Below are 57671 nucleotides of genomic sequence, written 5' to 3' on the forward strand. Positions count from 1 at the left end.
GAAAGCAGCCAGCCACAAGCAAGCGACACCGTCCCTACCCGCCGCGTTAGCAAAAAGCCCCTAAAGCACGATTCATTTAAGCCTAAACCCAATCGACAACACCAAACAGACACCCAAAACATTAGAATGCCGCCCTCCCCAACCACAAGGACGTAGGCAGCATGATAAAACAACGCTTCTCCCTAGCCCTCAGCCTCCTATGGCGCACCTACCTGGCGTATTTCATCTACTCCGTAGTATTCAGCCTGGCGCTGGGGTTCACGATTGGTGCTGAATTGCTTGCCAGCCGGGATTTTCTGCGGTTCGGACCGCCGTTCACGCTCGGTCTGTTTGCGCTGTTGATCGCCGTCCTGGAACTCGGAGGTCGCGTCAATGTGCTGCAGGCCGTGTTCGGTGCGCGGTTGAAGCGTACACAGGCTCACTGGCGGACCTATGTGCTTCAGTTGTCATTGCTACTGATTGCCCTGGCACTCTTGAATGCCCTGTTCGCACTCTTCGCTCCGTTTGAGGTTTGGGTCTACTACAAAGTCTATGGCGCCCCGTTGCTGTTTGCCGTTGGCATCTTTGTGATGGGTTGGGCGCAAACGCCGTCCACCGCTGAAACGATCGCGGCACACACAGAAGAGTCATCACCAACAAATGCTGCGCCTAAGTGGCCATAAGCTGAGGGGCTCTGAGCTTCAGGGCCTGACCCCGAATCCCTGCGCCTATTTTTGATACCTGCGCCTGGCCCGTTCTCCGCTACGCTTTTCCGCATTCACTTCCCCGGTGAGCGGGATAGTTGGCAGTGGAAACGAAAGAAACTTGATGTGATGCCTCAATCGAGAACGGCCTATGGACATTACGATTTGTCGCAAGCGTGGTTTTTTTGATAGCGCCCATGGGCGCCGTGTCCCCCTGCTGGTGCTCTTTAACGGCGCGGTTGTAGGCCGTGTTGCAACCGGTGAAGTCTTAGCGCTGACACTGGCGGATGTGGTCGGCACGTTGCAAGTCGGCCTCCTTGACGACAGGAAGCCGTCTCGCAGTGGGGATGTGCCTGAGGGCGTTTTCTCTGTCAGTCAGGGCATCAGTATTTCCCCGAGCCCACAGGTTCAGGCTTTTTCGGTAAAGACCCGCAGTTGGGTGTTCTTTGATGTTTTTGATTGGGTGTATTTTCGGCCACTGGGGCGCTGGGTGTTCGCGGTCCAGAAAGAAGCCACCTAGCGGGCCCTGAATCAGGCTCCGCTCGGGCTTCTCTGGCGCGACGCCCTCTCAGCCCCGCTTCGGCAGCTTCCAATTCGGTCGAATGAAGTGGCAGGTGTAGCCGTTGGGAATCCGCTCCAGGTAATCCTGATGCTCCGGCTCCGCCTCCCAAAACGGGCCTGCTGGCTCGATCTCTGTTACCACCCTTCCCGGCCACAGCTTCGACGCGTCTACATCCGCCGCCGTATCTTCCGCCACATCGCGCTGCTGCTCGCTCAGGTAATAAATCGCCGACCGATAGCTCGGGCCGAGGTCATTGCCCTGCCGGTTAGGCGTGCTCGGGTCGTGGATCTGGAAAAAGAATTCCAGGATCTGCCGGTAACTGATTACCGCCGGGTCAAACACGATTTCAATCGCTTCGGCATGGTTACCGTGGTTGCGGTAGGTGGCGTTCGGCACGTCGCCGCCGGTGTAGCCGACGCGTGTCTGCAGCACGCCGGGGTAGCGTCGCAACAGGTCTTGCATGCCCCAGAAGCAGCCGCCGGCAAGGATGGCGGTTTCGGTTGGGTTGGTCATGGTCTGTCCTTCCGCTCAATGGATACAGGGATAGTTATGGGGCTGGGTTGGCCAATAGCAAGTTGAACGGTGGATTGCCCGAATCAGCCCGCGCGCCTGACACTGACAGACAACCACTAATCCCGAAGCTTGCGCATTATCTGCAAGACCAACGGTTTCACATATTTCTCACCGGGGTCCGTTTCGGGCGGGTCGTCGCTGCGCCGCCACTCGCCCTGATCAAACGCCTGATACAGCGAAAACGCAGGCTGCGGCAGGTCACGGGACATGCCCACGTCAACGATGGCGTCGATGAGCCCGTTGAGCACGCCGTCGCAGAACGCATAGGTCAAAGTGCCCTGGAGATAGCGCTCGGCAAGGCTGATGGACAGGGCGTTCAGCAGCGCTTGCGGTGTCACGCCGAATTTCTCGCATGGGTCGGCCAGGTCATCCAGGGTCAAGCCGCTGGCTTCGGCTTGTGCCAAGAGCCTGTTGAGTTCGGTCTCCGGTAATACACCGCGGCGGCGAGGGGGTGTACGGGGCTCACTCATAAAATTTGCCGGCGAATAATATCGCCGCGCAGCGTTGCCACACATTGGGTGCCGTTGCTTGCGATTGGGCAAGCCCGGCGCTGGCCTCTGCCCATGCGGTTGCCGCCTCGAAAAACGCATCGACAGAGCGGTTTTCCCAACCTAGTGCGCCGGGCCCATAGGGCGATGAAGGCGAGGCCTTTTCGATCTCGCGCTCGTGGGCGAAATCGGTACCGAGCGCCTCGATAAAACGGATGAACGACGGTTCATCGCTGACGTGCGTCAACAACTCATGAAGGTCCACAGGGCTAGGCATAGGGTTCCAGGCTAGGTGTAACGAGTCGACGCATGCTGCCGCACGGCATCGTCAACGGTCAACTTCGGCGGTGTTGGCCGCTTTTTTGTGGCTAGCTGGGGATGCATTGCGGCAGGTTTCAGGTAATGATGCGCCACCCGAATCAAGGACGATAACAACAATGAAAACTGCACTGCGCGCCCTGTTCCTGCTGTGCCTGGCCACTCCCGCCGTGGCCGCCGAAAGCCCTGTGGGCTTGCGGACTGCCACCCTGGCGGACGCGAAAAACACTCGCCCACTCGAGCTGGTCGTGTGGTATCCCGCCAGCACCTCGGCCACACCTGAGCTGATCGCCGACAACGCGGTGTTCGTCGGCGCGCTCGCCGTCCCCGACGCGCCGCCCGCTGCCGGTGAGCATCCGCTGGTGGTGCTGTCCCACGGGTACGGTGGCAACTGGCTCAATCAGGTATGGCTGGCGAGTGCGTTGGCGCATCGGGGCTTCATCGTGGCGGCGGTCAACCACCCTGGCACCACCAGCAAAGACCGCAGCCCGCAGGCCGCCGCGCAGTTGTGGCAACGCCCGGCCGACCTGAGCCGTGCTATCGATGCGGTGCTGGCTCAACCGACGCAGTTTGGCGCGGTGGCAAAGACGCGGATTGCCGCTGTGGGCCATTCCCTCGGCGGCTGGACCGTGCTGGAAATCGCCGGCGCACGCTTCGACCCCGACCTGTTCAGCCGCGACTGCAGCGCACACCCCAAGCTCGGTGGTTGCATTGGCTACCAGCAGATGAACCCCGCCGGTACGCCTGCCGGCAAAGCCCAACTGGCGGCGGACTTGAGCGATACACGCGTCCGCGCCATTGTGTCCTTGGACCTGGGCCTGTCACGCGGTCTGACCGACGCCAGCCTGGCCGCGCTGCCGGTGCCGGCGCTGGTGATCGCGGGGGGCGTGCCGTCAGAGGATATGGATCCCAATCTGGAATCCGCCGCCATGGTCAAGCGCCTGCCCAGAGCATCGACGCAGTACGTGGAAATCGGCGACGCCACGCACTTCAGCTTCATGACGATCTGCAAGCCGGGCGGCATGGCGTTGATTGAAGAGGATTCACCGGGGGATGGCATGATTTGCCGCGACGGCGAGGGCGCGCGGCCTCGGGCACAGATTCAGCAGCAGGTGGTGGCGTTGATCAGTGAGTTTTTGGGACGTACAGCGCCCCAAAAAAGCCTCTGAAAAAAAATTGCATCAAATGCGCTGCATGTTTGATCCGAGCCTTTGCTGATAGCTGCCAAATGGCAGGTCGGCGATGAGGCAGGCCAAGCGTTTGGTGCGGGTGTGGAGGCTTATCGTGTCTTCCCTGTGGCGTTCAATAGTCGGGGATTCAGGGCCCGATTACTGGCGAAAGACACGGTGATTCAATGCACGGATCGGCGCTAAAAAGCGACCCAGGCAGCGGCTGGCGATTTTTAAACTGGTATCATCGCGGCCTGTATCCACCAGGTAAAAACCGATGAATCGCCAGAAAAAACTCCAGCAGCTCTTCAAGGCCAAGGCCAAGAAGGCCAGCGCCAAATTGGCGCCGAAAAGCAAGGACCGCTATATCAGCAAGGCGGATCGGGAAAAGCTGGCGGCCGAAGCGGCCCAGGAGCCCAGCCTTTCCCCCGAGGCGTGACTCAGCAACCGCTCAACGCCACCTGCGGCCGCTCGCCGGCAAAGAAAAACGGCCGCAGGCGCACGCCCACGCTATTGCCGATAAACGCCGCCACCAGCCACACCCAGCCATGCAGGCTGCCCGAGGCGATGCCGCTGAAGTACGCGCCGATGTTGCAGCCGTAGGCCAGGCGCGAGCCGTAGCCGAGCAGCAGGCCGCCGATCACTGCCGCGACCAGCGAGCGCGCCGGGATTTTCAGGCTGGGGGCAAAACGCCCGGCCAGGCCGGCAGCCAGCAGCGCACCGAGGACGATGCCGATGTCCATGACGCTGGTGATGTCTTCCCACACCGGGGCGGCCAGCGCCTTGGCGTTGCCCGGCATCTGCCAGAACGCCCAGCTGGCCACATCCACGCCCAACCCGCTTGCCACCTTGGCGCCCCACAGTGCGAACGCCGAGGTAATCCCCCACGGCCGCCCGGCCAGTGCCAGGGTCGCGTAGTTGAGCAGCGCCAGGCCAATCGCGCCCCACACCAATGGCCACGGCCCGCGCAGGAAACGGCGCAGGCCCTTGTGCTGGCTGGTTACACCGGCTTCGAGTTGGCCATGACGGCGTTTTTCCAAGCGCACGGTGACAGCTGCAATCAGGCCAAACACGGCCAGGCTGAGGATCAAGGCCGGCACCACGCCGAAGCTCTTGACGATGGACACGGCCGGGAACGCCGGCAGTGCAAACCACCAGTCGACATGGTGCGTGGCGATCAACGAGCCACAAATGAAGAAGAACAGCGTCACCAGCATGCGCGCATTCCCGCCGCCGACGGTGAACAGCGTGCCGGACGCACACCCGCCGCCCAACTGCATGCCGATGCCGAAAATAAACGCACCGAACACCACGGAAACGCCCGCCGGCGCTACCAGCCCGACCACCGGCTGCCCGAACAACGTGCCCGCCCCCAGCGCCGGGAAGAACAGCAGCACCGCCACCGCAAGCATCACCATTTGCGCACGCAGGCCGGCGCCCCGCCGATCATTGATGAACACCCGCCAGGCCGAGGTGAAACCAAAGGCGGCGTGGTAGAGGGTCAGGCCCAGCGCCGCGCCGACCACCAGCAACAGCACCTGGCGCGAGCCCACGCTGTTTTGCAGGAACAGGGCGCCCAGCACCAGGATGATAAACGCCACCAACGGCGCAACAGGCGTGCGCGCGGGGGCGAGAGGAAGAGAACTGCTCATGGGGTATCTCGGTGTGAAGGGGTTGAATGCGAGGGGGACGAGTATAAACCCAGGGCACGCGGGGGGCGCGTTGTGCCTGACAGACTTTTTTGTGAGGAGCGATCGTCTTCTGTGGTGAGCAGGCTTGTTGTGGGGAGTGATCATCTTCTGTGGTGAGCAGGCTTGTTGTGATGAGTGCTCATCTTTTGTGGTGAGTGGTCATCCCTTGTGGTGAGCGGGCCTGCCCCGGTACAAACCGGGGACATCGTTTACATTTCTAACGGGGGACATGGTTTACAGGCTAATACGCATGATCAGGAGGTAACTGATCATGCCCTGGAACCAAGAGTCCCCAGCCGACCTTCTGTGGCAAGCGATCATCCTTTGTGGTGAGCGGGCTTGCCCCGCGTTGGGCTGCGCAGCAGCCCCAATCCAGCAGAATGCGGTGTGTCAGTTACTACTCAGGGGATGGCTTTGGGGCCGCTACGCAGCCCAACGCGGGGCAAGCCCGCTCACCACAGGAAGCTTGCTCGCCACAACGAATCCATTCGCCATAAAGACACTGCTACCGGCCCACGCTCCAGGCGTACACACGGGACACATCGGATTATCAAGGTGGCCGTGCTGTGCCTGCCCGACTTCCAGTCCCCAGCCCACTTTTTGTAGCGAACGATCCCCCCTTGTGGTGAGCGGGCTTGTCCCGCGTTGGGCTGCGCAGCAGCCCCAATCCAGCAGAATGCGGTGTGCCAGGTGCTACTCAGGGGATGGCTTTGGGGCCGCTACGCAGCCCAACGCGGGGCAAGCCCGCTCACCACAGGAAGCTCGCTCGCCACAACAAATCCATTCCCCACAGAGAAACTGCTCGCCCTCCCCCACCCCACATGAAAAAAATTTAATACAGCTAAACTGTACAGTTTTCCTGTACCCATGCTACGGTTTCAGCATGACTAAACCACCCTCCACCCCCTCATCGCATTCCGCCGCCACCCTGGCCGCCGAGCTGCGTATCTCCCTGGGCAAGCTGATCCGCCGCCTGCGCGAGCAAACCCATCCTGATGATTTCACCACCGCGCAAAAGTCCGTACTGCTGCGCCTGGACCGCGATGGACCGAGCACTGTTTCTGCCCTCGCCCGCGCCGAAAGCGTCAAGCCGCAGTCGATGCGCATCACCGTGGCCGGGCTGGAAGTGATGCAGGCCGTGAGCGGCAAGCCGGACCCAAGCGACGGCCGGCAGACGCTGATCAGTCTCACGCCGAGCTTTCGCAAGCACCTGAGCGAAAACCGCGCGGCCAAAGACGATTGGCTGCTGCGCGCGCTGCAGGAACAACTGTCGCCCCAGGAACAAGACGAACTCGCCGCCGCGGTGAAACTGCTGGAGCGCCTCGCCGACTTTTGACTCTCCCCTACCCGCTTGAGGAAATAGCATGGCTGTCACCTCGCTGGATGCAACAACCGCACTGATCATCGTGGACCTGCAACACGGCATCATCGGCTATCCCTTCATGCACCCGATCGGCGAGGTGGTGCAGCGCTCGCGCGCACTGCTCGATGCCTTCCGCGCGCGCGATTTGCCGGTGGTGCTGGTCAACGTCACAGGCTTTGCGCCGGGACGCACCGAGCGACCACGGCGCAGCGATGCCTTACCGCCCGACTGGGCCGAGCTGATCCCCGAACTCAACCCACAACCCACTGACCTGCGAGTGACCAAACGCAGCTGGGGCGCGTTCGCCAACACCGACCTCGAGGCCCGGCTCAAGGCCCTCGGCGTCACGCAGGTGGTGGTCACCGGCGTGGCCACCGGCACCGGGGTCGAAGCCACCGCGCGCCAGGCCTATGAGTTGGGTTTCAACGTGACGCTCGCCATCGATGCAATGACCGATGCCAACCCCGAGGCCCACGCCTACAGCCTCCAGCACGTGTTCCCGCGCCTGGGCGAGTCGGGCACCACGCAGGCCATCATTGATCTGCTCGACACCCGGGGGAACGAATAACGCCATGAGTTTCCTCGGCACCTTCCGCTCCCTGCGCAGCCCCAACTACCGCATCTGGGCCGCCGGTGCGCTGGTCTCCAACATCGGCACCTGGATGCAGCGCACCGCCCAGGACTGGCTGGTGCTCACCCAGCTCACCCCGCACAACGCCGCCGCTGTCGGCATCGTCATGTCGCTGCAATTCGGACCGCAATTATTGTTGCTGCCATGGACCGGGTTCGCCGCCGACCACTACGACCAGCGCAAGCTGCTGATCGTCACCCAGGCGGTGATGGGCCTGCTAGCGCTGACGCTGGGGGTGTTCACCATCACCGGGTTTGTCGAGCTGTGGCACGTGTACGTGTTTGCGTTCCTGTCCGGCTGCGCCTCGGCGTTCGATGCGCCCGTGCGGCAGATTTTCGTCGCGGAGCTGGTGGGCGAGAAGGACTTATCCAACGCCATCGCGCTTAATTCCACCTCGTTCAATATGGCACGCATGATCGGCCCGGCGGTGGCCGGCCTGACCATCGCATCGGTGGGCACCGGCTGGGCGTTCCTGCTCAATGGCAGCAGTTTTTTTGCGGTGCTGGCCTCGCTGTTCTTCCTGCGGGTGTCGGGGCAGAACGCCAAGGTGCGGGCCTTGCGCACCAAAGGCAGCCTCACCGAGGGCCTGCGCTATGTGTGGGCGCGGCCGGACTTGAAGGCGATCCTGCTGATGCTGTTTCTGATCGGCACCTTCGGCATGAATTTCCCGATTTTCATCTCGACCATGGCCGTGACCGCGTTTCACACCGATGCACGCGGCTACGGCCTGCTGACCTCGACCCTGGCCATCGGCACCATCGCCGGCGCACTGCTGGCCGCCGGTCGTGAAAGGCCGCAGTTCAAGTCCCTGCTCAATGGCGCCGCGATCTTCGGCGTGGGCTGCACCCTGGCGGCCCTGGCGCCGAACTACTGGTTATTCGCGGTCGCGCTGGTGATCATCGGCGTGGGGGCGATGACCTTCAGCAACACCACCAACAGCCTGATGCAACTCACCACCGAACCGGCGATGCGCGGCCGCGTGATCGCCCTGCGCGTCGGAGTGGCCCTGGGCGGCACGCCCATCGGCGCGCCCATCGTCGGCTGGGTCGCCGACCACCTGGGGCCGCGCTGGGCGCTGGTGGTCGGCGCGGTGTCAGGCATCCTGGCGGTGGGGGTGGCGGTCTACACGATCAAGCGCCAGCTGGATCGGCCCGCGTCGATTACGTCCGCCCCACCGAGCCCGACACCGGGAGATTCCCCAACAACTTGAGCCCGGTGCTCTTCACGAACGTGTCGTAGTCCATCGGTTTCTGGATGCGGGTTTCGGCGTTGGGCAACACGTAGGCCCAGGCACGCTGGCTGGAAGCGTCGTACACCAGCTTGAACAGGCGCGTCGGCACCCACACCCGGTTGTCGCCGATGGTGCCGTAGCCTGAATCGAACAGCGGCCCGGTGAACACATACACATCGCCGCCGGCGCGCTTGGCGAATTTGCGCACGTCGGCTTCGACCTTGCTCCAGATCTTGCGGTTGTTGGTCGGGTCCTGCGGGACCATGTTCGACAGCGCGAAGGATTGCGCCATGGCGTGCGCGTTCGGCGCGTCGGCGGCTGGCGCCTGATGGCCACGGTCAACGGCCGGGTGCTGGCTGCGGTAGTCGCTCAACTCCGCACGGCCACCCTTGGGAATACGCGGGTCGGGGTAGAACTGGTTGGTGCGTTCCTCGCCCTTGGCCTCCTGCAATTGCGCGGCGTTGAGGCGCTCGACCACCACCAGCGGGGTCTTGCTGGTTTGCGAGTACAGCACTGCAAAGGTGTCCGAACACAGCGCCAGCGGTTTCATTGCCGCCGGGACAGTCGCCGTGTTGATCGGATTTTTCGCCGGGAAAAGTTCTGCGCAACCATCAAACGAGGCGCGTTGTTCCGAAGGCGTGTAGGGGTTTGCGGGGGTGCGGGCATCAACGGTGGTGGAGAACAAAAACAGGGCAGACAGCCCGATTGCAATATTGCGTAGGTGCATGGGTAAATCTTCGAAAGGGAATAAAGCGGCAGGCTCCGGCGCGCGGAGCCAAGTGGATGATATTTCGAGGATTATGGACTAGCTAAAGTCAGATTAGTGCCCGACAGCCGCAGGTTTACCCGCTCCCCGCGCCCCCGGTTTGAAGGCATGGGTACGGGCCGCCCAAGTCAGCACCAACGCCACCCCGATCAACCCCAGCATCGCCCACGGAAACGCCGCCACGCCCCAGCTCTCCAGCAACACACCCCCGACCACGCCGCTGCCGGCAATCGCGCTGTTCCAAGCCACCACGTTGAGTGACAGCGCCACGTCCGCGCCATCTCCCGCCGCATCGGCCAGGGCGGTCTGCAGCAAGGTCGCGGCGCCGCCGAAGCTCAGGCCCCAGACTGCCACGCCGAGGTAGATCACCGCCGGCAGATTGCCCAGCAGGCCGAACACCACGCTCACGCCGGCAAACAGCAGCAGGCTCGCCAGCACCGTGTTGCGCAGCAGCGGCTCGACCAGCCGGGCGGTGATCCAGATACCGGCCAACGCGGCGATGCCGAACACCAGCAACACCAGGTCCACGCGTTCGGCCAGGCCGGCCGGCGCCACGAACGGGGCGATGTAGGTGTAGAGGATGTTGTGAGCGAGCATCCAACTGATCACCACCGCCAGCACCGGCCGCACGCCCGGCGTGGTCAGCACCTTGCCCAGCGACACGCGTTGATGCGCGGGCTGGGGCGCGAAGTCCGGGACTTTCACCAGCACCCAGGCAATCAGCACCAGGCTCACGCCGGACATCAGGCCGAACGTGGTGCGCCAGCCCACCAGGCCGCCGAGCCAGGTGCCCAGCGGCACACCCAGCGACAGCGCAATCGGTGTGCCGACCATCGCCAGTGCGAGTGCCTTGCCCTGTTGGTGCGGCGCGACCATGCGCCGGGCGTAACCGGCCAGCAGGCTCCAGGCCAGCCCCGCCGCGACACCGGCGAAGAAGCGCGCCACCAGCGTCACGCCATAGTGCGACGACCACGCGGTGATGGAGTTGAACAGCAGGAAGCCGACGATGGTCAGCAGCAACACATTGCGCCGGCGCCAGCCACGGGTGGCGATGGTCATGGGGATCACCGCCAGCACCGAGCCCAGCGCGTAGGCGGTGACCATTTGCCCGGCCATCGACGGTGAAATCGCCAGGCCGTCGCTGATCAGCGGCAACAGGCCGGCAGGCAGGGTTTCGGTGACGATGCAGACGAAGCCGGTCATGGCCAGCGCGAGCAAGGCGCCGATGGGCAAACGTTCGGACGAGGCCGATAGGGTCAGTGAGGGCGTCACGGGATACTCCTTGGGCAAGACTTAGATACTGATCGATATAAATGTTGCGGGCAGTGGCGACGCGTTGTCAACGACTTATGTATCGACTAGTATTTATCTCATTCCCCACCGGAGACCCGACATGGCACAAATGGGCCGCCCCCGCACTTTCGACCGTGAACAGGCTGTGGAACAGGCGTTGCACCTGTTCTGGCAGCACGGCTACGACGCCACGTCTTTGGCCCAGCTCAAGGCGGGGTTGGGTGGCGGGATCTCCGCGCCGAGTTTCTATGCGGCGTTTGGCTCCAAGGAAGCACTGTTCGATGAGTGCGTGCAGCGCTACCTGGCGACCTACGCCCAGGTCACCGAATGCCTGTGGGACGAAACCCTGTTGCCGCGCAAGGCGGTGGAGACCGCGCTGCGCCAGTCGGTGCGCATGCAGTGTGAAGACGGGCACCCCAAGGGCTGCATGGTCGCGTTGGGCGTGATGAGCGCGCCGAGCCCGGAGAATGCACGCGTGGCCGATGCATTGACCCAGTCGCGGCTGCGCACGCGGGCGGGGATCGTCGCGTGTGTGGAGCGGGCGATGCGGCTCGGCCAGTTGCCGCAGCACACTCAGCCGGCGGTGATGGCGAGCGTGTTTGACAGTTTCCTGCAGGGGGTGTCGATCTTGGCGCGGGACAACGTGCCCCATGCGACCCTCGACGCGGCGATCAGCCAGCTCATGCTGGGCTGGGATGTCGCCGCCTCTATCGCGCCGCCTTTGCATCCCGGTGCTGCATCAGAAAATCCACAAACGCGCGCACCCGGTGCGGCACATAGCGCCCATGGGGATACAGCAGGGTAAACGGCCGCGAACGGCCACCATACGCCTGCAGCACTTGCGCCAGGCTGCCGTCCGCCAATTCCTGCTCGACGATGAACTTGTAGGTCTGGAACAACCCCGCACCATGCTTGGCCAAAGTCACGCCGCCGAGGACATCGTCGGAACAGCTGTACCCCGCCTCCCCCGCGAACTCCTGCGCCTTGCCGTCCACCTGGAACAACCACGGGATGCGGCGCCCATTGCTCGGCAGTTCGTACTGGATGCATTCGTGGGTAGGCAAATCCTCCAGCGTCTGTGGGGTACCGGCGCGTTGCAGGTAGGACGGCGCGGCCACCACCACCAGTTCGGCATCTTCCAGCAGGCGTGCGATCAACGATGAATCGGGTTGCGCGCGTACGCGCACGGCCAGGTCATAGCCCTCGGCGACGAAGTCGATATTGCGGTTGCTGATGTGGATATCCACCGTGACCTGCGGGTACAGCGCGCGAAACTTCGGCAGCAGCGGCAGCAGGCGATGATGGCCGTAGGTGGTCGGAATGCTGATGCGCAGCAGGCCGGAGGGCACGGACTGCGCGCCCATCACTTCCTGTTGGGCTTCCACCAGTTGGGTCAGGGCTTGGCGGCATTGTTCGAAAAACGTCCGGCCGCTGTCCGTCAGGCGAATGCTGCGGGTGGTGCGCACAAACAGCCGCGAGCCCAGGCGTTCTTCCAGGCGCGAGACGCTGCGGCTCACGGCAGCCGGGGTGACGCCGGCGACCTGCGCGGCGGCGGTGAAACTGCTGGCTTCGGCTGCCAGGCAAAACAGCTCGATACTGCCCAGCTGCAAATCTTCGAAATGACGCTTCATGAGGGAGGCTTCTGACTCAACGGCAGCGAGTAGCGGTTTGATGGATGACATGCCCTGTTTATCAGCAGTGCCAAGATAAATACAGCGTTCGGCACCGGCCACGCTTGCTTTCGCTGATGGCACACCGCTAATCTTGCGAATAATTCTTATCCGCAGACGTATCTTTCCATGTCGGCCAGCAACCTTCCCTTGAATCAGGCGGTCCATGCGCTCTACGCCGAGCACCATGGCTGGCTGTTCGGCTGGCTGCGCAAAAAGCTCGGTTGCCCGCAAAACGCTGCGGATCTTTCTCACGATACGTTTCTGCGCATCCTCGCGTCCCGCGATGCCCTCGGCGCAATGCGCGAACCGCGTGCGTTTCTGACCACCACCGCGCGCCACCTGATCATCGACCGCGCACGCCGGCGCCAGCTGGAAGACGCCTACCTGCGCGAGCTGGCCCTGACCATCGAGATGATGGAGCAGTGCCAGCAGTCGCCGGAAGAGATCCTCGTCACCCTGGAAGCGCTGGAACAGATCGCCTTTGTGCTCGACGGCCTGGCGCTGAATGCGCGGCAGGCGTTCCTGCTGTACTTCCTCGAAGGCCTGCGCCAAAGCGAGATCGCCAGCCGCCTGGGGATTTCCGAACGCATGGTGCGCAAGCACCTGATGAATGCGCTGATGCACTGCAACCACGCGCTGGACATATGAGCACCGACCTCGACCAGCAGGCCGCGAACTGGGTGATCCGTCTCAATGAGGGCAACCTCAGCGAGCGCGAGCAGCAGCAGTTCGAACGTTGGCAAGCGGCCGATCCACGCCACGCGGCGGCTTTCGAGCGCCTGCAGGGGTTTGTCGGGCGCTTGCAGGCGTTGCGCCCGCAACAGGCCCCGGTGCAAGCCGCGCTGGAAGCCGCCCGCGTGCGCCGGCGCAACCCGGCCGGGCGCGTGCTGCTGGGGTTGCTGGTGGCATTGCCGATGGCCCTGGCGTTGCGCGCGTACCCGCCGAGCTACTGGCTGGCCGACCAGCGCACGGCGCCGACGCAATGGCAGAAGGTCGCCCTGGAAGATGGCTCGCAACTGACCTTGAGCGGCAACAGCGCCGTGGACCTGACCTTCAACGGCCAGCAGCGCCAGGTGCGCTTGCTGCGCGGCGAAATCCTGGTGCAAGTCGCCCACGATGCGACGCGCCCCTTTACGGTGGTGACCGACGACGGCCAGATGCGCGCCCTCGGCACACGTTTTACGGTCAAGCGCGAGGCGCCGGGCACCTTGCTGAGCATGCTTGAATCGACCGTCGCGGCCACCGACGCCGCCCAGCACCAGGCCGTGCACGTCAGCGCCGGCCAACAGGCGCGCATTACCCCGGATGCCGTGAAGGTGCTGGGCAAGATCGACCCGCGCGCCACCGACGATGCCTGGAAACACCATCAATTGGTGGTGCAGGACCGGCCCCTGCCGGAGGTGCTCGACGAACTGGCGCGCCAATACGGCGGCCATGTGCAGTTTGATCGCCAGCAGTTGGCCGACCTGCGCGTATCTGCCGTATTGCCGCTGGATAACCCGCGCCGTGCGCTGCAATTGATTGCCGATGGCCTGCCGGTGCGCATCCGCGCGTTCAGCCCGTTGTGGCTGCAGATCGAACGCTACGAAAAATAGTTTCGCGTGCCGGGTTCCGCTTTTCAGGGTTGCCCCGTCAAGGAAGAAAGCACCTCAATAACAGGAATTTCTTCCATGCCGCGCCACTTCAAGCGTTCTCCGTTGCCCCTCGCCCTGGCAATCAACCTGGCCAGCCTTGCTGCGCTGAGCCTGGGCCTCTGCAGCCCGGTGGCGGCACAAGAGGCGGCGCGGTATGCGATCGCTGCCGGCCCCCTCGGCCCGGCGCTCAACCTGTTCGCGCAACAGGCGCATGTGGCGCTGCTGTTCGACAGCCAGACCGTCGCCGGCCTGACGACTGCCGGCCTGCACGGTGACTTCGCAATTGCCCAGGGGTTCGCCCAACTGCTGCGCGGCAGCGGTTTGCAGGCCGTGCAGGGAGCAAACGGCTATGTGCTGGTGCCGATCAACACCAGCGGTTCGCTGGAACTGGGCCCCACTGCGATCACGGGCCTGACCGAAGAAAGCAGCACCGAACACGTCAAGGGTTACGTGGCCACGCGCAACCTCAGTGCCACTAAGACCGACACGCCGATCATCGAAACCCCGCAATCGCTGTCAGTGGTCACCAGCGACGAGATCCGTGACCGCCAATCGGAAACTCTCTCGCAAACTCTCGACCTGACGCCGGGTTTCACCAGCCAGCCGACCAGTTTCAACCGCACCTCGGACCGCTTCCGCATTCGCGGCTTCGACGTCGAATCTGCCACCGGCGGTTCCCTGCGCGACGGGCTGCGCCTGCAGAACAACTCCTACGACGGCGTGCAGGAGCCCTATGGCCTGGAACGCGCCGAGGTGATTCGCGGCGCGGCGTCGGTGTTGTATGGGCAACTGTCGCCGGGCGGCCTGATCAATACCGTGAGCAAGCGTCCCAGCCAGACGCCCTACCACGAGGTCAACCTGCAAGCCGGGCAGAACAACCGCAAGCAACTGTCCGCCGACTTCACCGGCCCGCTGGGCGACAGCGACACCCTGAGTTACCGCCTGACCCTGCTCGACCGCAAGAGTGACACCGCCGCCGACCACATCAACAACGACAAGGTCTACGTCGCCCCCGCCCTGACCTGGCGGCCGGATGACGACACCTCGCTGACCCTGCTGTCGTTCTACCAGAAGACCGAGACCGGCTTCTCCGCGCCGCTGCCCTATCAACTGACCAAGGGCGTCGGCAGCGGCAAATTCCAGATCGGCCGCCACGACTTTATCGGCGAGCCCGACTACGACGAAATGAACGGCGAGATGTCGGCGCTGGGCTATGAGTTCGAACACCGCTTCGATGAGCACACACGCATCAGCAACAAGCTGCGCTACTACCAGTCGGATGTGACGTGGCGCTACCTGCAGGTCAACATCGGCGGCCAGAACATCACCAACGCGCAAAACACCGGCATTCTGCAGCGCCAATACAGCGACCGCCGTGAACGCTCGCGGGGCCTGGCCAGCGACACTAATATCGAGAGCAAGTGGCAGTTCGGAGACTGGCAGCACACCTTCCTGCTGGGCTTTGATGGCTACGACACCAGCTACGACTCGCACAATTTCCGCGGCGCCGCCCAGCCGTTGAACCTGGCCACCTACCAGTATGGGCAGCCGGTGGTGGTGAATCGCAACCCGGCCACCGACCGTGGTTCGCAGATCGACACGTTGCAAAAGGGCATCTACTTCCAGGACCAGATCAAGTTCGATGAACGCTGGATCCTGCTGCTCGGCGGCCGTCATGACTGGGCTGACCAGGATACCGAACTGTTCCGCAATTCGGCCAAGAGCAGCCAGAGCGATGAAGCCACCACCTGGCGCGCGGGGCTGGTGTACAAGGCCGACAATGGCCTGGCGCCCTACATCAGCTACAGCGAATCCTTCTTCCCGGTAGCCGGCACCAACAAGGCCGGCGAAAGCTTTGTGCCCACCGAAGGCAAGCAGTATGAAATCGGTATCCGCTACCAACCCGAAGGCAGCGCGACCCTGCTGAGTGCGGCGGTGTACCAGCTGGAGCAGAAAAACGTCCTGAGCCAGGACCGCACCGATATCAACTTTTCGGTACAAGTCGGCGAAGTGCGCTCGCGTGGTTTCGAACTGGAAGCCAAGACCGAGGTCACTCCCGACCTCAGCCTGATTGCCTCCTACGCCTACATCGACGCGCGCATCACCAAAAGCGATATCGCCCGCGAAATCGGCCAACGCAGCGAAGACACGCCCTACCACCAGGCGGCCCTGTGGGCCGACTATCGCCTGGCGGCGCTGGGTATCCCGCAACTGCGCATCGGCGGCGGCGCCCGCTACAAAGGCACCACCCAGGCCTCCGGCGTGCCTTCCTCCATGCCCGCCTACACCCTGTACGACGCCCGCGCCAGCTACGAAATCGACCCGCACTGGGAAGTCGCACTCAACGCCAACAACGTCACCAACAAACGCTACACCTACTGCGAGTTCGCAATTTGCCGGTACGGCGACGAGCGCCAACTGGTCAGCTCGCTGACGTATCGCTGGTAACAGCGCGCCGCCGAGCAAAATGGGGAGGCGGACTGGTTGTGGTGAGCAGGCCTGCTTTGTAGCGAGCAGGTTTGTTTTGTGGCGAGCAGGTTTGTTTTGTGGCGAGCGGGCTTGCCCCGCGTTGGGCTGCGCAGCAGCCCCAATAAGACCACTGCGGTCTCTCAGGTAAATCCGGTACTCAGGTTTTAGGGGGGCTTCGCCCCCCAACGCGGGGCAAGCCCGCTCACCACAAAGGAAGTGTGCTCATCACAATAGGCTCGGCCTCATCCCGCGATTCAGCCCAGCTCTGTCAACCACGCCTCACTCAACCCATGAGGCTCGCCCTCGAACAAAATCTCCCACAGCCTGTGTGCTTGTTTATGGCAGCAGCAATTTTTTGTGGCGAGCGGGCTTGCCCCGCGTTGGGCTGCGCAGCGGCCCCAATAAGACCGCTGCGGTCTTTCAGGTAAATCCGGTACTCAGGTTTTAGGGGGGCTTCGCCCCCCAACGCGGGGCAAGCCCGCTCACCACAAAGGAAGTGTGCTCATCACAATAAGCTCGGCCTCATCCCGCGATTCAGCCCAGTTCTGCCAACCACGCCTCACTTAACCCATGAGGCTCGCCCTCAAACAAAATCTCCCACGGCCTGTGTGCTTGTTTATGGCAGCAGCAATTTTTTGTGGCGAGCGGGCTTGCCCCGCGTTGGGCTGCGCAGCGGCCCCAATAAGACCGCTGCGGTCTTTCAGGTAGATCCGGTACTCAGGTTTTAGGGGGGCAAGCCCCCCAACGCGGGGCAAGCCCGCTCACCACAAAAAGCCCGCTTGCCACAATAGGCTCGGTCTCATGCCGCGATTCAGCCCAGCTCTGCCAACAACGCCTCACTCACCCCATAGGGCTCGCCCTCGAACAAAATCTCCCACGGCCTGTGTGCTTGTTTATGGCAGCAGCAATTTTTTGTGGCGAGCGGGCTTGCCCCGCGTTGGGCTGCGCAGCAGCCCCAGTAAGACCGCTGCGGTCTCTCAGGTAGATCCGGTACTCAGGTTTTAGGGGGGCTTCGCCCCCCAACGCGGGGCAAGCCCGCTCACCACAAAGGAAGTGTGCTCATCACAATAAGCTCGGCCTCATCCCGCGATTCAACCCAGTTCTGCCAACCACGCCTCACTCAACCCATGAGGCTCGCCCTCAAACAAAATCTCCCACGGCCTGCGTGCTTGTTTATGGCAGCAGCAATTTTTTGTGGCGAGCGGGCTTGCCCCGCGTTGGGCTGCGCAGCAGCCCCAATAAGACCGCTGCGGTCTTTCAGGTAAATCGGGTTCTCAGGTTTTATGGGCCACAAAAAAGCCCGCTTGCCACAATAAGCTCGGCCTCATCCCGCGATTCAACCCAGCTCTGCCAACAGTGCCTCACTCAACGCATGAGGCTCGCCCTTGAACAGAATCTCCAGCGGCGCGCTGGTGTCCAGGTGCCGATACAGTGCGCTGCGCTCGGCAAAGTCGCCCGCCAGGCGCACAGCGGCCGCTATGTACTCTTCATGGGTCTGTGCAATGCACCACGGCGCCAGGCCGACTCGGCGAAACAGCCCCTCGTCGATATGCTCGAACACTTGCGGGCCGGTCTTGCAGACGCCCGGCAGGCCGACGGTCAGCGCGTCGATGATGCCGTTGGTGTTACCGAACGGAAACGGGCTGAGGAACAGGTCGCAGCGGTTCAACGTGGCCATGTAATCGGCATAGGGCTGATGCGGGTACACCGTGGCATCGCCGACATACCGCTCGATCAGCCGCACCAGTTGCGGGAACAGCAGCCCTTGCGCCTGCCCTACCAGAAAGTGAAAACGCACGCGCTTGCCGCAGGTGTGCAACGTGCGCACGGCAATCGCTTCGCACGCGCGCAGGAAGGTCGGGTTGAGTTTCATGGTGGTGGCGGCGATGGCGACGTTGACCCAAGGCGCATCCTCGCGCGCCAGCCGTGGCAACTGCACCGGGATCGCCGAGGGCCGATACGGTTGCCCGTTCGCCGGCAGTTGCAGCAGGCGTTCGGTAAAGCACGCGGGATCGCCGACAAAATCCGCTTCGACGCTGATCAGGTCGATATGCCGCGACGCCGTGGTCGCCGGGTGCCCGAGGGCGGCCACCTGCAGCGGCGCGAAGCGCAGGTTGCTGGCGAACAGGGTGATCTGGAACATGCCGACACTGGGCATGTAGAACACCTCGGGCCGACGTGCACGGGCGATGGCCGAGATCTGCTGCAGGCAGGCAAACAGGTCATCCGGCTCCGACAGCTCGATAAACTCATCGAACACTGCCCGTCCGAGTTCATCCACGTTCGCCGCATACCCCAGCGCCACCACGTGGAAATCCCGCCGCGCCGCCTGCAACGTCAGCGAGTGCGTGCGGTAGATCGAATGCCCGCCGGAGAACCATTCGAGCAGCACCAGCATCAGCGGTTTGTCACGCACCGGCGCGGCGGCCGGGGGCACGCTGGTGATGCCCACGCTGGCGAGCTTGCGTTCGATCAGCGTATTGATCGAGGCCTTGATGCGATGGCGCTCGGGCAAGTCGGCGTAGCTGCAGTGCATGTACACGTCGTGCAGTACGTTGAGCGGCAGCGTGTCCAGGCTGTCCAGTTGCTCCAGGCGCCCCGGCAGCCAGGCCAGCAAGGCCTCGCGCTTGGAGTGCGCGGCCGGGGTGCCGAGAAAGCGCGGCGACAGCAGCGCCATGCACAGCGCCGCCGCCAGCGTCGGGTTCTGCGCCCACAGCAGGTCCACGTCCAGCGGCAACTGGGATTCCGGCGAATACAACAGGCAGAACTTCACCAGGTCCTGCTCGGCCAGCCGGTAGTCGCCACCGTCAGGCCCCAGCAGGTTCAGCGCGCGCAGGATGTGATCCGCGTTGATAAAAGCACTCGCGGCAAACAGCGAGGAGAGCCAGCGTTGCAGGTTGATCAACTGGCCAAAGCCCCCCGGGCTCAGGCTGAAACCGGGGTCGGAAAACAGTGCGGTGATCGCGCAGGTAATGCGCGTCAGCACGTGACTTTCCAGCTCGCCAGGACTGATTGCCGGCGACACGCTGAGGGAAAACTGCTCGGACAATTTGCCGTAGTTGCGGTCGATCAGTTGCAGCAAACGCACCAGTTCACGCGCGCCGCCTTCATGGTCCCGGGTGTAGCACAGGTATTCGAAGCCCTCCAGGGAGAACAGCGACTCGGTCATAGCGGTCGCTCCACGTCGATCTGCACCTCATCGGCGTCCCGGCTGCGAGCGGTGAGCGGCTGGCTCCAGGCGCCGCCGACCATCTGGCTCTGATGGTATTGGCGCGTCGGTTCGGTACGGGTCTCCAGCAGGTTGTTGTGGATCAAGCCGCCGCGACTGGTCAGCACCGCGCCGTTGCCGGTGGCGGTGATCGACGCGGTGCCGTTGCCTTGGTTGAGGTAGTTGCCTGACGGCGTATCGAGGTCCAGGCGCAGGGTGCCGTCCACCACTTGCAGGGTGTTGGTGCCGTTGTCGAAGCTCAAGGCGGCGCCACTGGCACTGCGCGCGGTGACGGTGAGGTTGCCGCTGCCGCCGGTCATCACGTTGTTGAAGCCGCGCGCGTTGGTGGCGTTGAACGACAGCCCCGGCCCCGCCCCTTGTGCGGTGCCTTGCAGGCGAATATCGCCGCTGCTGGAAAGCACATTGACCCCATTGCCCACACCCGAGGCGCCACTGCGAATGCTCAGGCCCGGTGCGCTGGAGGCCGGTCCCGAGGTGCCGCTCAAGGTCAGGTCGCCGTCCTGGGTGGTCAGGTTGATCACCGAGCCGGTGCCGGTGGAGTTGACCACCGTGCCGGAGTCACCGGCACTGCGGCCCTCGATGAAGATATCGCCACCCGCGCCCGCGTTCAGCGTCACCACGCCGGTGGTCGAAGCCGCGAGGAACACACCTCGGCCCGAATCCGCCGCGCCCTGCACCGTCAGGGTGCCACTGCCGACGCTCAGGGTTTGCGTCGACGTTGCCGCCGTCGAGCACACCAGCACGCCGCTGCCCGACACGGCGCTGCCACGCAGGGTGAGGTTGCCGCTGCCGGTGGTGGCGATGGTGTTGCTGGTGCTGAAGATGCGCGTGCCATTGCCGCTGCCGAGGTTGCTGCTGTCGATGTTGATGTTGCCGACACCCGAGGTCTGGAGTGTGCTGCCGCCGGTGAGCACGAAGGCATCGCCGGTGCCGGTGGTGCTGGCCTGCAGCGCAGTGATACTGATATTGCCGCCACCCGCATCCAGGGTGCTGCGGCTGATATTGATCGCGGTCGCCGTGGAGCCTGCGGCCAGGCTCGACGAGGTGGCGCCGCGCAAGGTGATGTCGCCGCCGCTGGTGCTGATGCGCGTGCCGTTGGTCAAGGAAATACCCACGCCATTGCTGACGTTGGTACTGGCCCAGGACGTCGCCGGGTCGACCGCGCCACTGATAGTGAGGTTGCCGCCGTTGGTGCTGATGCTCGCGTTGCTCAGGGCCACCGAGCCGTTGCCGCTGTTGTTGAAGTTGGACACCAGCGACACATTCAGGGTCTTGCCGGTGCCATTGCTGATGCTGGTGTTGGTCATCACGATATTGCGATGGGCCTGCAGGGTCAGCGTCGCGTTGCCCACGCCCTTGACGTTGGACAGCACGTTGATGTCCCCCGAGGTGCCGGCGCCCGATGAGGTGGTCACCAGGATATTCGCGCCCTCGGACAACGACGCATTGAGCGTCGCCGAACTCAGGTTGGAACTGGCGCCGGCATTCGGCGTGAACGGAGAGCTGGTCGACGTGCCGCTGCTGGCGCCGCTGGTGATGTTGATGTTGAACGGGTCGATCAGCCACGTACCGCCCTGCCCCGACACCGCACTCAGGTCGACGATGCCGGCGATGTCCAGCGCGTGCCCGGAGGTTTCCACCAGCCCGCCACGGCCCTGGCTGCCGGCGCCGCGCACGCTGATGTCGCCGTAAAATTGAGTGTTGTCCTTGGACCACAGGATGACTTTGCCACCGTCGCCGCTGCTCAAGGCATTCGCACTGATGCGCGCGTCACTGCCCATGAAGGTGCTGTCGGCCTGGTGCAGGTTGCCGCTGCCCTGGTAATCGCCGCCCATCAACACCGTGCCGCCGCCGAGGTCGCCGTCAGCATCGATGCGGCCGCTGTCGAACAGGCCGACATACTGCCCGGTCATGGTCACGTTGCCGCCGCGCTCACCCACCTGCTTGCCCGAGACATCGAGCACGCCGCCGTTGACCACCACGCCACTGTCGCCGCCATCGAGAATGATCCTGCCGTTGCGCTGTTGCAGGCTGCGCGCCTCGATCACGCCCTGGTTGTTCACCACATTGCTGAGCATGGCCTGGGAGTCGCGGGCGGTCATGGTCACCGCACCGCCGTTGGCGCTGAGCAGCCCGCGATTGATCACGCTGGCGCCGATGGCCGGGTCGTTGACCTCGACATTGATCAAGCCGTCGCCGGTGAAATCCAGGGTGATTTTTTCACCGCCGCCGAGCACCACCGAGCCCAGCCGCGCAACCACCGTGCCTTCGTTGCGCACCTGGCTGCCGAGCAGCGCCACACTGCCGCCGTCCCGCGCGTGGATAGTGCCCTGGTTGACCACCGCGCCACCGCCCTGGCCGGCAAACACGTGCTTGCCGGCCATGAAATCGCTGTTGGAAATATTCAGCGAACTGGCGACCAGCCCACCGACATCCACCATGGAGCCGGCGCCAAACAGCACGCCCTGGGGGTTGATCAAGAACACCTGGCCGTTGGCATTCAGGTGGCCGAGGATCTGCGAGCCGTCGCTGCCGGTCACCCGGTTGAGCGCCACTGACGACGCGCCAGGCTGGAGGAAATTGACCTGGGCGTTCTTGCCGATATTGAACGTGTCCCACGTGGCGATCAGGCGGTCGCTGCCCTGGTTCACCGTGAGGACATTGCCGTTGCTGGTGATGGTGCCGCTGCCCGCGACCACCTGGCCGTTGGTGGGCAAGGCATTGTTGTCCAGGGCCAGCGCAGGCATCGGCACCAGGCCGTACAAGGCGCAGAGCACGGCAAAACTCAGGGGCTTGAGTACAGGCAGTGCGGTGTGACGGTGTTGTTTGCTCATGGCCTGCTCCTCAGAACGAATAGTTGATGCCAGTGCCGATGGCGCTGATGGTGGTGCCCACGCCCGGCGAGTAACCGCTGGCCGCGTAGACCCCGGTCAAGGCGAAGTTGTAGTTGGCCAGGGAGTTGTTTTTCAGCAGCACGTACTGGCTGAACACATCGATGTTCTTGGTCAGCTTGTAGTTGGCGCCGATGGCGTACTGGGTGGCGCCCATGCCATGGGTGTCGCAGTCGACGGCGGTGGCGCGGATCATTTCGCACTTGCCGGCCAGCGCCTTGCCGTAGCTGGCCTTCAGGCGCCACGCGCCAATCTTGTGCGACACGCCGAGCAAGTAGGCACGACGGCGGTACTCGGAGAGGTCGCTTGTGGTGGTGCTGTTATTGATCACGCCGTCCTCGGAGTACGACAGGTCATCGGCAATCGCCGACACCGTGGTGTTGCCGAAGGTATAGGCCAGGCCGTAGCGGAAGCTGAAGTCATCCGAGGAGGTACCGTCGGTGACATGCGTGCTGCTGCCCACGCCCCGCGCGTTACGGCTCAGGTTGGTGATGCCGAAGTAGTTGATGTGCCGTTCGGCCGCCACCACGGCGGTAAAGCCCCGATAGTTCCAGACCAGGCTGCTGCCGTAGATGTAGCCCTTGTCGACGTCGCTGGCGGCGCTCATGCCGTTGTTCGAGTAGGCCAGCTTGAGCTGCAGGCCGTTCCACTCCGGCGTCCAGTACTGCACCACGCCGGCCTGGCGCCGGTTGAACGCGGCGTCGCCATTCACCGAGGTATCGTTGTAGCTTTGCGGGCCGTTGACGTTGGTGGACAAGCCGGCGCTGAAGCCCGGCGAGCCGATGATGTTGAAGTACGCGGCGCTGGTCTTGCCGTTGAACGGGTCGAGGCTGGTGGTGGCTTCTTTCATCGGCATGTCCCACACGCCGTAGAGCAAGGTGCCGTAGTCGCCGTTATTGAAGGCCGCGCCGGTGTTGCGCAACTTGGTGCTGGGCGACGCGGATTTCACCACCGAATCATCGTTGCTCTCGGTGTAGTTCATCGAGATGCCGTATTCGAGTTGCCACAGCAGCTTCCAGTCTTCACTCAGGCCATAGCCACCGTGCACACCGATGGCCGACACGTTGTCGCGGGCGCGCCAGAAGCTGGCCATGTTGCGCCCGTTGGGCGTGGCCAGGCGGCTTTGGTCGTTCGGACCGGCCGAGGTCGCGCCACGCCGGTCGACGTATTCGGGGACGATGCCGATGCTGCCGTAGAACACCGTGTCGGTCTCGGCCACCTCGAAGTCTTCGCCCTTGGAGCCGATGTCGCTGGCCAAGCCGGCGAACGCCTGCGGCGAACCGGAGATCGAGAACCACAGGCGCTTGGCCGCGCGGTCGTCGCTGGTGGGGTCTTCACCCGGCGAAAACGCCAGGCTGGCGTTCATCACCAGGTCGCGGTGATAGAGGTTCAGGCCCACGCCATAGCCGTAGCGCGTGAGGGTATTTTCGCTGTTGTCCCACGGGTTCTTGTTGACCGTGACCTTGCCCGCATCGGCAAACAGCGTGCCCTCGGCAATCGCCCCGGACACACGCCCCAGGTACTTGCGCAGCTCCAGGCGGCCCAGCAACCCTTCGTCGCCAGCCACTTCTCCGACCGGATACGCGCGCACGCCGTTGGGGCCACCGAGGCTGAGTTTTTCCGAAGAATCGAGGTTCTTGTCGGCCCACTGGCCGGTCAACGAACCGAACAGCGAGTAGCCGTTGCCCAGGTACTGCAGGCGGCTGAAATTCGCATTGGCCTTCTTGTAGCGTCCGGCAGCATTGGCGGTGAGCGCATCCAGCGCGGCGTCGGCAGGGGTGTTTTTATCCAGGTCGCCAATGCCATACGCCAGGCTCCAGGCATTGTTGCCCTGCCAGTCATCGCGCCAGTTGCCGTACAGCGTGGCGCTGCGAAACACCGCGGATTTGTTCACGGTAAAACCGCCGGCCGAGTCTTCGAAACGCCGGTGATCCTCGGCCAGGTTGAAGCTGATGTTGCTGTCGCGCGAGCGCAGCAGCGCGCTGTTGATAAACACCGAGGACACCTCGGCGGTGCCGTCCGCGTCCAGGCCCTTGAGGTTCTTGCCGATGCTGTATTCCAGCTCGGCGTAGTTGGCGCCCACCGAAATCCCAGTGGCACCGAGCGGCTGCTGGTAGCCGACGCCCTTGATGTCCAGGCCTTCGAAGGAGTTCTGCGAGGTGACGGTAAAACTGTCGCCAATCCCCAGTGCATCGTTGAGGCTGACGCTCGACGTGAGGCGGTTTGTGCCGGTGTAGTAGTTGCCGTAGTTGTCGATGGCGGCGCGGGCGGTCCAGGCGGTCATTTCGCTGAGCTTGAGCACGATGTCGGCCGCGCCCGGCTGTTGCGAGGGGCGCAGGATGGCGTGCACCGACACTCCGGTGATGTCGGACAGGCGCAGCAGCACGCGCTCCAGGTCCTGCTCGCGGATGATCGTGCCGGTCGGCAATGCGTTGACGAACTGCTGCTGCACACCGGGGCGCAGGCGCACATTCGCGTCCGGCAAGGCGCTGACCTGGCCGATCACCCCTTCGGAAACGCCCACGATGACCTGGCCGTCCTGGATGTCCTGGGCCGGCAGATACGCCCGCGCCACCAGGTAACCCCGCGCCCGATACAGCGCGGTGACTTGCGCCGCGGCTTCGCGCAGGCCGTCGAGGCCGAGGGTCTTGCCCACATAGGGTTGCAGCACGGCCTGCAACTGGGCATCGCTGAGTTCACGATTGCCGTTCACCACGAAGCGCTTGACCTGCAGCTGCAAGGTCGAGGCGCTGGCTGCAGGCGCCGGCTCATCGCGCTGGCTTTCGATGTGCACACTGCCGGGCGCTGCCGGCTGCGCGTTATCCGTGGGACGCAGCACCGAGCGGCTGTTATCGAACAGGGTGCCGGACGATGGCAGCGTATCGGCCTGGGCATGGGCGGCGATCAGGGCAGCGGCCAGCAGCGACAACGCGCCAGGCCCCCAGGCGCGGGGCGCCCGGGTATACGGGAGAGGTTGGCTCATACAATGCTCTTATTGTTTTTATCGAGACGCGGCGTCAGGCAGCAGCGTTGAACTCAGGGAAACAGCATCCGCGCGACGGCTTTGTCACCCAGCAGGCGTGCCGCGTTGTGGCCGATCCCCGGGATCGTGTGCTGGGGGTGGCGCAAGGGAATCTGCCATTGGCTGGCCAGGAACTGCTCGTAGCTCACGTAGTTCAACTGGCGATCCAGCCGTGTCGCGCCCTGGTAGCTGGCCCCGCAGGAACTGTCCAGCACACGGCTGGTGGGGTTGTTGTCCTGGGCGCCGACCAGATAGGTGATGTCGCGCGCGGCATAGCGGGCAAACACCTGGCGGCTGGTCAGGTGCTGCTTGAGCAGGTACGCCGGCGCGCCGTCGAGGCCATAGCGGTAGCGGCTGTAGCTGGGGCACATGATGGTCACGACCGGCTTGAACGCGCCGTCCTGCAGGCGACTGTCTTCGAAATACACGTAGCTCGACGGGCTGGCGACCACGTAGCGAATGCTCAGGCCATGGGCCTTGAGGCCGCCGTCGAGGTCATTCATCACCGCGTAGCGCTGCATCAACTGTGCGCCCGCCGAGTGGCTGACCATTACGATTTCCTTGAGCGCAGGATAACGCTGGCGATCGGACAAATAGGCGACCAGATCGTCCAGCACCTGGAATGCCGGGATGCCCTTGTGGCCGTACTGCGATTCGATGCCGTGCATCCACTTGTCGCGTGGCCACAGCGGCATGTCATCGCTGATGCCCGAGTCGGTCGGTGTGAGGAAATTCGGCGCCAGCAGCAGCGTGCTGGTGTTCTGCAGGCGCGCATTGCCGAGCAGCTTGCGGCCGGTCTTGAAGTACTCGTCGCCGTCACGCTGCACGCCATGCAGGATCACCACGGCGCGTTCGATGGAACTGGGCGGGTTGTACAGGTCGGCGTTGGCGTAGACCAGGAACGGGTAGGCATTGCCGTCATGGCCCAGGCGCAGCACCTGGCGCGCATCGGCCTCGGGCTTGTCGACGCTTTCGGTGTGCACATCGACCTTGGCGCAGCTGGTCAGCGTGCCCATCAGGGCCAGGGTGCCCAGCAGGGTGGTAAAGGGTTTCATGGAGGTGGACAGGCGTATGAACATGACCGGGCACTTCTCTTGTTTTTTTACGAGCCTATCAGTGCCGTCCACCTATGAAAAATATCTAAATAACGGGGTTTGGATACTTTAAAAATATGACAATCACTCGCTCACCGGCACCGGCTCGGCGATGGTCAGCAGCACGAGGAAGCTGGCGAACGAACCGATGGCCATGAACAGGAACACCTGGGACCAGCCATAGCTGTCGAGCAGTAAACCCACCAGGAACGGTGCTGCCGCGCCGCCCAACTGCCCGCCCATGTTGACGATGGAACTGGCAATCGGGAAGGTCTTCTTGGTCGCCAGGCCCATCGGGTAAACCATGTAGGAGGAGTAGCCGATGCTGATCAGCGTACCGGTGAGGAACAACAGCGCGGCATACAGCGTGGGGTCGTTCGGTGAATTGATCAGGGCATACATGGTGCCGACCGTGGCCAGCGCCGAAAGCATCATCCCCGGCTTACGCCGCTTGCCCAGCACGCGGTCGGACAGGATCCCGCCGAGCAGGTTGCCGCAAATGGCGCCCACCCACGGCGCGGCCGAGACAAAGCCCATGTGCATGATCGAGAACTGCTTGACCGTCATCAGGTAGGTGGGAATCCACGACAACAGCACCATAGTGATGCCCACCTGGAAGCTGTAGCTCAGCGCGCAACCGACCACGTTCCAGGAGCGAAACAGGCCACGACTGGTGGCGATCGGCGCCACCGGCCGGACCCGGATAAACGTATCCAGGCGCTTGAAGTGGCGTTGGGCGCCTGCGGTTTTCTGGGTGATGACGTTGTTGCTTTCATCGGTGATATACGCCAGCTCGCCGGCGTTCACGAAACGGCTTTGCGCGGGCTGGTTGGCCACCAGGAAATACCAGGCGATGGACAGCAAAATCCCCGGTACGGCGAAGATGTAGAAAATTTCGCGCCAGCCCCACATCGCCACGATCGCCACGCACAACGGCGGCACGATCACCGGGCCGAACTTGACCGCTGCAAGGAAGATACCGGTGGCCGTGCCCTTCTCTTTCGCCGGGAACCACTGGTTGATCGTCGAGGCGATGCCAATCGGCAGCGGGCCTTCGGCAACGCCGAGGGCAAAGCGATAGATCTTCAGCGCCAGCACCGAATTGACCGTGCCCATCAGCGCAGTGAACACCGACGTGGCAATCATCGAAAACGAGAAAATCCTGCGCACCCCGAAGCGGCTGGAGGCAAAGCCCGAGGGAATCTGCGCCAGGGCGTAGGCCAGCAGAAACACACTCAGCAGCGCCCCGGCCTCGGCGTTGGTCATGGGGTATTCCTCGCGGATAAACGGCAAGGCCACGCCGAGGTTGGCGCGGTCGGCCGACGCCACGGTGTACACGAGGAAAAACAGCCCAGCGACGATCCAGCGAAAACGCGACGGTTTTTCAGTGGTGGAGTCCTGAATACTCATACGGGATACCTGATTTTATTATTGGAATGTGCCGTGTGTGCCGAATCCGGGGTGCAGGCTCCCGCTGAGGCGTGTTGAAAGCCTCACGTCAGGTGTTTCTTCGGGTCCTTGTGAATCTCAGGCAGGAGTCATTGCCCGGTCTCGTGGCGCCGACTCTAACGCATATTGTTTTAGTTTTGTATTTTTTTATCGACGAACGGGCGACTCGCTGCGGCGTGCCATAAAGCGCAGGTAGGCCATGCGAATATGGGTCTGCATGGCGTGCCGGGCCAGCTCGCCGTCGTTCTGCTCGATGGCGTAGGTGATGTCCAGGTGCTGCTGCAGGCTGCGCTCCAGGTCCGCCGGACGGTAGAGGAAAAACGAGCGGGTGATCACCGGCATGTCGATCAGGGTGGCGAGCATCGACTTGAGCCGTTGCGAGCGGGCGATCTCCAGCACCTGGCCATGAAACGCCCGATTGGCTTCCTGCACACGCAGGGTCACATCCGCGCCTTTGCCGGCGATGGCAGCCGCCATCTGCTCGTTGATCCGCTGCAACTCGGCCACGTCCTCTGGCGTCGCGCGCTGCGCCGCGAGCATTGCCGCATGGGGCTCGAGCAGCTCGCGAAAGCTGAACATCTCTTCCAGATCCCATTGGGTCCAGCCGGCCACGAACACACCACGATTGGCCTCGATCACGGCCAGCCCGTCGTCCACCAGCTTCTTCAGCGACGCGCGCACCGGCGTGCGGCTGAGGCCGAACTCCTTGCCCAGCGGTTCTTCCTTGAGCTGCGTGCCGGGCTCGTACTGGCCGGCAATGATGCGGTTGCGCAAGGTCTCGTAGATGAGATCGTTGGCCATTTTTCCCTTCTGATCATTTGAATTTCAGCGGTTCTACCGTGGACGCCCCTGCCATGCAAGCAGTCGATTTCGTCACCTGCGGCTGGGCACCCTTCTGGCACTTTGTACAAAAATCGTTTGCAATCGGCCAAATTGTATTTTAATTGTATTGCCACCTGAATCCGGAGGCGACATGAAAATAACAATCGTAGGGCTCGGCGAAGTGGGCCGTTGCTATGCCCAGGCCCTGGCCAATACCACCACGGCGCAATTGCTGCTGTGTGAGCAACGCATTGCCCCGGCAGCGCAGACACTGGCGGATAACATCGGCGTGCCGATCCACTCATCCATCGGCGCGTGGCTGGCTGACTCGGACTGCGTCCTGTCCTGCGTGGTGGGCACCCAGTCGCTGGAGGTCACCCGCGAATGCCTGGCGCACCTCAAGCCCGGCGCCCTGTTCGCCGACCTCACCACCGCCGCACCCGAACGCAAACGGATCGCTGCAGAGGAAGCCGCGCAGCAACAGATCGATTACGTCGACGTGGCGATCATGGGCGCCATTGCCTACCTGCGCGAACAGACCCCGCTGCTGTGTGCCGGCGCCAAGGCCGATGCGCTGGTCGAATTGTTGAACGCGGCCGGTGCCCGCGCACGCGCCCTGCCGGCCAGCCAGCCGGGGGATGCGATCACCCTGAAGATCCTGCGCAGCGTGTTCACCAAAGGCATGGAGGCGCTGGCCGTGGAAGTGCTGCTGGCCGCCGAGCGCCAGCAATTGCGTGGGGCGCTGTACGAAGTGCTGGCCGATATCGACCAGGCGCCCCTGCCCGCCTTCCTCGAAATGCTCGTGTCGACCCACGTGGTGCATGCCACGCGGCGCCTGCACGAAGTCGAAGACGCCGAGCGCCAGCTTGCCTCGCTGGGCATCGCCAGCAGCGTGCTCGGTGGCGTGCGCCAGCGCTTCAGCCACAGCAGCCAGGGCCTGGCGGTTGAGCCGATCAGCGAAGAAAAACCCAGCCTCGACCAGGCACTCGACTGGCTGGGCCGCCACACCCCTGCCGCCTGAAAAACCGACCTTCAATAAAAACGGAAAGCATCATGCCTATCACCCAAGACCAACTCGACACCCTCAAGCAATTGGGCACCGCCACCATCCACGAAGCCCAGGGCCAGACAGGCGCGCTGGACAGCGGACTGCGCCCGGTCGACCCGAGCCTGCGCCTGGCCGGCCCGGCCCTGACGGTGGATTGCCGCCCCGACGACAACCTGGCCATCCACTACGCCCTGACCAAGGCCAAGCCCGGCGACGTGCTGGTGGTGGACGCGAAGGGGTTCATGGAAGCCGGGCCCTGGGGCGACCTGTTGACCCTGGCCTCGCAGAAACTCGGGATCGTCGGCCTGGTGATGAACGGCGCCGTGCGTGACGCCAACGCCATCATCGAGATGGGCTTTCCGACCTTCTCGCGCGGCCTGAGTATCAAGGGCACCAACAAGTGCCAACCGGGCAAGGTCAACGTACCTATCGTGATCGGCGGCGTGCACATCAACCCAGGCGACATTATTGTCGGCGACCGCGACGGCCTGGTGGTGGTGGAGCAGTCACGGGTCGAGGAAGTGATTCGCCTGAGCCGCAATCGCGAGGACAAGGAAGAGGGCATTCGTGCGGGGCTGGAAGCCGGCAAAAGCACCGTGGATCTGCTGGGGCTGGCGCCGACGCTGGAAAAATTCGGCATGCGTTGAGGTCGGCCGATTCGCCGCTAATGACGGTCAATCGCCAGGCAGAATAAAGGCGCTCCAAGGAGCGCCTTCATTCATTTCACCTTACTGCTCGCCGATGGATTTCACATCGGCCTTGGCAGCACCGCCAATCGCGATGCGTTTCGGCTTGGCTTCCTCCGGCACCACCCTGAGCAGGTCGATGCTCAGCAGGCCATTGGCGAGCTGCGCGCCCTGCACTTCGATGTGGTCGACCAGGCGGAACGACAAACGGAATGCCCGCTGGGCAATACCCTGGTGCAGGTAAGTGATGCCCTCATTGTGTTCGCGCTTGCCGCCGGCGACGGTCAACACACCTTTTTCCACCTGAATGTCCAGGTCGTCCTCCACCAGGCCGGCAGCCGCGATGACAATGCGATAGTGATCATCACCGTGCTTTTCCACGTTATGCGGTGGGTAGGTCGTACCGGCCTCGCTGCGAAGCGCCGATTCAAAAAGGTCGTTGAAACGATCAAAGCCAACGGAGTGGCGGAACAGTGGGGCCAACGAAAGCGTAGTAGCCATTGCAAAATCTCCTGAGTTTTCTCCAAGTGATTTGAGCCGCGACCCGTCTTCGGCATCGCGTAAAACCTAAATAGGTTCAGGGGGGAAAATTTCAAGCGGCGCCCTGAAATTTTTTCAGCGGCTTCTCGATGGAGGGTTCAGCGCCTTGATTTCGACCACCTGGCGAGGGTGGTGGTGAATCTACTTGCCTTACAAAAGTGAGGCCAAATAAGTGGATGTATCTCCTGTCTCAGCTCCACGAATCGCGGCCCAAATCGTTAAATATTCTGACAGCACGAATATCGACCTTTCGAGTCGACGAGGTCTCTCAGTGGGTCAGCACAGTAAGACCTTCGCAAACTCATAATAGTGCGAAGGTCCTGCGCGGGAAGATTTCTCGAAGGGATTCGCTAGCTTAGGGTCGAGAACCCTTCCTTACTCCTGACCTTCTTGTAGAAGACATACAGGACTAGCCCAACCAATGTGCTGACAAGAAAGCACATCCAGATCGCCCAAAGCGTCTTTTGTGCGGCCTCGAAAAATGACATCGTACCGTTGTAATCCCGCTGGCTAAGAATGACGTTTGACAACAGATTGGTCGCGAGCCCAGCGCTAAAAAACGGGATCAAATACAGCGCGACCTGATACTGGTCTCTGAGATCCTTGTCCTCTATAGAAGAGTCCGGCAAGAGCCCCAAAATACTCTGAACCATCCCCAAAAAAAGCGCCGCCCACAGAAGCAGAAGAATTGACGCCGCCACATCCATCCATTTGGGAGTCTTTGGGTCACGTATGGCGATCAACATAACAGCTGCGCCTATACCGCCGAGGACAGTTGCACCAATATGGAAATATCTAAATGATTCACTCAAGAGCTTGGTCTCCCTTCCAAATCAACACGTTAGGTTTACGAACGTCTCGATATCGACCACATTGCCTTTAGCGTGAGGTTTGTCTTCTAACTAAGTCAGCGCGCCTCTCAAAATGAATAAAAATCAATAAACCCGAGTCTTTCCATACCCGTTTGTCTGGTGCGCATACCTGTGCGGTTTGACACCGTGTCCCTTTCCTAAATGAGCACACCAGCATGCGCTGCCTGCTGATGCAGCCAATGAAAGCCCCACACATCATTACCCCTTTGCTGATCTCAATTACTCTTGCTGGAGAGGCGCGAACGTTGTTTGCCCAGCCACTCTCGTAGATCACCATTGAAAGGACGCTTACGCCCTCTGTTGCAGCGCGACGAAAACTCACCGCAGCGGGAATCTGCCGCAAAATGGCAGCAGCCCACATCACGCTATGGGTAGAGAGCGCCTCAGAGTTTCAAGATCTTGTGTAGGCATATTGAAGCTTTGCAAAAACAGCATGTTACCGTTTGAAAGCTGCCATTCGTAGAAGTCTGAAAAGTCTCCTATGGCCAGTGCTCTGACTACTTTTGCAACGAAGCCGTGTGCTACAAGCAAAACAGTTTTGGAGGAATATTTAGATTCCAGCTCAGCTAAACCATCTCGCACTCGTTTCACAACGTCAGAGATCGACTCACCATCGGTCGGCCCAGCATCCCAAAGTCGAGTGATGTTCTGCGACCAGAGTTGCGGATAGCGCTTCTTGGCATCGCCTTGGGTCAAACCCTCGAAAACGCCGACATCCCGCTCTCTGAAGCAGTCCATTATTTCAGGCGAGAGCTTGAGGTGTTCGTTCAGAATACTCGCGGTTTGTACCGCCCTGAGGCGTGGAGAAACGACAAGTGCATCAAGGCTTGCGGGCAATTGCTCGCAAAGCGTTTGAGCTTGCTGGCGGCCCAGCGCGGTAAGTTCTGGATCAAGAGATCCAAGGTATCGATGTTCGGCATTAGCCCAGGTTTCACCATGCCGCACGATGTATAAATGCATGAAATCCGTCTCAGCGAAATATAAGAGATAGATTGTACCTTTCCATCGCCAGTGAACACACCAAGACGGGGTTTTGGGACAGGTGTATTCTCCAGACGCTTACGAAGCAGTTAACATATAAGCGCTGTAAGAGCGCAGAACCTGATCGTTACCAAAACTATTGGTATAAATTCCCGAGGGGATCATAATTTTTTCGCATCAGCCTGCGGGTGCGAAAATCGCCCCCCCTACTGCCGCCGAAACCCTGTAGACCAGGGCTGTTGTCCGAAGACAACGTCCCTCAATTTCGGTACGGGCTGTGGCGACAGTCAACTGGTCATCAACCACAGCCTCACTGTTAGTCATTGAATCATTGGGATACGCGGGGCCGCACATTCGACTATCCTCGCTTTTCGGCTGACATCGACCTGATGCGCCAAGGCATCACGAGTACCTGACGCCATCTCGCGCTCAACCTCGTATCTCGCCCGAGTTGACCGGTCACTACACTCGGCCAAGCGCTTCACAGCCATGAGCATGAGCCAACAGCAGCTCGTCGCGTTTCGGGCCTTGCTCATAAGCACACCTCACTAACGCCTAAAGATGATTAATTTTGCGAAGTCCGCATACCTATAAAACCAACTCACCGCAAATAAAATCGAGAATGGCATTCCCAACCATACAAATAACACATCAAATTCCACATCAAACGCTGCGGAAATAAACAGGACTGGAAACAATGCCAACATGCATCCTACGGACAACATGACGACCAAAATACCCGCCCCCATTATCGTCGAGGAAATTAACTTACTTACCGTCACCCTTAGCCTCCTCGTAAAATCCGTATTATATCGCTGAGGCGCGAGCCCTCTATTCATCCGGTCAAGACTTTCTGAACTATAGGTATTTGCAGCGTCCGGAGCAGCAGCCTCATTACACCCGCTCAACGTCACGAAGGGAAAGACCGGGAAATCTTGGCTCGCCGAGATGCGCTATACGTGCAAGCCAGAAAGAAAAAACCGGAGCGATGGTCAGGTGAGACCCGCAACTGGAACCCTATCGGGACGGTGTATCTGAACCCTGGAAGGGAGCTGAGCGTGGTAATAAAGGTCCCGTAGTACGACGGTGGACGCGACAACTACCTTGAAAAACGCCGATATCGGCGGCCGACTTTGATCTTACAGCTTGCTCGTCCCAAGTCGACGAATTTCCGCGTCCCGCAAGCGGTGTGGATCTGAACTTATTTTCCTAATTCGTAGGCTATCGTCTACCCTCACATACCGACCACCTAGGCCGTGATGTGCCGCCCCTCCCAGCATCGTAGAGTTCTCTAGCTTAAGCGGGTATTGGCAAAGGACCATCACAGATGCTTTTACTTTAAAAAACCTCAGCCATCAGGAAACTCCACATAGGCTATGACCTTGCCGAACGGGGCGCTCGCCATACCCACCGGGACTGCCATTCCGGTATATCCAGGTACGGGGGCGTTCACGGTCAATACCGTCGCGCCTGGCGCCTGATTATCCGCAGCAACAATCAGAAAATATGTGCCGTCGGCTGAAGCAACGCCGGACCATTCGATCACCAACGGATTATGCCCGGCGAGGTGGTCTGCAACGAGATTACCCTGCGCATTGACTACCGTTACGCGCGGTTTCAGTATTGTTTTCGAAAATCCGAAACACATGTTATTGCACATCGAAATGACGTTGATGACGTAGGTTTGGCCTTTGCGCAGAGTAAAGTCGAACACCCGGTAGTTACCGGGCGCCTGACCAACCTCGAGTCGAGGGTCAGTTGCGCCGATCTCCCAGCGTTTTGGAAATAGACCACGATCAACCGGCAACGGCGTTGCACTAGCCAACTGGATGGCTTGCTCGAATGAATGTGCAATAGGCGTAGTGGACGAGCTGACGGCCTCTTGATTGATAGCTAAGAGGTTTGTACAGCCCGTCAGAAATGAAAGAACAATAACGGGCATCAGGAATTTCAACATTGATGATCCTTAGGAAGGCAGGCAATTATTCGCAACTATGTCGCCGCTAATTAGCGCATACCAATATACGGGTCTGACACAGAGCCACCAAACTCGGATAACGCGAGTGATATCTCGTTAAACACCTCCGGTGACACGTCTTTAGGCGAGCGAGAGGCCAGGAAAGTATTGATCGCTTCAAGCCCTAAGCTCGCCATAATGCTAATAACCTCTTCAGCCTGCTCCAGATCATGACCATTCCATAAAGACAACAAGCAATGTTCAATTCGCTCTCTGAGACTATCGTCTAACAAACTATAGGTATGCCACTGTCGTTCACTCAATTGCACCAATGACTTTATAAGCTCCGCGCTGCCATTTTTTTCAGGTTCGAACTCATTCAACAACTCTGCAAACGCCGTTTCAAGTTCCTCCTTGGTCATGAAATCTGGCAGCGACGCATAATATTCAAAATTTTTCATGCTTAGAAATCCACAGGTATATGCGTTGTATTCGAAGGCCTCCGGTAAAGCACGCCGTCTTGACCCAGCAATTTATTTCCTATTTTTATTTGCGCGGTCCATCCAGCTCCCGAGTTCGAACCTACATGATTTATGGCAGCGTTCGCATCCGGAGCATGCCACTTTATCTCGACCCGCTGGCCATTCAATGTGTACTGGAACTTGCTACCGTCGGTGATAGTAGCTGAAGGTTTGAATAGATCTGGCGTGCCAGGCGGAACCAATTTCTGTAAGTCTGCGGCGTTAATCCTACCATTATTAATAAAACCCTTAGCTGAAGCTTGAGCATCAAAAAAGGCCGGTGGTTTACTTGGTCCAGGTTGATTTAAGTAGCCAAAGTCACCATCGGCTTGCGACGCAGGGGAACCAGGTTTTGAGGGAGGTGCAACAGTTGGCCCACTCCTGTCAACTGTAGTACCACCACCACCTTTTGCCGCATTGAACGCCGCAACGCCCAATCTGACTGCAACGACAAGCGCTGCAGCACGCTCAGGAGACATACCAAACTTGGAGGCCAAAAGCTCGGTAACTGTACCCGATGTAACGCCTGCCAAGTCATTCTGAAAGCCATAATTTTCGGCAATCAGCCTATTAAGCATGTTCGCAACGGCAGGAGGTGCACTGGCGGCCATGTCCTTGAATCTGGCCGAGTCCATCTCCGCGTCGTTGACCAGTTTCGAGATGCGTGCACAGGCGTTTATGTCATCCGCACAGGCGACAAAGGCCTCAGCCGTCTGCTTCGCGCTCAGGTCGTGGTATTTCGTATAACCATCTTCTGCACATTTTGTGTCGTTACCGCAGCCTAAAAGCTCCTTGGACGCCCGCTCCAAATCCGAATGGCTCAGGTAGTTGTACTGCGTGGCGTTTGCGGCGATGTTCGCCGCAATTTCCGGATCGCCTCCTGTCACCACGGCAGCCAATACGCCCATTAGCTGCGACATCGCCAACAGGTTGACTTGCGCCTGCTGATTACCCGGCAGATTCGGGTTGTAGTTGTCTGGCAGTGCCAGCTTCGCGAGGTATTGCACCAACGCTTCATTGGCACCGCCAGCCAACGCACCGGTCTGGAAGTCGCCGCCCATGGCCATCGACTTCAACCCACCCAGCAGCGCATGTGCAGCGATCTTGGTAGGGCTGCCGTCGACCAGGTTGGTGTTACCTATCTGATTGGCGGCCACAGCCCCAGCAATATTGATCACTGAGCCCAGCAGATTATTTGCAAAGTTATCGCCCAGGCTACCGCCGTTAACGGCCGTCTGGACGACTGTTTCGGCGCCGGTCTTTAGGACCACCTGACCCACGCTGTTCCAGTCAAACCCTAAGGTAGTCGGGTTGTAGCCAAGAGAGCCGCCGATACCTCCCATAAAGCCCGAAACAACGTAGCCTTTCATTGCGTCTTTGCTGGTAATGTCTTTGAACGTGCTCGAAAGGTTACAGCTTGAGTACAAGAAGGCTACAGGATGAGTGCAGGAAGGCGGAAAAAAGGGTGCAAATAGGGTGCAAAACACCGGCGCAAGGCCGGTGCTGGGAATGTCAATTTAGTGCAGCTAACTTAACTCAATTGATTTTAACTGCCCTTCTTCATCGCACAAAATAACTACTGTGCCGTAAGGGCAATCCAGAGTTATTACTTTATCCTTATACTCTTCATCAAGAATCCCAGATGCCTTGCGAGTAGAGCTGTCAAATCTAATCTCTACAAAGTAGCCCTCCCCATTATCTTGATTTGGCAAGGAATCTTTATTGCCTTGCGCAAACAGGATTTTTTTAATTTCCTCAATATGAATTGAAGCCACAAGCCCTCCGAAAATTCAAGGTAGCGGGACAAAATCGCCCTTTCCTAACAAATTATTAACTTGGTTAGGTCTAATTGGGCCAACAGAAATAATCTTCATCTCGTCTCTTGGCACGGTAATTCGAATCAGCTTCCCTTCAACTTCTTGAATTACATTGATAAGCCCTGTCCTTGCGTCCATGAACCGAGTAGCGCTGGGATTATTAGCAAGCTTCTGTAAGACATCGGCATCAAGCTTTCCTGCAAGTCGCCCCATTCGAGGATCATTGAGCTGACCAAAGACACGATCGGCAATTGAGAAGTTTTTTGCCGATCCTGAAGCTTCGCCTGTCGCTTTTGCGCCAACTTATTCGTGAGAAGCTAAATTCTTAGTCGCCTGATGCAAAGCCGTCATAAGGTCATCAAGATTGAAATTCCATTTACCTCCCTCAACAGGGGGATATATTTCTATTTCAATTGGTCTTCCTGGCTCATGTGATACCTCAGCCAACTGACTCGCCCCCGCCCAAATCTCGAATACACAATTCTCCCGATCTGGGGGGCTTGTAATCACAGTAGATAAAATATTCATGGCTTCGGCGGCTCCAACAAACCAATAAATTTTCCATTCGAATCGTAGCGAAGCCCGCGGCCATCGGGGGCAATCACATCCATGACCTTCCCAAATCTACCGGTGTCTTTATAGGTTACGGTGGTCGCCGGATTGCTCAAGATCTCGTCAGCTATTTTTTGACCTTGGGCGTTGATTTCAGAAGGGCTTCCTTTAACGCTAGGAAACGCACTGCCTTCACGACTACCGTGTTTTTGGAGTGCTCGACCAGCTAATGAAAGTTGTCCTGATTTATCGGCCGGATCAAGTAGTTTTCCTGAGTTCTTCGAGGCGGCGCTGCTGCTCTTCGAGCAGGCGATCCTGACGATCGCGGATCAGGTCGGTAACGCCCGGCGTGTTCTGCGGGGTTGCGCCTTGGGCCGTCCCGGCTAAGCCCAGGCATAAAAAAACGGACAGCAGGCTGAGCCTGGTCCGACGCCTGCAACGCCACATGTGTAGATCCCACTATATAGCCAAGTGCCATCAATGAGCGGCGATCATATGGTGGCGTTATAGTGGCGTCAATTAAATGTACAAATTTGTTTTCGGGACGATACATGGAAAATTGGGACCGCCGCTCAGCCGTACATGGAGGAAATTGAGACGAGCTCTGTAAATATAGCCAAGCACTCTAATCGCTAGGCCAATCAAAAAACCTGCATGGCTGCAGGCTCTTCTCAAGCTAGGTTCTCAATCCAGACAGTAAATCGCCCGCTACCGCATTGCCTCCAGTGCATGCCTCATCTGCTCAACATCCACATGAACATATTTCAGGGTCGTGGCGATAATTCGGTACCCCAACAGGTCCTAGAAGATGTGAAGGTTGCTCTTGGGTTGCTTCATCAAATCGGTAGCGATCGTATGCCGAAAGCCGACTTAGCACTCGGAGCAGAACGCCTCATGCGTTCATTTCAAGAGCTTCTTGGAGAGGTACGGATGTAACCCAAGACTATTCCCCAGTGCTGTTCTTGATTGGGGGCATTTCCCGAGCGCCCTACGTGATCGATGCGATCAAAGAGGCATTCCCGGAATGTGATTTTGCTCCGAGCGACGCATCACTCGGAGTCGTGGACGGTTTATCAGTGTATGCATCACTGACATGAAGGTCTGGTCCCTCAAAACGACTGGAACATTGAACGCCATTATCAATGAGCTTGTAGAACCTCAATATCCAGATCTTCCTTAGCGGCAAGCGAATCACATCCGCGTGTATTGCATCTGTGATAGCCCCAAGACGTTGAATGCTTTACGAATGTTTGCGTCAGTGGGCTCTCTATCCCGTAACCACCTCACAGGTAAGTCGAGATAGCTAGCCCACAGCGCCCCTTGCTTGAAGTCCAGCCACCGATTGGTTTTTGCCATTACCTCCAGATATTGATTCACCAGTGGGTACTGCAGATCCCCAGCTGAATACTTAGCCAACTTGAATGCTTGGGTGTAGTAAATAGAGGAAGCGGCGTAATCGGCTGACCTGTAGAAAACGATCCCCTTAAGCCATTCCACAAGCCATGGCAAACGCCCTGCTACGGAGGCGCAGCTCAACTCTTCGTGGAAAGAATTTACGTCCTCCAAGGTTAAATTTTGGAGGTTCCTCATCACCATGCCTCGCTGCACATACGTGTCAAGATCAGCGGGCTTGTCTAATCTCCAGCGAGAAATAACGTCTGCGCGGATCCGCGCTGCATAGGCGCCGTAGCGCTTCTCCAACCACAAAGTAACGTTATCGGGCACATGCCCATCATGGTCTGTGTGTTCCATCATAAGGTCGCTTGCAGTCTGGCATTTAGCTTCAAAGCCCCCCCAAAAGTGAGGTGCCATTTTGATACCTAGACTGACTCTCTTCTTCATGCGGATTGAAGCCTGGCTCTCTAGTCCAAACTTTTTCCCACTCTCGTCGGATGGCTCAATTTCTGAAGCATGTTCAATAAGGTGTTGATCTAGATTGGCAAGGTATTCCTTGATCTCTACCGCCATCCATCCAGCGTAAAGCCGTGTCTGGCTCAAGGTCTCCTTCAGAAACTCCCTGCCAAAGACCTTTTGAACATCCTGCGTAATGAAAGTGGTGATTCGTGCAATTACAGCGCAGGTAACAATACCGTCTTGGAGCCGTTGCTCAACTGGATTTCCAATCAATGCTTGCGCATTGAAAGAGTCCTCCAAGTTTTTCACCAGCGCAGGAAGGGAAGGTAAATGCTTGCCCGCTTTCCAGTTCCGGGCAGCCCTCTCGTTGCGCTCATATCGACCTATTTCGTCCTGCGTCCCTGCGGGATCATGGAACGTGGAAAGGCGACAGCCACATGCCGCATAGGCCCAAGCCATTACCTTAGCAAGGGGTGTTGTCATATCCCCATCAACGTTTGAGGGCAGGTACCAACACGGCTCCAGAGGCTGAGGAACGGCATAGATATACCCTTGCATCACGATCCAGGTACGAGCCGCAGAGCGCACCGCTATTTCAATGGCATAGCTCGTTAGAAAATAGCGTGTGGTGTCGGCCTTGGTCATGTACGTACCCATCTGTTTAATCAGGGACACGTACGACTCGTGCAGGTCATTGAGTAATTCGCGGATTTGCTCCGCTCGGAACCCACATCGGACATACCGCCCTAGCGTGCTTGTAAGGAGCTTCGCGATATCCTCAAATGTGCTCTGCAAATGGCAGTCCTCCTTCGCCAGGCGCTGCATTCGCTTTTGGTAAGTCTTCGCCATGCTCTGATCGAACTCGGTTTCGTCGAGACGATCATGGGCCTTTCGGGGCATCACGCCAGACGCCGCAACCGCATACTTAACCACGTCGCCTAGAGTGGGTGATGTGTACACTCTTTCCATGATGTGTTTCCCCGAAGTGCCCGTGTGGCTTACTGCTGATTAGGGTTCATTTGCTTACCTCGGTTTGCGTGCACAAGGGAGTTGGTGGTGTTCGAACCATTGGTACCTCGGTTCGTGTTTAACGAGTCAGAACGGTGATTGTTCTGAACGCGCTGGTGGTTGGATGGTTGCTGATTCGACGGTTTGTTCGACATGGTGTTACTCCTGAGTAATGGAGGCGCAGCGTGATTGAGCGCGCTCCTTGGGTGACGCCTGCAGATTACTCAGTGCCCCCTCATCACTCCACGTCGAAACTGGCGACGTCCTTTTTATACGTTTGGGAACTTACAGAACGTCAAGGCGCCCCCCGTACATTTTTTTTCAGCGCTAGCAGTCGAACAATTAGGTCTGTCTGAGCGGCATAGTCATCACACCCATAAAGCGCGGCACACTGAATCAGAGATGAATCAATTTCTGGAAAATTGAATCGCCCCGGGTCTCATTATTCGCGATTAGTTGATAGGTGCCGCCTAGCGCTTCATGCGATAGCGCGTAGAACGACGACAGCGATGGCTGGTTATCAAGATCAATGAGTAGGGTTCGAAGACCTGCATCGGCGCAGAACGCGCCTAGATTGGCGCCTACCGTGGTTTTCCCCGGTCCGCCCTTGGTTGAAACGATTGCTGCGATTTTCATACTGCTTGCCTCTGAATCGAAGGATTAGAGACAGCTTCATAAAGGTCAAGCTATAGGCTGATTGTCAGGAGAAACGCCCTGAACGAAAAAAGCCTGCATCTCTGCAGGCTTTTCTCAATGTCTGGCTCCACGACCTGGACTCGAACCAGGGACCCAATGATTAACAGTCATTTGCTCTACCAACTGAGCTATCGCGGAATGCGCCGTATGTTACTGATTGAAAAGGAGAAGTCAAGCTTTCTCTGGCATTTCAAGTGATTAAACCGGATGACCGGTTGCGAGCCTGTGCTCCTTCGCCAGTTCCAGCCAGGCCAGGGCTGCCGGTGGCAGGTGGGCGTTGGTGCGCCAGGCCAGGGCGATGTGCCAGTCGGTGTGGGGTTCGTCCAGGGGGATCAGGGCGATGCCGGGGTGTTGGTGTTTGTGCGCCAGCATGCGCGGCAGGAAGGCGACGCCGAGGCCGGCGTCGACCAGGTCGACGATGAAGTCGATCTGTCCGCTGCGTGCGGTGACACGCGGCGTGACGCCTTTGCGCTCGCAGGCGGCGAGAATCTTGGCGTTGAGGGCGAAGCCGGCTTCGAAGAGGATGAACGGTGAATCGGCGAGGTCGGTGAAGTCGATGCGTGAGCGCCGCGCCAGCGGGTGGCTGATGGGCAACACCGCCATCAGCGGTTCATTGCGCACGGGCTGGTAGTCGAACGCTTCATCCACCGGCAGCAGCAAGGCGGCGAGGTCGACCTCCCCCGCTTCCAGGCATTCGCGCAGGCGTTTGCTGCCGTATTCGGTGAGTTCGATGTCGATGTCCGGGTAGCGGCTGCGGTAGGTGGCGAACATGGTCGCGAACAACACGCCACAGCCCACCGGTGGCAGGCCGATGCGCAGTACGCCGCGCTTGAGGCCGCGCAAATCGTTGATCTCGGCCACCAGGTCGTTGCGTTCTGCGAGCAGCACCAGGGCCCGGCGATAGGCGATTTCGCCGGCGGCGGTGAGTTCGTTGCGGTGGCCCAGGCGGTTGAGCAGCGGCGTGCCCAACTCGTCCTCCAGGGTCTTGACCGCCTTGCTCACGGTGGACTGGGTCAGGGAGACCACCTCGGCCGCCTGGGAGAAACCGCCCTGGCGGACCACTTCGACAAAGGCGCGCAGTGTTCTGAGGTTCATCGGTATTCCCTTTGCGACTGGATGCCAGTGATAAAAGTTGTTTTTATCATGCCATAAATTTCCTTATCCTCAAGCCACCTTGCCTTGTGGAGACACTGTTGATGATCATCTCGTCCGCTTCCGATTACCGCGCCGCTGCCAAACGCAAGCTGCCGCGCTTTCTGTTCGACTACATCGACGGCGGCGCCTACGCCGAGCACACGATGCGCGCGAACAGTTCGGACCTGGCCGAGATCAGCCTGCGCCAGCGCGTCCTGCGCAATGTCGACAACCTGAGCCTGAAAACCAGCGTTTTCGGCCAGGAACTGGCGATGCCGGTGATCCTCAGCCCCGTCGGCCTGACCGGCATGTACGCGCGACGCGGTGAAGTGCAGGCGGCTAAGGCGGCGGCCAAGCAGGGCATTCCCTTCTGCCTGTCGACGGTGTCGGTGTGTTCGATTGAAGAAGTGGCGTCGCAGAGCCCGCAGTCGATCTGGTTCCAGCTGTATGTGCTCAAGGACCGTGGTTTCATGCGCAATGCGCTGGAGCGCGCTCAGGCGGCCGGGGTCACCACGCTGGTGTTCACGGTCGACATGCCCACACCTGGCGCGCGCTATCGCGATGCGCATTCGGGCATGTCGGGTCCGTTCGCGGCACAGCGGCGCATGCTGCAGGCCGTCACCAAGCCACAATGGGCCTTCGATGTGGGCCTGATGGGACGTCCGCACGACCTCGGCAATATCTCCAGATACCTCGGCAAACCGACGCACCTGGAAGACTATATTGGCTGGCTGGCCAACAACTTCGACCCGTCGATCAGCTGGAAAGACCTGGAGTGGATCCGCGAGTTCTGGAAGGGCCCGATGATCATCAAGGGCATCCTCGACCCGCAGGACGCCAAGGACGCCGTGAGTTTTGGCGCCGATGGCATCGTGGTCTCCAACCATGGTGGCCGCCAGCTCGACGGCGTGCTGTCCACCGCCAAGGCGCTGCCGCCGATTGCCGATGCGGTCGGCGATGACCTCACGGTGCTGGTCGACTCCGGCATCCGTTCCGGATTGGACGTGGTGCGCATGCTCGCCCTCGGCGCCAAGGCGTGCCTGCTGGGCCGCGCGACTGCCTATGCACTGGCCGCCGATGGCCAGCACGGGGTGGAGAACCTGCTGGATATCTTCGCCAAGGAAATGCGCGTGGCCATGACCCTGACCGGCGTCACCTCGATCGACCAGATCGACCGCACCACCCTGGTCTAGCCCTGCTGCTCGACGATACCGCGCGCCTTGAGGTGCGCCAGTTGCTCAGCCGACAGGCCCAGCCGCTGCCCGAGGATATCGTCGGTGTGTTGCCCCAGCATCGGCGCCGGCCGCACATATTCCACCGGCGTCCCGGACATCTTGATCGGGCTGCCGACCATGGCGAAATCGGGATTCTGCGGGTGGGGGATTTTCACCATCAGGTTGCGCGCGATCACTTGGGGCTCTTCCAGCGATTGCGCGATGGAGTTGATCGCCCCCACCGGCACCTTCGAGGCGTGAATGCACGCCACCCACTCATCGGCCGTACGCCCGAGAAAGTGCGCCGAGAGCAACTCGACGATCTCGGCGCGGTGGGCCACGCGGTCGGCATTGCGGCGAAAGCGCGGGTCATCCGGCAGGTGCGGCAAGCCGATGCTCTGGCACAACGCGACGAACTGACTGTCATTGCCACAGGCAATGATGAAGTCGCGGTCGGCCGCCCGGAACACCTGGTAAGGCACGATATTGGCGTGGGCGTTGCCATAGCGCTGCGGCACCTTGCCCGAGGCCAGGTAGTTCATGCTCTGGTTGGCCAAGGTCGCGACCTGCACGTCAAGCAAGGCCATGTCGATATGCTGGCCGACGCCTGTGCGCTCGCGGCTGAGCAGCGCGGCCTGGATCGCCACCGTGGAATACAGGCCGGTCATCAGGTCGGAAAAGGCCACGCCGACTTTTTGCGGACCGCCACCCGGCAGATCGTCGCGCTCGCCGGTGATGCTCATCAGGCCACCGATGCCCTGGATGATGAAGTCGTAGCCCGGTTCTTCGGCACGCGGGCCGGTCTGGCCAAAACCGGTGATGGAGCAGTACACCAGACGTGGATTGATCTCGGCCAGGGTCGCGTAATCCAGGCCGTAGCGGGCCAGGGAACCTGCCTTGTAGTTCTCGATCAACACATCGGAACTCGCCGCCAGTGCCCGTACCAACTCCTGCCCTTCCGCACTGGCCAGATCGATGGCCACCGACAATTTGCCGCGGTTGGTGGACTGGTAATAAGACGCCTGCCCGGACGACTCGCCGGTGTCGGTCTTCATCCACGGCGGGCCCCAGCCGCGTGTGTCGTCACCGCTTTGCGGCCGTTCGATCTTGATCACTTCCGCGCCGAGGTCCGCCAGCACTTGCCCACACCACGGGCCGGCCAACACACGGCTTAAATCCAGTACCCGCAAACCTGTCAATGCACCCATTGTTCTTATCCTGTGAGGTTGGGAAATCAGCCGACTGCCGGCTCTTCATGGCGCAGGGAAATCCCCAGCAACGCCCGCCGCCGCAACCAGGGACTGGGGCGGTAGCGCGGGTCATGGGTGAGCTCGCTCATGCGCTGCAAAATTGTCAGTATTCTCTGCGGGCCAAGTGCATCGCCCCAGGCCAGCGGGCCGTTGGGATAGCCCAGGCCCAATTGCACCGCCTGGTCGATATCGGCGGGGGTGGCGATCCGTTGCTGCGCGATGTCGCAGCCGAGGTTGACCACCATCGCCAGGGTGCGCTGGGCGACAAAACCGACACTGTCACCGATCACGGTCACCCCGACCCCATCCGCCGCGAGCAAGGCATGCGCAGCATCACGCATGGCGGCAGAGGTCAGGGGGTTTTGCATCAGGGTGCGCTGGCGCGACAGGTCCGTCAGCACATCGATGCACACGGTGCGCGCCGGGTCGGTGTCGAAGTGCACCGACGCGCTGGTCGCGTCCCGCCCATAAGGTGCCAGCAGGCACAGCGCTTCCGGCGACGGTTGTGGCGTGCTTTCCAGCTGAGCGCCGAGGTCGATCAACAAGGCACTGAGGCGCGCATGGTCTTCACTGTTTTCAGTGGCGATCCACACCGGTGGCTGTTGCCGCACCGTCGGTACGGGCTGAGGCTGCGGGGCGTCCACCAACTGACCGTTTTCATAGCGGTAGAACCCCTGCCCGGTCTTGCGCCCGAGGCGCCCGCCCACCAGCATCTGCCGGGTCAGCGGTGACGGCCGGTAGCGCGGCTCCTGGTAGAACTGGGTGTAGATCGATTCCATCACCGGGTGTGACACGTCCAGGCCGGTGAGGTCGAGCAGTTCCAGCGGCCCCATGCGGAAGCCGGCGCCGTCACGCAGGATGCGGTCGATATCGCCCCGCGCAGCGATGCCCTCGTCGAGCATCTTCAGGGCTTCAGTGCCATAGGCGCGCCCGGCGTGGTTGACGATGAAGCCCGGGGTGTCCTTGGCGCGCACGCCGCGATGGCCCATGCGTGCAACCAATGCGAGCAGCGCGGTGGCGACGTGCGGCGCCGTGGCCAGCCCGTCGATGACTTCCACGACGCGCATCAAAGGCACCGGGTTGAAAAAGTGCAGGCCCGCCACGCGTTCCGGGTAGCGGCAGCCGGTGGCGATGGCGGTCACGGACAGCGAGGACGTGTTGGTGGCGAGGATGCAATGCGGGCTGACAATGCCTTCCAGCTGTTGCAGCAGGCCGCGCTTGGCGTCGAGATTTTCGACGATGGCTTCGACCACCAGATCGCAATGCTGCAGCTCATCGATAAGCTCAACCACCTGCACGTTGGCCCATGCCGCGTCCATCGCCGCCTGGCTGATCTTGCCCTTGCCCACCAACTTGGCAAACGTGGCGCCGAGGTTGTCGCGGGCCGCTTGCGCAGCGCCGTAGCGGGCATCGAACAGGCGCACCGCCACACCGGCTTGAGCGGCGATCTGCGCAATGCCCGCGCCCATCACACCGGTGCCCACCAGGCCCAACGTATTAAGGGTGTCGGTCATGCTTATTCCCCTCGGTATTCAGGCGTGCGTTTCTCGAAGAACGCCGCAGCGCCCTCCTTCTGGTCCTTTGAATCGAACAACAACTGGAAGGCCTTGCGCTCCAGTACCAGCGCACTTTCCAGCGGCAGGTCGGCACCGGCCAGCATCACTTCCTTGATCTGCTCGACTGCCAGGGGCGGCAGTGCGGCAATCTGCGCCGCCAGCTCCAGCGCCCGAGGCAGGGTCTGGTCGTCGCTGACGACTTCGCTGAGCATGCCCATCGCCAAGGCTTCTCGTGCGCCGACCATGCACCCGGTGAGCGCGATGCGCATCGCCTGGAACTTACCCACTGCGCGGATCAACCGCTGGGTGCCGCCCGCCCCCGGCATCAAGCCCAGCTTGACCTCCGGCTGGGCAAACCGCGCCGATTCGCCGGCGACGATCAGGTCGCAATGCATCGCCAACTCGCAACCGCCACCCAGGGCAAACCCGTTGACCGCGGCAATCACCGGCTTGGGGCAACGGCTGATGGCTTCCCACAGGTACTCGGTATGGCGTCGATACATATCGATTGCGCCTGCGCTGGCGAACTCTTTGATATCGGCTCCGGCGACAAAAAACTGCGCGCCACCGGTCAGCACAATCGCACGCACCTCGCGGCGTTTGGCGAGTGCCCGAAAATGCTCGGCAAGGGCTTCACGCACCTGGGCATTCAGGGCGTTCTTGACCTCGGGGCGATGAATACGGACCACGGCCACGCCGTTGTCGTGGACGTCGAGGGTTACCACGGGTTGGTCTGCGCTGGTCACATTCACTCCTGCTGCAACGTTCTTGTTAGTCGGCCTGCCACTTGTTTCGCTGTGCGAAATAACATTCCGTATTTAGCCATGATCATAAGTATCGACCCTGCAGGTGTAAACGCAAAAACCCAAATCCATTTGAAAATAGCCGCTAACCCGCTGTTTCAACAGGTGTTATCAGCAAGCATCGGAAAACCTCAATATCTTGCTTTGTTTCGCTGTGCGGAATAGAATTTTGTTTTGTTGATTTTATAAAAAAATGAGGCTTAACATGCGCCGTCAAAACGCGGACCCGGATAGCTCAGAAGTCCCGGCTGGCAACCACGCTTTCGAGCATGTGTTGATTGATCCGATGAACAACGATGAGGAGGAAGACAAGGACCGCCAGTTCGTCACTGCGCTGGCCCGTGGCCTGGAACTGCTGCGCTGCTTCACGCCCAGCGAGAGTGTGCTGGGCAACCAGGAACTGGCGCGCAAGACCGGGCTGCCGAAACCGACGATCACCCGCATGACCCACACGCTGACTCGCTTGGGTTACCTCAAGCACCTGCCGCAGTCAGGCCGGTACCAGTTGGATGTGGGCGTGATGGCCTTCGGTTACGCGATGCTGTCGAACCTGTCGATCCGGGCCGTGGCCCACCCGTTGATGGAGACGATGGCCAAGTACGCCCAGGCGGCCGTTGCCATGGCTACCCGGGACCGCCTGGACATGGTCTACCTGGACGTGGTCCAGGGCGAAGCGAACATGACGATGCGCCGCCAGGTCGGTACGCGCCTGCCGTTGCACTTGAGTTCGGCAGGCCGCGCCTGCCTGGCGGCGATGCCGGAAAACGAGCGCGAGTTCATGCTCGACCATATCCGCCAGCGTCATCTGGAGGACTGGCCGACACTGCGCAAGGGGCTGGAACGCGCGTTCAGGGACTACACCGACTTCGGCTATTGCATGTCGATCGGAGAGTGGCACCGCGATGTAAACGCCATCGCCGTACCGCTGCTGCACCCACAACATGGCTTGCTGGCGTTCAACTGTGGCGGACCGAGCTTTCACCTTTCCCGGGAGAAACTCGAAGACGACATCGGACCGCGTCTCAAGCACATGGTGAACAATATCGTGGCCGCCACCCGCTAGCAGGATCGGTGTGCGGCCTCGGCAGATTGACGATAACAGGCCCGCTGAACGGGCCGCTGAGGAATGCACATGATCCGAGACCCGCAAACACTTCACATCCTGGTGGATGCCATTGCGCAGTTCGTCAACGAAGCGCTGATCCCACGGGAAAACGAAGTCGCCGAGACCGATGAAATCCCGGCGGACATCGTCAGCCAATTCCAGGAAATGGGCCTGTTCGGCCTGACCATTCCCGAAGCCTACGGCGGCCTGGGGCTGACCATGGAAGAAGAGGTGACCATCGCCTTTGAGCTGGGGCGCACCTCCCCCGCCTTCCGCTCCTACTTCGGCACCAACAACGGTATCGGCTCCATCGGCATCCTGCTCGATGGCACCGAAGCGCAGAAGGCGCATTACCTGCCGTTGCTGGCCAGCGGCGAGCTGCTCAGTTCGTTCTGTCTCACCGAACCGGACTCGGGCTCGGATGCCGCCTCGCTGAAAACCACCGCGGTGCGCGACGGCGATCACTATGTAATCAACGGCACCAAGCGCTTTATCACCAACGCGCCCCACGCCGGGATTTTCACGGTGATGGCCCGCACTGACACGGCGATTCGCGGCTCGGGCGGTATCAGCGCGTTTATCGTCGAACGCGAAACACCGGGGCTGTCGCTGGGCAAGCGCGACCACAAGATGGGCCAGCAAGGTGCGCACACCAGCGATGTGATCTTCGACAACGTGCGCGTACCGGCCAGCCAATTGATCGGCGGCGTCGAAGGCGTGGGCTTCAAGACCGCGATGAAGGTCCTCGACAAGGGGCGCCTGCACATCGCGGCCGTCAGCGTGGGAGCGGCAGAGCGCATGCTCAACGACGCGCTCAACTACGCCATCGAACGCAAGCAATTCGGCCAGCCGATTGCTGAATTCCAACTGATCCAGGCCATGCTCGCCGACAGCAAGGCCGAGATCTACGCCGCCCGTTGCATGGTGCTCGACGCCGCGCGCAGACGCGACGAAGGCCAGGACATCGGTACCGAAGCCTCGTGCTCGAAGATGTTCGCCACGGAAATGTGCGGGCGGGTAGCCGACCGTTGTGTGCAGATTCATGGGGGTGCCGGCTATATCAGCGAGTACGCCATCGAACGGTTTTACCGGGATGTGCGCCTGTTCCGCCTGTATGAAGGCACCACGCAAATCCAGCAACTGGTGATCGCCCGCAACATGATTCGCGCGGCGCAGCGCTAGGACTTACCGCAATACCCATACCCAATGCCCTAACAACTACAAACAAGGTATCGCTATGGAAGTCGCCGCATCGGCGGGCGCGTTGTCGCCTGCCAAAAACCACCTGTGGATCATCGTATTCATCTTTTGCTTCCTCGGCCTGCTGATCGATGGCGCCGACCTGATGCTGCTGTCCTACAGCCTCAGCAGCCTCAAAGCCGAGTTCGGCCTGAGCAGCGTCGAAGCCGGCAGCCTGGGCAGTTTCACCCTGGCCGGCATGGCCATCGGCGGGATCTACGGCGGCTGGGCCTGTGACCGTTTTGGCCGGGTGAAAACCGTGGTGTGGAGCATCGTGCTGTTCTCTGTCGGCACCGCCATCCTGGGCATGACCCACAGCTATTGGCAGTTTGCGAGCACGCGGTTTTTCGCCTCCCTCGGCCTGGGCGCGCTGTACGTGGCGTGCAACACCCTGATGGCCGAATACGTGCCGACGCGCTATCGCACCACCGTCCTCGGCACGCTGCAGGCGGGCTGGTCGGTGGGGTATATCGTCGCCACCTTGCTGGCCGGCTGGATCCTGCCTGAACACGGCTGGCGCTGGCTGTTCTACGTGGCGATCATCCCGGTGATCCTCGCGGTCCTGATGCAACGCCTGGTTCCGGAACCCCAGGCCTGGCTGACGGCCCGCGCCGAACGCGCGCGGCAGAAAGCCGATGGCACCCGGCTCGCGCAGAAGAGCAAGCCCGACGGCATGTTCAAACTGATTTTCAGCGATCCAAAAGCCAGCCGCATGTTCCTGCTCTGGGCCCTCACCGCAGGCTTCCTGCAGTTCGGCTACTACGGCGTGAACAACTGGATGCCGTCGTACCTGGAAAGCGAGCTGGGGATGAACTTCAAGTCGATGACCAGCTACATGGTCGGCACCTACGCAGCGATGATCTTCGGCAAGATCCTCGCCGGCCTGGCGGCGGACCGCCTGGGTCGGCGTACGGTGTTTGCCGTGGGTGCGCTGGGCACCGCGATCTTCCTGCCGGTGATCGTACTGTTCCAAAGCCCCGAGAACATCTTGTGGATGCTGGTGGTGTTCGGCTTCCTGTACGGGATTCCCTATGGCGTCAACGCCACCTACATGACTGAAAGCTTCGAAGCCAAGTTTCGCGGTTCGGCAGTGGGTGGGGCCTACAACATCGGTCGCATCGGTGCCGCCGTGGCACCAGCTGCCATTGGTTTCCTGGCATCCCACGGCTCCATCGGCATGGGCTTTCTGGTGATGGGCGGCGCGTACTTTATCTGCGGGGTGATCCCGGCGCTGTTTATCCGCGATAAACAGTTCGATCCACAAAAACAGTAAAGCGGAGCGGGCCGGCGGCAGCGCCGGCCCTTGTTTGCCAAATAACTGGCGTCAGTCTTTGCTTGTCGGTTTAACCTGAAAAGAAGGCGATTGATTTGTAAGGGTTTTAATTTAGTTAAAACCAATTGGCATGGATCTGGCTCTAACCTCCTTCAAGCAGGTTACGCGATGACAAGACGTGCGGCAGTGCCCAGGGGTTATAACCCACTGTAAAGCGGTTTAAACTATTCCCATGTTTTACGGAACTGAAGGAACAGTAAGACGCTTGGCACTCGCCACTCTCATCGAGCCTGTAAGACAGCCAAGTGCTTAGAGGCCGATCGTTTATGAAAACACCCACCCAGACCAACGCAATTGACTTCGACAGTGCCAAATTGCAACGCCTGGGCTTTGGTCAGCCGTCCCTCCTGCCGCGCCGTCCCATCACCCTTCTGCAACTTCGCCAGCAACTGGGCATGCAACTGCAGACCAGCCTGGAACCGGAGCGCATCCTCGCGACGTTTTTCCGCGAGATCCAGCGCCTGGTGCCGCTGGACGCCCTGCAATATCGCCACGCTGCCAGCGATCTGCGCCTGGAGTTCGGTCATCGCGGCCACCATTCGATGAGCTATAGCCTGAGCCACGAAGGCGAGCACCTGGGCGAGCTGATTTTCCGGCGCAACCAGCGCCTGCTGGAAGAGGAACTCGGCCAGCTGGAGTCGCTGCTGGCAACCTTGCTCTACCCGATGCGCAACGCCCTGCTCTACCGCGCCGCCACCCGCAGCGCGCTGCGTGACCCGTTGACCGAGACCGGCAACCGGATTGCCATGGACCAGACCCTGCAACGGGAAATCGACATGGCACGTCGTCACCTGAACCCGCTGTCGCTGCTGATGCTGGACATCGACCACTTCAAGAACATCAATGACACCTACGGCCACGCCGCCGGCGATAACGTCCTGCGCGCCGTCGCCGGAGCGATCAAGGCCCAGCTGCGCAATGTCGACATGGTCTTCAGGTTTGGTGGGGAAGAGTTTCTGATCCTGCTGTCGAACACCGGCCGGGATGCAGCCGCAATGGTCGGCGAACGCCTGCGCCAGGCGGCACAGGCCCAGGATTACTCGGCGGAGGGTAAACGGATCGAATTGACGGTGAGCCTCGGCTGCTCGACCTTGCTGGCCGCCGAGTCTGCCGAAAGCCTGCTGCGCCGGGCCGACAACGCCTTGTACGTGGCCAAGCGCGAAGGCCGCAACCGCCTGGCGATGGCAGGGTAACCCCCACCACCGCCGTTACATCAGGCTTCGCTGGCCACCCGCGCCGGGCGCTCACGCACCAGCACCGCTGGTTTTTCCTTCTCCAGGCGCATGCAGCTTTCCAGGAACAGGTACATGTAGTCGTAGCTCTTGCACACGGCCTGGCGCAGCTCAACCTGCAAGGCTTTGCTCGGGTTCATGCCGGCCAGGGTGCAGATGATTTCCAGTGCCTCCCACGGGTGGGCGTCATCGTACTGGGCATGCATCTTCAGCCACTTCATCGCGCGCTTGCGGTCTTCCTCGGGGAAAGCCGCCGCGTAGACACCGGTGGAACACACCACCGCCGACCACTCCCCGGTCGCCCCCTCGATCGCGTAGTTGGTCGCGGCGATGGCCACGATCAGCGAATCGGCCGAGCTGGTGTGCCAGCACCAATGGCTGAGTGCGTGCAGCTCCGGCGGCACGTTCTGCGCCTGCAGTTCTTCGAGGCTGACCCCATGCGCACGGGCCCAATGCACCCAATAATCGGCGTGGTTCAGCTCCACGCGAATGTTGCGCATCAGCCAGCGTCGCGCCATATCCTCCCCAGGATGGCGGGCAAACTTGGTCTTGGTGAGGTTCTGCGCCATGTACAAGGCAAACTGTTCCACCACGGGCCAGCCACCGATCAGGTAGTGACGCAGGGTCTTGGCGCTGAGCGTGTTATCGCGCATGCGCTGGTACAGTTCGTGTTCGACAACGCGCCGCTTGCTCTCGCTACAGTCCTGGATCAGTTGTTGCGCCCAGGCGGGGTAACTCGAGGCTTCCATAAGCGGGCCGGTTCTGTTGAATGTGTCGATCACTGTCGGGCTCCTTTTTAAGTGTGATGTACAGACCAGCAAAGGTTTCAGCGGAATGTGCCGGGCGCCTTGAATAACAGGGGCTGCGGCCGCGAAGGTCGACACTGCAGACTATCAAAGGTAAACAACTGCGGTCGTTCGATCAGGTAACCCTGAGCGTAATCCACCCCGATCTCGAGCAACGCCTGTTCGATGTGCGGTGTTTCAACAAACTCTGCAATTGTGCGCTTACCCATGACGTGGCCAATGTGATTGATCACTTCAACCATCGCGCGGTTAATCGGGTCGTCCAGCATATCCTTTACGAAACTTCCATCGATCTTCAGGAAGTCTACAGGTAAATGTTTGAGATAAGCGAATGAGGACATTCCGGCGCAGAAGTCATCCAGCGAGAAATGACAGCCTAAGGCCTTGAGTTCATTAATAAAGCGGATCGCACTGCCCAAGTTTGCAATTGCACTGGTTTCAGTAATTTCAAAACAGATCATGCTGGGTGGAATACTGTAAGTATGAAATTTCTCACGCAAGAATCCGAGGAAGTCATCATCACCGATTGTAATGCCTGACAGATTGATCGCACACATGGCCATCGGACGCCCCGGACGTTCATGCATGCAAGCGGCAATCAACTTGAAGACATTCTCGACCACCCAGCGGTCCAGGGAGGTCATCAGTCCGTAGCGCTCGGCCGCCGGGATAAAGCTGTCCGGCAGGATGATGCGCCCGCCCTCATCGTGCAGGCGCAGCAGGATTTCTATATGCCCGTTGCCGCCGTCAGTGTGCCCCAGCGGCATGATTTCCTGGGCGTACAGGCAGAAGCGGTTTTCTTCCAACGCCATGTGCAGCCGCTGCACCCACGCCATTTCGCCAAAGCGAACGGACAGTTCCGAGTCATCGGCGTGGTACACCTGCACGCGGTTGCGGCCTTTTTCCTTGGCCATGTAGCACGCCATGTCAGCCGCCCGCAGCGACGTTTCAAGGGTGGTCGGCGTGTGCCCGATGTGCACCAGGCCGATGCTGACGGTGGTCATGAACGGCCGGCCCTTCCACACGAAGTGCAGGCTTTGCACGGTATGACGCAGGCTCTCGGCGATTTTTTCCGCCACCGGTGCCGGGCAGTTCTCCAGCAGGATGCCGAACTCATCGCCGCCCAGGCGGGCCAGGGTGTCGCCTTCGCGCAGGTCCGACTGCAACAGTGCGCAGATATGCCGCAACAGTTCGTCACCCGCCGCATGGCCGCAGGTGTCGTTGACCAGCTTGAACTGGTCCAGGTCGAGAAACATCAACGCATGCCGCCCGCTCTGCGCGCCTCCGGCCGGGTGCAGCACCTGTTCCAGGCGGAACTCGAACTCGCGGCGGTTGGCCAGGCCGGTCAGGGCGTCATGGGTCGCCTGCCACGACAGGTTGGCGATGTACTGGCGCTCCTGGGTCATGTCGTGCAGCACCAGCACCGCGCCCGTGACCTTGCTCGCGCTGCGGATCGGCGCGCCCACCAGGTTGACCGAAACGGTGCTGCCGTCCAGGCGCTGGATCGTTTTTGAATGCTCGCTGCCACTGCTGAGCTGGCCCTTGACGATGTGCTCGATCAAGGTGAAACCGTCGGGCTGGGCATTGTCATCCAGCAGGTTGAACAACGCCGCCAGCGGCAGGCCCTGGGCCTGCGCCGTGTTCCAATGGGTCAGCGCCTCGGCCGCCGGGTTCAGGTAGGTGATGCTGCCTTCGACGTCGGTGGTGATCACGCCATCGCCAATCGACTCCAGGGTGATCTGCGCCCGCTCCTTCTCTTCCTGCAGCGCATCGGCAAAGGCATGGCGCTGGGCCAGGAGCTTGTGGGTACGCAGCAGCGCCAGCACGATCAAGCCCAGGGCCGTGGTCAGGTTGGTGATCAGCAGCAGCCGCAGGATCATCCGCGAGCCTTCGCCCAGCGCGTCGCTGAACGCCTTGGCGGCGGGTGTCACGCCTTCGTTGATGGCAATGATGTGCGCCTTCCATTGGCGCACATCATTGGCGTTGACCTGGTCACGGCGGATCGCCTGGTGCATCTCCCGGGCCAGGTCATCGAGCTGCATCAGGTAGCCATCGCCCACCGTCCACAGCTCGATGGCTTTTTCCAGGTAGCTGAAATGCCGGAAATTGAGGTACAGCCAGATCAGGCTGGAGACGTCATCAGGGTGGTTGCCGCCCTTGAGGATGCCCAGGCGGGCGGCAGCAAGATCGGGCGTGGGCTGATCCAGGGCGATGCGCAGCTCATGCCCGCCCTGGGGCACGGCAATCGCCTGCTGGTATTTGAGATAGGTGGATTCGTCACGGTTGTCGGCGTAGAGCGTCAGGTAGTAGATCGCGTCTTTCTGGCCCTTCGACCACAGGCTTTCACCGGCCACATAGCCGCGCACCGCTGAAAGCACGTAGAGACTGACGCAGCCCAACAATGCCTGAAACAGCACGACGGCGATGAAGGGCCACACAATGCCCAACAGCCGAGGCGTTCCGAGAGTCCGCTCTTGCTTCATGAAGTCCCTTACACATGCACTGCCAAATACGCACGCGAAAATCCGCTTCCGATAGCTAAGCCTAGGCTAAATCAACGCACTTGCTGCAAGTGTCCATATAGCTTGGCGTACAGGCCGCCATCGGCAATCAACTGCTGATGATCGCCGTCCTCAGCAATATGACCGCCGTCGAACACTAATACTCGATCCGCTTGCTTAACCGCCGACAAACGGTGAGCAATGATCAGTGTAGTACGGCCGCTGAGAAACCGCGCCAGCGCCTGGTGCAGGTTGTATTCGGTGGCGGCATCGAGGGCGGAGGTCGCCTCGTCGAGGATCACCACTTTCGGTTCGGCGAGGACCATGCGCGCGATCGCCAGGCGCTGGCGCTGCCCGCCGGAAAAGCGCACGCCAGAGCGTCCCACCACACTGTCCAGACCCTGCGGCAGGGCTTTGACCGTGGCGTCCAGCTGGGCAATTTCCAGCGCCTGCCAGCAGGCCTGGTCAGTGCGTTCGCGCCCCATGGTCAGGTTGGCGCGAACGGTGTCGTTGAACAGCGCCGGGTGTTGCAGCACCACCGCGACGTTCTCGCGAATGGTCTCCAGGCCGATGGCCTGCTGGGTCGCTCCGCCGAAACGGATACTGCCGGCCTGCGGCGTGTACAGCCCGAGCAGCAACTGCACCAGGGTACTTTTGCCGCCACCGCTGGCACCGACAATCGCGACCTTTTCACCGGGAGCGATGGCAAGGTTCAACTGATTGAGCACCAGGTCATCGCCATAGCCGAAGTCCAGGCCGCGGACTTCGATGCCGACGGTTTCGCGGCCGCTGAACGGGTCTTCGCCGCCCGCATATTGCGGCTCGTCGGCACGCGCCAGCAGCTCGTTGATCCGCGTCAGCGCGCCACCCGCAGCGTAGTAGGCGTATTGCAGGTTGAGCAGTTGCTCCACCGGGCCGATCATGAACCACAAGTAGCTGAATACCGCGAGCATCTGGCCGATGGAAAGGTCGGAAAACAGCACCGTCAGCATCGCCGCCGCCCGGAAGATGTCGATACCGAACTGGAACAGCAAGCCACTGGCGCGGCTGGACGCGTCGCTTTTCCATTGCGAATTGATCGCGTAGTCACGCACTTCCTGGGCGCGCTGGCCAAGGCGTCCGAGGAAGAAGCCCTGGCGGTTGCCGGCGCGTACTTCCTGGATCGCGTCCAGGGTTTCGGTCAGCGCCTGGGTGAAGCGCGAGGTGCTGTCGTTTTCGAGCTTCTTCAGGTGTTTGACGCGCTTGCCCAATTGCACCGTGGCGTAGATCACCAGCGGGTTGAACAGCAGGATCAGCAAGGCCAGTTGCCAATGCATCCACACCAGGATGGCCGAGGTGCCGACCAGCGTGAGCATGGCCACCAGGAAGCGGCTGAGGGTTTCGCCGACGAATTTGTCCAGGGTGTCCAGGTCGGTGACCAGGTGTGTGGTCACCGTGCCGCTGCCCAGGCTTTCGTACTCACCCAGGGAGATGCGCTTGAGGCGCTCGATCAGGCGCACACGGATGCGGTACACGATGTCCTTGGCCAGCCGCGCAAACAAGCGCGCCTGCACCACGTTGAACACCAGGGCGCCGCACCGCAGCGTCAGCGTCACCAGCAGCATCAGGCCGATATAACCGGCTGCTTTCTGCCAGCCCAGGGGCAGCGCATGGTTCATCACCTTGAGCGCGGCATCGCCGTGGCCCAGCAACACTTCGTCCACCAGCAACGGCAACAGCAAGGGAATGGGCACGCTGCACAGGGTCGCCAGCACGGCAACGCCATTGGCGATCCACAGGGATTTACGGTGCCGCAGGGCCAGGCGGCGAATTTCCGCCCAGGTCAGTCGGTCGACACGTTTGGGTTGCTCATCGGGCCGGTCATACACAGGCAGCTCGCTCCAGCCAACGGGCGAGCAAGGGCGACAGTTCCGAC

49 protein-coding genes, 1 tRNA gene and 4 pseudogenes (1 of these 54 running past the window's edge) are annotated in these 57671 nt (G+C 60.7%); 20 read left to right on the plus strand and 34 right to left on the minus strand.

Annotated elements, in window-relative coordinates; genetic code table 11:
* Positions 1–161: 161 nt before the first annotated feature.
* Together NTD80_RS13610 and NTD80_RS13615 are read left to right on the plus strand one after the other, a co-directional pair.
* On the plus strand, positions 162–662 hold the full coding sequence (locus NTD80_RS13610) for a septation protein IspZ (RefSeq protein WP_262134016.1): 501 nt from the start codon (positions 162–164) through the stop codon (positions 660–662).
* Positions 663–834: 172 nt separating this feature from the next.
* On the plus strand, positions 835–1203 hold the full coding sequence (locus NTD80_RS13615; RefSeq protein WP_065904384.1) for a hypothetical protein: 369 nt from the start codon (positions 835–837) through the stop codon (positions 1201–1203).
* A gap of 48 nt (positions 1204–1251) precedes the next feature.
* On the opposite strand, the gene msrA is transcribed toward NTD80_RS13615, so the two are convergent.
* The 3 genes from msrA to NTD80_RS13630 all read right to left on the minus strand — a co-directional run bounded on the left by msrA (position 1252) and on the right by NTD80_RS13630 (position 2556).
* Positions 1252–1758, minus strand: a complete 507-nt coding sequence (gene msrA / locus NTD80_RS13620; protein WP_262134017.1) for a peptide-methionine (S)-S-oxide reductase MsrA — start codon at positions 1756–1758, stop codon at positions 1252–1254.
* A 116-nt stretch (positions 1759–1874) separates the two neighbouring features.
* Entirely contained in the window at positions 1875–2288 is a 414-nt protein-coding gene (locus tag NTD80_RS13625; protein ID WP_162946118.1) for a hypothetical protein, read from the minus strand.
* A complete protein-coding gene (locus tag NTD80_RS13630) occupies positions 2281–2556 on the minus strand; it encodes a hypothetical protein (RefSeq protein WP_262134018.1) in 276 nt (91 codons plus the stop codon). The genes NTD80_RS13625 and NTD80_RS13630 overlap by 8 nt, the downstream gene beginning before the upstream one ends.
* A gap of 187 nt (positions 2557–2743) precedes the next feature.
* On the opposite strand from NTD80_RS13630, the gene NTD80_RS13635 reads away from it, so the two are divergent.
* Together NTD80_RS13635 and NTD80_RS13640 are read left to right on the plus strand one after the other, a co-directional pair.
* A complete protein-coding gene (locus NTD80_RS13635) occupies positions 2744–3793 on the plus strand; it encodes an alpha/beta hydrolase family protein (protein ID WP_262134019.1) in 1050 nt (349 codons plus the stop codon).
* Positions 3794–4070: 277 nt separating this feature from the next.
* The gene (locus NTD80_RS13640; protein ID WP_065904377.1) at positions 4071–4232 is read left to right on the plus strand and encodes a DUF2986 domain-containing protein; all 162 of its coding nucleotides are present in this window, start codon (positions 4071–4073) and stop codon (positions 4230–4232) included.
* Between the two features lies 1 nt (position 4233).
* Here NTD80_RS13640 and NTD80_RS13645 read toward each other — a convergent pair whose 3' ends face one another.
* Positions 4234–5445: a YeeE/YedE family protein gene (locus NTD80_RS13645; RefSeq protein ID WP_262134020.1), complete on the minus strand. Its 1212-nt coding sequence runs from the start codon at positions 5443–5445 to the stop codon at positions 4234–4236.
* 922 nt (positions 5446–6367) lie between these two features.
* On the opposite strand from NTD80_RS13645, the gene NTD80_RS13650 reads away from it, so the two are divergent.
* From NTD80_RS13650 to NTD80_RS13660, 3 genes are read left to right on the plus strand one after another with little or no spacing between them, the layout of a single operon-like run.
* On the plus strand, positions 6368–6820 hold the full coding sequence (locus NTD80_RS13650) for a MarR family winged helix-turn-helix transcriptional regulator (RefSeq protein ID WP_262134021.1): 453 nt from the start codon (positions 6368–6370) through the stop codon (positions 6818–6820).
* A gap of 28 nt (positions 6821–6848) precedes the next feature.
* On the plus strand, positions 6849–7415 hold the full coding sequence (locus NTD80_RS13655; RefSeq protein WP_262134022.1) for an isochorismatase family protein: 567 nt from the start codon (positions 6849–6851) through the stop codon (positions 7413–7415).
* Positions 7416–7419: 4 nt separating this feature from the next.
* Positions 7420–8688: an MFS transporter gene (locus tag NTD80_RS13660; protein WP_262134023.1), complete on the plus strand. Its 1269-nt coding sequence runs from the start codon at positions 7420–7422 to the stop codon at positions 8686–8688.
* Here NTD80_RS13660 and NTD80_RS13665 read toward each other — a convergent pair.
* Both NTD80_RS13665 and NTD80_RS13670 read right to left on the minus strand, forming a co-directional pair.
* Complete coding sequence (locus NTD80_RS13665) at positions 8639–9436, minus strand: DNA/RNA non-specific endonuclease (protein ID WP_262134024.1); 798 nt, start codon at positions 9434–9436, stop codon at positions 8639–8641. The two genes, NTD80_RS13660 and NTD80_RS13665, sit on opposite strands and share 50 nt — an antisense overlap.
* Before the next feature lie 93 nt (positions 9437–9529).
* Complete coding sequence (locus NTD80_RS13670; RefSeq protein ID WP_262134025.1) at positions 9530–10747, minus strand: MFS transporter; 1218 nt, start codon at positions 10745–10747, stop codon at positions 9530–9532.
* 121 nt (positions 10748–10868) lie between these two features.
* Between NTD80_RS13670 and NTD80_RS13675 the strand changes: the two genes are divergently transcribed.
* Positions 10869–11573 carry a TetR/AcrR family transcriptional regulator gene (locus NTD80_RS13675; RefSeq protein WP_201145568.1) on the plus strand — a complete coding sequence of 235 codons (705 nt, stop codon included), beginning with the start codon at positions 10869–10871 and terminating at the stop codon, positions 11571–11573.
* On the opposite strand, the gene NTD80_RS13680 is transcribed toward NTD80_RS13675, so the two are convergent.
* On the minus strand, positions 11476–12399 hold the full coding sequence (locus NTD80_RS13680; protein ID WP_262134026.1) for a LysR family transcriptional regulator: 924 nt from the start codon (positions 12397–12399) through the stop codon (positions 11476–11478). The genes NTD80_RS13675 and NTD80_RS13680 overlap by 98 nt on opposite strands.
* Before the next feature lie 168 nt (positions 12400–12567).
* Here NTD80_RS13680 and NTD80_RS13685 point away from each other — a divergent pair, with 168 nt between their 5' ends.
* The 3 genes from NTD80_RS13685 (at position 12568) to NTD80_RS13695 (ending at position 16523) form a co-directional block, all read left to right on the plus strand.
* Positions 12568–13089, plus strand: a complete 522-nt coding sequence (locus NTD80_RS13685) for a sigma-70 family RNA polymerase sigma factor (RefSeq protein ID WP_120449255.1) — start codon at positions 12568–12570, stop codon at positions 13087–13089.
* Positions 13086–14036, plus strand: a complete 951-nt coding sequence (locus NTD80_RS13690; RefSeq protein ID WP_262134027.1) for a FecR family protein — start codon at positions 13086–13088, stop codon at positions 14034–14036. Before NTD80_RS13685 ends, NTD80_RS13690 begins: the two co-directional genes overlap by 4 nt.
* 75 nt (positions 14037–14111) lie before the next feature.
* The gene (locus tag NTD80_RS13695) at positions 14112–16523 is read left to right on the plus strand and encodes a TonB-dependent siderophore receptor (RefSeq protein WP_201145572.1); all 2412 of its coding nucleotides are present in this window, start codon (positions 14112–14114) and stop codon (positions 16521–16523) included.
* A 1357-nt stretch (positions 16524–17880) separates the two neighbouring features.
* Here NTD80_RS13695 and NTD80_RS13700 read toward each other — a convergent pair.
* The 6 genes from NTD80_RS13700 to NTD80_RS13725 form a co-directional block, all read right to left on the minus strand.
* The gene (locus NTD80_RS13700) at positions 17881–19713 is read right to left on the minus strand and encodes a peptide transporter (RefSeq protein ID WP_262134028.1); all 1833 of its coding nucleotides are present in this window, start codon (positions 19711–19713) and stop codon (positions 17881–17883) included.
* Entirely contained in the window at positions 19710–22607 is a 2898-nt protein-coding gene (locus NTD80_RS13705; protein ID WP_262134029.1) for a filamentous hemagglutinin N-terminal domain-containing protein, read from the minus strand. The genes NTD80_RS13700 and NTD80_RS13705 overlap by 4 nt, the downstream gene beginning before the upstream one ends.
* Before the next feature lie 10 nt (positions 22608–22617).
* On the minus strand, positions 22618–25647 hold the full coding sequence (locus tag NTD80_RS13710; protein ID WP_262134030.1) for a porin: 3030 nt from the start codon (positions 25645–25647) through the stop codon (positions 22618–22620).
* 53 nt (positions 25648–25700) lie between these two features.
* A complete protein-coding gene (locus NTD80_RS13715) occupies positions 25701–26765 on the minus strand; it encodes a hypothetical protein (RefSeq protein ID WP_262134031.1) in 1065 nt (354 codons plus the stop codon).
* A 99-nt stretch (positions 26766–26864) separates the two neighbouring features.
* On the minus strand, positions 26865–28190 hold the full coding sequence (locus NTD80_RS13720; protein WP_120449262.1) for an MFS transporter: 1326 nt from the start codon (positions 28188–28190) through the stop codon (positions 26865–26867).
* Between the two features lie 186 nt (positions 28191–28376).
* Positions 28377–29030 (minus strand): GntR family transcriptional regulator, encoded by a 654-nt coding sequence (locus tag NTD80_RS13725; protein ID WP_262134032.1) that lies wholly within the window; start codon positions 29028–29030, stop codon positions 28377–28379.
* Between the two features lie 172 nt (positions 29031–29202).
* On the opposite strand from NTD80_RS13725, the gene NTD80_RS13730 reads away from it, so the two are divergent.
* Together NTD80_RS13730 and NTD80_RS13735 are read left to right on the plus strand one after the other, a co-directional pair.
* Positions 29203–30072, plus strand: a complete 870-nt coding sequence (locus NTD80_RS13730) for an NAD(P)-dependent oxidoreductase (RefSeq protein WP_201145582.1) — start codon at positions 29203–29205, stop codon at positions 30070–30072.
* 14 nt (positions 30073–30086) lie between these two features.
* Positions 30087–30746, plus strand: a complete 660-nt coding sequence (locus NTD80_RS13735; protein ID WP_262134051.1) for a 4-carboxy-4-hydroxy-2-oxoadipate aldolase/oxaloacetate decarboxylase — start codon at positions 30087–30089, stop codon at positions 30744–30746.
* 81 nt (positions 30747–30827) lie between these two features.
* Here NTD80_RS13735 and NTD80_RS13740 read toward each other — a convergent pair whose 3' ends face one another.
* The 3 genes from NTD80_RS13740 to NTD80_RS13750 form a co-directional block, all read right to left on the minus strand.
* Positions 30828–31286, minus strand: a complete 459-nt coding sequence (locus NTD80_RS13740; protein WP_065904350.1) for an Hsp20 family protein — start codon at positions 31284–31286, stop codon at positions 30828–30830.
* Between the two features lie 389 nt (positions 31287–31675).
* Positions 31676–32137, minus strand: a complete 462-nt coding sequence (locus tag NTD80_RS13745; protein WP_162946119.1) for a hypothetical protein — start codon at positions 32135–32137, stop codon at positions 31676–31678.
* Between the two features lie 420 nt (positions 32138–32557).
* The gene (locus NTD80_RS13750; protein WP_262134033.1) at positions 32558–33157 is read right to left on the minus strand and encodes a histidine phosphatase family protein; all 600 of its coding nucleotides are present in this window, start codon (positions 33155–33157) and stop codon (positions 32558–32560) included.
* Positions 33158–33587: 430 nt separating this feature from the next.
* On the opposite strand from NTD80_RS13750, the pseudogene NTD80_RS31355 reads away from it, so the two are divergent.
* Positions 33588–33671, plus strand: a pseudogene (locus NTD80_RS31355) (RAQPRD family integrative conjugative element protein); the annotation flags it as partial.
* A 400-nt stretch (positions 33672–34071) separates the two neighbouring features.
* Positions 34072–34257, plus strand: a pseudogene (locus NTD80_RS13755) (IS3 family transposase); the annotation flags it as partial.
* Positions 34258–34526: 269 nt separating this feature from the next.
* On the opposite strand, the gene NTD80_RS13760 reads toward NTD80_RS13755, so the two are convergent.
* The 11 genes and pseudogenes from NTD80_RS13760 to NTD80_RS13810 all read right to left on the minus strand — a co-directional run bounded on the left by NTD80_RS13760 (position 34527) and on the right by NTD80_RS13810 (position 42678).
* Positions 34527–35135, minus strand: a complete 609-nt coding sequence (locus NTD80_RS13760) for a hypothetical protein (protein WP_262134034.1) — start codon at positions 35133–35135, stop codon at positions 34527–34529.
* 50 nt (positions 35136–35185) lie between these two features.
* Positions 35186–35596, minus strand: coding sequence for a hypothetical protein (locus NTD80_RS13765; protein WP_262134035.1), 411 nt, complete (start codon positions 35594–35596; stop codon positions 35186–35188).
* A gap of 2 nt (positions 35597–35598) precedes the next feature.
* Positions 35599–37143 (minus strand): DUF637 domain-containing protein, encoded by a 1545-nt coding sequence (locus tag NTD80_RS13770; RefSeq protein ID WP_262134036.1) that lies wholly within the window; start codon positions 37141–37143, stop codon positions 35599–35601.
* 39 nt (positions 37144–37182) lie between these two features.
* Positions 37183–37431 carry a hypothetical protein gene (locus tag NTD80_RS13775; RefSeq protein ID WP_262134037.1) on the minus strand — a complete coding sequence of 83 codons (249 nt, stop codon included), beginning with the start codon at positions 37429–37431 and terminating at the stop codon, positions 37183–37185.
* Between the two features lie 15 nt (positions 37432–37446).
* Positions 37447–37686: a hypothetical protein gene (locus tag NTD80_RS13780; protein WP_262134038.1), complete on the minus strand. Its 240-nt coding sequence runs from the start codon at positions 37684–37686 to the stop codon at positions 37447–37449.
* Positions 37687–37776: 90 nt separating this feature from the next.
* Positions 37777–38001 carry a hypothetical protein gene (locus tag NTD80_RS13785; protein WP_262134039.1) on the minus strand — a complete coding sequence of 75 codons (225 nt, stop codon included), beginning with the start codon at positions 37999–38001 and terminating at the stop codon, positions 37777–37779.
* 294 nt (positions 38002–38295) lie between these two features.
* Positions 38296–38472 (minus strand): annotated as a pseudogene (locus NTD80_RS13790) (ShlB/FhaC/HecB family hemolysin secretion/activation protein); the annotation flags it as partial.
* A 744-nt stretch (positions 38473–39216) separates the two neighbouring features.
* A complete protein-coding gene (locus tag NTD80_RS13795) occupies positions 39217–40848 on the minus strand; it encodes a hypothetical protein (protein WP_262134040.1) in 1632 nt (543 codons plus the stop codon).
* Between the two features lie 459 nt (positions 40849–41307).
* Positions 41308–41523, minus strand: a pseudogene (locus tag NTD80_RS13800) (ParA family protein); the annotation flags it as partial.
* A gap of 122 nt (positions 41524–41645) precedes the next feature.
* A tRNA-Asn gene (locus tag NTD80_RS13805) sits at positions 41646–41721 on the minus strand.
* A 60-nt stretch (positions 41722–41781) separates the two neighbouring features.
* A complete protein-coding gene (locus NTD80_RS13810) occupies positions 41782–42678 on the minus strand; it encodes a LysR family transcriptional regulator (RefSeq protein WP_262134041.1) in 897 nt (298 codons plus the stop codon).
* 101 nt (positions 42679–42779) lie between these two features.
* Between NTD80_RS13810 and lldD the strand changes: the two genes are divergently transcribed.
* Positions 42780–43910, plus strand: coding sequence for an FMN-dependent L-lactate dehydrogenase LldD (gene lldD, locus NTD80_RS13815; protein ID WP_065904338.1), 1131 nt, complete (start codon positions 42780–42782; stop codon positions 43908–43910).
* Here the strand turns inward: lldD and NTD80_RS13820 are convergent.
* Genes NTD80_RS13820 through NTD80_RS13830 form a run of 3 tightly spaced genes read right to left on the minus strand, consistent with a single transcriptional unit; the run spans position 43907 to position 47483 of the window.
* On the minus strand, positions 43907–45139 hold the full coding sequence (locus tag NTD80_RS13820) for a CaiB/BaiF CoA transferase family protein (protein WP_201145602.1): 1233 nt from the start codon (positions 45137–45139) through the stop codon (positions 43907–43909). The genes lldD and NTD80_RS13820 overlap by 4 nt on opposite strands.
* A gap of 26 nt (positions 45140–45165) precedes the next feature.
* Complete coding sequence (locus NTD80_RS13825) at positions 45166–46695, minus strand: 3-hydroxyacyl-CoA dehydrogenase (protein ID WP_262134042.1); 1530 nt, start codon at positions 46693–46695, stop codon at positions 45166–45168.
* A 2-nt stretch (positions 46696–46697) separates the two neighbouring features.
* On the minus strand, positions 46698–47483 hold the full coding sequence (locus tag NTD80_RS13830) for an enoyl-CoA hydratase (protein WP_106803087.1): 786 nt from the start codon (positions 47481–47483) through the stop codon (positions 46698–46700).
* A 250-nt stretch (positions 47484–47733) separates the two neighbouring features.
* On the opposite strand from NTD80_RS13830, the gene NTD80_RS13835 reads away from it, so the two are divergent.
* From NTD80_RS13835 to NTD80_RS13850, 4 genes are all read left to right on the plus strand, one after another.
* Positions 47734–48603, plus strand: a complete 870-nt coding sequence (locus tag NTD80_RS13835) for an IclR family transcriptional regulator (RefSeq protein WP_065904331.1) — start codon at positions 47734–47736, stop codon at positions 48601–48603.
* A 69-nt stretch (positions 48604–48672) separates the two neighbouring features.
* Entirely contained in the window at positions 48673–49827 is a 1155-nt protein-coding gene (locus NTD80_RS13840; RefSeq protein WP_065904329.1) for an acyl-CoA dehydrogenase family protein, read from the plus strand.
* A 55-nt stretch (positions 49828–49882) separates the two neighbouring features.
* Positions 49883–51157 (plus strand): MFS transporter, encoded by a 1275-nt coding sequence (locus NTD80_RS13845; protein ID WP_262134043.1) that lies wholly within the window; start codon positions 49883–49885, stop codon positions 51155–51157.
* Positions 51158–51483: 326 nt separating this feature from the next.
* Positions 51484–52410 carry a GGDEF domain-containing protein gene (locus tag NTD80_RS13850; RefSeq protein ID WP_065904326.1) on the plus strand — a complete coding sequence of 309 codons (927 nt, stop codon included), beginning with the start codon at positions 51484–51486 and terminating at the stop codon, positions 52408–52410.
* A 20-nt stretch (positions 52411–52430) separates the two neighbouring features.
* On the opposite strand, the gene NTD80_RS13855 is transcribed toward NTD80_RS13850, so the two are convergent.
* The 4 genes from NTD80_RS13855 to NTD80_RS13870 form a co-directional block, all read right to left on the minus strand.
* Positions 52431–53198: a TenA family transcriptional regulator gene (locus tag NTD80_RS13855; RefSeq protein ID WP_207200669.1), complete on the minus strand. Its 768-nt coding sequence runs from the start codon at positions 53196–53198 to the stop codon at positions 52431–52433.
* A gap of 77 nt (positions 53199–53275) precedes the next feature.
* The gene (locus tag NTD80_RS13860) at positions 53276–55738 is read right to left on the minus strand and encodes an EAL domain-containing protein (protein WP_262134044.1); all 2463 of its coding nucleotides are present in this window, start codon (positions 55736–55738) and stop codon (positions 53276–53278) included.
* Between the two features lie 71 nt (positions 55739–55809).
* Positions 55810–57624, minus strand: coding sequence for an ABC transporter ATP-binding protein (locus NTD80_RS13865; RefSeq protein ID WP_065904319.1), 1815 nt, complete (start codon positions 57622–57624; stop codon positions 55810–55812).
* A protein-coding gene (locus NTD80_RS13870; RefSeq protein ID WP_177343946.1) for a DsbA family protein crosses the window boundary here: on the minus strand, positions 57617–57671 show its 3' portion. It continues 548 nt past the right edge of the window; 55 of the gene's 603 nt are visible here — the last part of the coding sequence; its start codon lies off the right edge, out of view; it ends in the stop codon at positions 57617–57619. Before NTD80_RS13870 ends, NTD80_RS13865 begins: the two co-directional genes overlap by 8 nt.

Source organism: Pseudomonas sp. 13B_2.1_Bac1 (assembly GCF_025466155.1).
Lineage (GTDB): Bacteria > Pseudomonadota > Gammaproteobacteria > Pseudomonadales > Pseudomonadaceae > Aquipseudomonas > Aquipseudomonas aylmerensis.

Excerpts from the sequence above, each read along its gene's own strand:
- NTD80_RS13730 (WP_201145582.1), top strand. The coding sequence starts at position 29,203 with ATGAAAATAACAATCGTAGGGCTCGGCGAAGTGGGCCGTTGCTATGCC.
- NTD80_RS13725 (WP_262134032.1), bottom strand. The coding sequence starts at position 29,030 with ATGGCCAACGATCTCATCTACGAGACCTTGCGCAACCGCATCATTGCC.
- NTD80_RS13665 (WP_262134024.1), bottom strand. The coding sequence starts at position 9,436 with ATGCACCTACGCAATATTGCAATCGGGCTGTCTGCCCTGTTTTTGTTC.
- NTD80_RS13785 (WP_262134039.1), bottom strand. The coding sequence starts at position 38,001 with ATGAATATTTTATCTACTGTGATTACAAGCCCCCCAGATCGGGAGAAT.
- NTD80_RS13635 (WP_262134019.1), top strand. The coding sequence starts at position 2,744 with ATGAAAACTGCACTGCGCGCCCTGTTCCTGCTGTGCCTGGCCACTCCC.
- NTD80_RS13810 (WP_262134041.1), bottom strand. The coding sequence starts at position 42,678 with ATGAACCTCAGAACACTGCGCGCCTTTGTCGAAGTGGTCCGCCAGGGC.
- NTD80_RS13840 (WP_065904329.1), top strand. The coding sequence starts at position 48,673 with ATGATCCGAGACCCGCAAACACTTCACATCCTGGTGGATGCCATTGCG.
- NTD80_RS13675 (WP_201145568.1), top strand. The coding sequence starts at position 10,869 with ATGGCACAAATGGGCCGCCCCCGCACTTTCGACCGTGAACAGGCTGTG.
- NTD80_RS13760 (WP_262134034.1), bottom strand. The coding sequence starts at position 35,135 with ATGTTGAAATTCCTGATGCCCGTTATTGTTCTTTCATTTCTGACGGGC.
- NTD80_RS13650 (WP_262134021.1), top strand. The coding sequence starts at position 6,368 with ATGACTAAACCACCCTCCACCCCCTCATCGCATTCCGCCGCCACCCTG.
- NTD80_RS13855 (WP_207200669.1), bottom strand. The coding sequence starts at position 53,198 with ATGGAAGCCTCGAGTTACCCCGCCTGGGCGCAACAACTGATCCAGGAC.
- NTD80_RS13715 (WP_262134031.1), bottom strand. The coding sequence starts at position 26,765 with ATGTTCATACGCCTGTCCACCTCCATGAAACCCTTTACCACCCTGCTG.
- NTD80_RS13625 (WP_162946118.1), bottom strand. The coding sequence starts at position 2,288 with ATGAGTGAGCCCCGTACACCCCCTCGCCGCCGCGGTGTATTACCGGAG.
- NTD80_RS13695 (WP_201145572.1), top strand. The coding sequence starts at position 14,112 with ATGCCGCGCCACTTCAAGCGTTCTCCGTTGCCCCTCGCCCTGGCAATC.
- NTD80_RS13765 (WP_262134035.1), bottom strand. The coding sequence starts at position 35,596 with ATGAAAAATTTTGAATATTATGCGTCGCTGCCAGATTTCATGACCAAG.
- NTD80_RS13610 (WP_262134016.1), top strand. The coding sequence starts at position 162 with ATGATAAAACAACGCTTCTCCCTAGCCCTCAGCCTCCTATGGCGCACC.
- NTD80_RS13720 (WP_120449262.1), bottom strand. The coding sequence starts at position 28,190 with ATGAGTATTCAGGACTCCACCACTGAAAAACCGTCGCGTTTTCGCTGG.
- NTD80_RS13850 (WP_065904326.1), top strand. The coding sequence starts at position 51,484 with ATGAAAACACCCACCCAGACCAACGCAATTGACTTCGACAGTGCCAAA.
- NTD80_RS13780 (WP_262134038.1), bottom strand. The coding sequence starts at position 37,686 with ATGGGGCGACTTGCAGGAAAGCTTGATGCCGATGTCTTACAGAAGCTT.
- NTD80_RS13660 (WP_262134023.1), top strand. The coding sequence starts at position 7,420 with ATGAGTTTCCTCGGCACCTTCCGCTCCCTGCGCAGCCCCAACTACCGC.
- NTD80_RS13845 (WP_262134043.1), top strand. The coding sequence starts at position 49,883 with ATGGAAGTCGCCGCATCGGCGGGCGCGTTGTCGCCTGCCAAAAACCAC.
- NTD80_RS13690 (WP_262134027.1), top strand. The coding sequence starts at position 13,086 with ATGAGCACCGACCTCGACCAGCAGGCCGCGAACTGGGTGATCCGTCTC.
- NTD80_RS13615 (WP_065904384.1), top strand. The coding sequence starts at position 835 with ATGGACATTACGATTTGTCGCAAGCGTGGTTTTTTTGATAGCGCCCAT.
- NTD80_RS13860 (WP_262134044.1), bottom strand. The coding sequence starts at position 55,738 with ATGAAGCAAGAGCGGACTCTCGGAACGCCTCGGCTGTTGGGCATTGTG.
- NTD80_RS13655 (WP_262134022.1), top strand. The coding sequence starts at position 6,849 with ATGGCTGTCACCTCGCTGGATGCAACAACCGCACTGATCATCGTGGAC.
- NTD80_RS13700 (WP_262134028.1), bottom strand. The coding sequence starts at position 19,713 with ATGACCGAGTCGCTGTTCTCCCTGGAGGGCTTCGAATACCTGTGCTAC.
- lldD (WP_065904338.1), top strand. The coding sequence starts at position 42,780 with ATGATCATCTCGTCCGCTTCCGATTACCGCGCCGCTGCCAAACGCAAG.
- NTD80_RS13795 (WP_262134040.1), bottom strand. The coding sequence starts at position 40,848 with ATGGAAAGAGTGTACACATCACCCACTCTAGGCGACGTGGTTAAGTAT.
- NTD80_RS13710 (WP_262134030.1), bottom strand. The coding sequence starts at position 25,647 with ATGAGCCAACCTCTCCCGTATACCCGGGCGCCCCGCGCCTGGGGGCCT.
- NTD80_RS13640 (WP_065904377.1), top strand. The coding sequence starts at position 4,071 with ATGAATCGCCAGAAAAAACTCCAGCAGCTCTTCAAGGCCAAGGCCAAG.
- NTD80_RS13645 (WP_262134020.1), bottom strand. The coding sequence starts at position 5,445 with ATGAGCAGTTCTCTTCCTCTCGCCCCCGCGCGCACGCCTGTTGCGCCG.
- NTD80_RS13825 (WP_262134042.1), bottom strand. The coding sequence starts at position 46,695 with ATGACCGACACCCTTAATACGTTGGGCCTGGTGGGCACCGGTGTGATG.
- NTD80_RS13685 (WP_120449255.1), top strand. The coding sequence starts at position 12,568 with ATGTCGGCCAGCAACCTTCCCTTGAATCAGGCGGTCCATGCGCTCTAC.
- NTD80_RS13820 (WP_201145602.1), bottom strand. The coding sequence starts at position 45,139 with ATGGGTGCATTGACAGGTTTGCGGGTACTGGATTTAAGCCGTGTGTTG.
- NTD80_RS13740 (WP_065904350.1), bottom strand. The coding sequence starts at position 31,286 with ATGGCTACTACGCTTTCGTTGGCCCCACTGTTCCGCCACTCCGTTGGC.
- NTD80_RS13835 (WP_065904331.1), top strand. The coding sequence starts at position 47,734 with ATGAGGCTTAACATGCGCCGTCAAAACGCGGACCCGGATAGCTCAGAA.
- msrA (WP_262134017.1), bottom strand. The coding sequence starts at position 1,758 with ATGACCAACCCAACCGAAACCGCCATCCTTGCCGGCGGCTGCTTCTGG.
- NTD80_RS13750 (WP_262134033.1), bottom strand. The coding sequence starts at position 33,157 with ATGCATTTATACATCGTGCGGCATGGTGAAACCTGGGCTAATGCCGAA.
- NTD80_RS13705 (WP_262134029.1), bottom strand. The coding sequence starts at position 22,607 with ATGAGCAAACAACACCGTCACACCGCACTGCCTGTACTCAAGCCCCTG.
- NTD80_RS13680 (WP_262134026.1), bottom strand. The coding sequence starts at position 12,399 with ATGAAGCGTCATTTCGAAGATTTGCAGCTGGGCAGTATCGAGCTGTTT.